Source organism: Pseudohongiella sp., assembly GCF_040877505.1.
Lineage (GTDB): Bacteria > Pseudomonadota > Gammaproteobacteria > Pseudomonadales > Pseudohongiellaceae > Pseudohongiella.
On sequence record NZ_JBBDNQ010000038.1, the window covers coordinates 57,672 to 115,342 of the forward strand.

Below are 57,671 nucleotides of genomic sequence, written 5' to 3' on the forward strand. Positions count from 1 at the left end.
CAGCTTGAACGATCCGGACGCCCTGAACCGGGTGGTGTCCAATCGCCAGGCTGCATCTGTCAATACCTACGCGTTCTACGTGCTCGATCGCAACGGACGCTCGCTGTCCACCTCCCGTACCACAGATCCTGAGCCCTTTGATTTGTCACGCTATCGTGAATTTACCGTGCATCAGGAAAACGCACATGACGGCATGTATATCGCGGTGCCGCGACTGGGTGTGGTCGGCCTGGCGGAAGGTCAATGGGTGATCAATGTCAGCCGCCGGATTCCTGCTGCCGATGGCAGCTTCGCCGGTGTTGCTGCCGCGTCAATGTCGATGGATTACCTGAGTGACTTTTATGATGCGTTGCGCGCTGGGGATCAAAGTGCATTGGGACTGCTGTCAGCTGAAGGCGCCGTCATCGCCCGCAGTCCGTTTGATCCGGCTCTGGTGGGCGTCGATTTTTCACAAACGTCCCTGTTTCGCCAGGTTCTCGGTTCCGGCACCGAAGGGCGCGTCACCGATATCGCGCTGCAGGGCGAGGTACCGAGGCTGTCGGCTTATCGTTATACCTGGGATAACCAGTTGATCGCCTATGCCAATATCACCGAAGCCGAAGTGCTTGCCGAATGGCGGGGCCGCTTGCTGTCGAAGATGAGTATCGGGCTGCTGATGATGCTGACATTTGCGGGCAGTTCGGTAGCGACCATTGTGCTGGCCCAGCGTCAGCAACAGTTTGCTGAACAGACTTTGCGGACGAAACAACAGGCACAGGCCGATGTCAACGCGGCAAAGGCCGAAATAGAAACCATCTTTAACGCTATTTCTGATGCCGTTTTTTCGCTGGACTCAGAGTGGCAATTCGATTTTCTGAACGCAGAAGCAGAACGCGTACTGGAGCGTCCCGCGGGTGAGCTACTGGGCAAGAGAATCTGGGAAGAGTTTCCCGAGTTGGAAGAAACCGGATTTGCCCGGCTCTACAAGGAGGCGAGGACGACAGGAGGTTCAGTTGCCATGGAGCAATATTACCGGCCTCTGAATAAATGGTTTGTCATAAAAGCGTACCCGCATGACAAGGGAATGACGGTATACCTGCAGGATTTCACCCGGCAAAAAGAGATGGAGGAGCGTCTGCGGCAGGCACAGAAAATGGATGCGCTGGGTCAGCTGACAGGTGGTATTGCCCATGATTTTAATAATCTGCTCACGGTCATTCTGGGTAATATCGACATGCTGGCGGAGCATCTGCAAAAGGCGCCTGAAGGTATTCGCGGGCAGGCTGATGTGATTCGGATCGCTGGCGAACGGGCGGCCGAACTGACCCACAGGCTGCTGGCGTTTGCCAGACGACAGCCACTGAATCCACAGCAGACCGATATCAACGCGCTGGTGCTGGAAGCCAAGCAACTATTGGAACGAACCGTGGGGGCGGATATCAACATAGAGCTGGTTTGTGGCCAGGATTTATGGCCTGCCATTGTCGACCCACATGAGTTGCAGAATGCCATTCTCAACCTGGCGCTCAATGCGCGTGATGCCATGCCATATGGTGGCAAACTGACCATTGAAACCGGCAATTCTTCAATTGCGCCCGAGTATGCTGATTTACACGGCATGAGCGCAGGTAATTTTGTCATGATTGCGGTATCAGACTCCGGTTGCGGTATGCCGCCTGATATCGTTGCTCAGGCGTTTGATCCGTTTTTTACCACCAAGGAGGAGGGTAAAGGTTCCGGTTTGGGACTGGCCATGGTGTACGGTTTCGCGCGTCAGTCTGGTGGGCAGGTCAAAATTTACAGCGAATCGGGACAAGGAACGACCGTCAGGTTATATCTGCCGCGGGTGTCCGGAAACGCTGAGCCGGAATATCGAGCAACTGCCAAAACGCCCGACATGACGGGTGGCGACGAACATATTCTGCTGGTTGAGGATGATGAACTGGTGCGGCGTTATGCGGTTACCAGTCTGCGCCAGCTGGGGTATCAGGTCAGCGACTTTGGTGATGGTGCGCAGGCGCTGGATGCGCTCCGTGAGGCAGCGAATACAGGTGCAGGATTTGCGCTGCTGCTGACAGATGTGGTGCTTGCGGGTGGCATATCGGGTAAGGAAGTGGCGACAGAAGCGGCCCGGATCGATCCGGGCATGAAAATACTCTACATGTCCGGTTATGCCGAGAATGCGATTGTTCATCACGGTCGACTGGATCCGGGCGTCAATCTGCTCAGCAAACCTTTCCGTACCTCCGATCTGGCGCGCAAAGTCCGCGAAATGCTGGATAGCTGAGCGACAAGCACATGGCGGCTGATTGCCCGATGGTGTCATAATGCTGCGCTATGACAGAGCATGAAACAGATCGCGCAAACAGTCTCTCAAACAGTCTCTCAAACAACAGGCGGCCCTGGCGTCGACGTTTGACCTGGGCGCTGGGACTGGGCCTTGTTATCGGATTTATCTGGCTGATCTGGATTGACTACCAGGTGCGCCGCGACTTTGAAGCATTGCAATGGGCACTGCCGGCGCGTATCTATGCCCGGCCTGCAGAGCTGTACACAGGTGCCCATCTCGATGCGGCCGGTCTGACAGACTATCTGCAGCGTCTTGGTTATCGCCAGGTAGAAACCGTCGCCGGACCCGGTGAATATCAGGTCCAGGATCGGCAGATGCGGTTGCAGACCCGGGGCTTTCAGTTTTGGGATGGCCGGGAGCCAGGTGTCCATGCCCAGGTAGAGTTTCGTGATTCCCGCATCGCTAGCGTCAATGCCGCGCCGGTTACTGATGCTGTGCCCGCAGCGGGTCGGGCATTTGAGGGTTCGCTGCCGTTGGTCCGCCTCGAACCTGTCGAGATTGCCCAGATCAATCCCGACACGGGCGAAGATCGACTGCCAGTATCGTTGGATCAAGTTCCGGAATCGCTGGTGCAGGCCATCATCGCGGTTGAGGATCAGCGCTTTTATCAGCACTGGGGCGTCGATCCGAAGGGTATTCTGAGGGCGTTGTGGGTCAATCTGCGTCGGGGTGAAGTGGCGCAGGGTGGCAGCACGCTAACCCAACAATTGGTTAAAAATCTGTACCTTACCCAGGATCGCACGCTGCGCCGCAAGATTGAAGAGGCTGTCATGGCGCTGGCGCTTGAGCTGCATTTCAGCAAGGACGCGATTCTGGCAGCCTACCTGAATGAAGTCTTCCTGGGGCAGGACGGCAATCGGGCTATTCACGGCTTTACCCTGGCCGCGCAGTATTACTTCGCCCGCCCGCTAGCAGAATTGTCATTGGCTGAGCTGGCCTTGCTGGCAGGATTACCGCGCGGCGCATCATTTTACAACCCCAGGCGCAATCCCGAGCGTGCGATCAATCGCCGCAATACCGTACTTTTGAGTATGCTGGATCAGGGCTATATCTCCGCGGATGAATACGATAGTGCCCGTCAGGCAGAATTGCTCACCAGCTCGCAGCCGGTGCGTCGCAACCGGGCGTATCCAGCGTTTATGGATCTGGTGCGCCTGGATCTGGCGCGAGACTATGATGCCGAGGCTTTGCGCTCAGAAGGGCTGCGCATTTTTACCACTCTGGATCTGCGCGTGCAGGGGGCTATGGATGCGGTGCTGGAGCAGGCCGTGTCAGCCGTTGAAGTGCCGTCGGACGATGGCGTCAGACTGCAGGCCGCGATGGTTATAACCGACAGTAATACCGGTGAAGTCCGGGCGCTGACCGGTTCCCGTCGCCCGGGTGCCGTCGGGTTTAACCGGGCTCTGGATGCGGTGCGTCCAATTGGATCTTTGGTGAAGCCAGCCGTCTATCTGGCGGCGCTGGAATCGGGCAGCTTCAGTCTGGCCTCGGTGTTGTCGGATCGTCCTGTTGACCTGATGACAGACAATGGGCAGCAATGGTCACCGCGAAATTATGATGATGAAATGTTTGGTGATGTGTATTTGCATGACGCCCTGGTGAGCTCACTGAATCTGGCGACGGTCGACCTGGGCGTAAAGATCGGTGTCGATTCTGTTGTGGAGATGCTGGAAAAAATGGGGCATTCGCGCCCGATACCCGAATACCTGTCTGTGCTACTTGGTGCAGTGGATATGGCGCCTCTGGAAGTGGCACGGTTTTATCAGACCCTGGCCAGCAATGGATTCTATTCACCGTTGCGTTCGGTAGAAGCGGTGACAACGGGACAGGGTGAGAGGTTGCAGCGTTATGGTTTCGAAACCGAGCAGGTGGCGGATGCCGCATCGATGTTTCTGCTTGAGCAGGCGTTGCAGGATGTGTTTGTAGATGGCACGGCACGATCTGCTGCTGAGTCTCTTGCGGACAATCTGCCGCTTGCCGGCAAGACCGGTACTACCAATGATTTTAGGGACAGCTGGTTTGCCGGCTACGGGGATGACCTGACTGGCGTTGTGTGGCTGGGTCATGACGATAATCGCAGTACTGGCCTGACCGGGGCGACAGGAGCCTTGCAGGTATGGACCGCAGTCATGAAACAATTGGACATACAGCCCAGACAGACACGGGCACCGGATGTTATCGTGTGGGAAGAAGTGCCGGAGCGGGCGGCTGTGAGGCCGACAACGGAAAGTTGTCGTGATACTCGATTATTGCCGTTTCGTGCAGAGCAGTTACCTGTGGCTGTGACCGCATGCCTGCCAGGGGAGTCAATGTTGGAGCGGGTGTTTGATCGAATACGGAATTTGAACCCATGATATCGCGCGTGTTGTTGGTAATGGTGACTGGCCTGGTATCGGCCTGCGCCAGCTATGGACCGGACAACGGTCAGCCGACACCGGTCGAGCGCAGTGAACCGGATGCCGTCGAGTCACCTGCGATCGTGGGGCCACCGATGCCACCTCCGGGCAGAGAGCCCTCAGCGTCTAGACAGCCCTCAGCCGGCGGAGAGCCCTCAGCGCCTGCCAACCCTCAAACCCCTGCGACAGCAGCCTCCACGCTGCTGGCCTCAGTCGACACGGCAATTGCGGCGGGGGATCTGGAGCGGGCCGCAGCTATCGGCGAGCGGGCATTGCGCATCAGCCCTCGCGACGCTACGGTCTGGTATCGGCTGGCCAGCATACGCTTCCGGCAGCAAAATTATGATGATGCCAGAGGGCTGGCGAGAAGAGCGCTCAGCTATGCCGGTTCTGATGCTTCGTTGCGTCTGCAAATCAACGATCTGTTGGATCGTTTAAACAGTCTGTGATGCAAAAAAGCGTCATGTATCCTGCTTGAGTTTTTACCCGGCTTTTCAGCTGGGCAACGGATCATCAAGTACAACGGAGTGTTTTATGAGCGACAGCAGTAGCCGCGACGGTGGTTGCGGCCAGGCTGGTGCGAAAGATAAGGAAACCACCAACCTTGGTGCCATGCTTGATGCCCTGTCTGATGCAACGTCGGGCGTTGACGATGTTTGCCTCGATGATGTTCTGCTGGAGATAGGCCGTCGCTCGTTCGGACCGGTATTGTTATTGGCCGGACTGGTGACGTTGGCACCCATTGTGGGTGATGTGCCGGGCGTGCCCACCATGATGGGTCTGATTGTGTTGTTGACTGTGGGCCAGTTGGCCCTGCAGGCTGAACACTTCTGGTTGCCGGACTGGTTGCTGCGTCGATCGGTATCGTCGGAAAACATGCGCAAGGCAGTAAAGGCGCTCAGGAAGCCGTCGCGTTTTATTGACCGGCTGCTAAAACCTAGATTGACCATATTGGTACGTGGTGCATCCAGGTACGCCGTGGCACTGGCCTGTGGGGTGACCGCACTTATGACCCCTGCGATGGAGTTTGTCCCGTTCAGTGCCAATGGCGCGGGCCTGATCTGGACCCTGTTCGGGCTGGCCCTGATCACGCGTGATGGTCTGCTGGCATTATTCGGCTTCTGTATGACCGCTGGCGTTATAGCGATCATCGTCGCGAACCTGGTTTGACATGGTGCCCGCGTCACGTTGATTATTTGCCTGTATTGACGACTTTCTTTAGTATGGTACGGGGTTTGAGAGATACACTGTTATACTCACCGCAACAGGAGATATGCAATGGCTACAGCTAAGAAACAGGGATCGGAATCAGAACTGGAGGCGAGCAAGCTGGCCGCCAGAGAAGCGCTGGACAAGTTGCTGGAAGCAAAGGAGCATTTCCGTCATGCGGCTGAAATAGCGGGCCTTGAAATGAAAGGAGATGCACTTGATCAACTGGTCAAGGGCAAGGACAAGGCTGACGATTTGACGCGCTCGGCTGTGGACTACGCAAAGACGAATCCCGTTCAGGCGTTGGCAATAGCGTTTGTCGGCGGGTATGTACTGTCGAAGTTGTTCTCCAGAAATTGAACCGGGTACGATGAGCGACGATCAACACGATCCGACGCAGCTACCGGACGATGATCGGGCCAGCAACAAGGCGCAGGATGACGCGGGTGCCTGGCTGGCCTGGTTGAGGCAGCTTACTGCGCTGGGTTCGGCGTTGTCGGTGCTGGCGACAGCTGAAATGAGGCTCGCTGGCGGCGACTTGCGTCGGCTGCTACTGCTTGGGTTATTCTTTTTCCCGGTTGTCATTTTCACCTGGCTGGGCCTGTCGCTTTTTGTCTCTTGGCTGAGCTACAGCCTGAGCGGTCTGCCCGGCGCCGGTTTCTTCACTTTCTTTGTGATACAGGTGATTGCTGCTTTGACGATGCGCCATCTGTTCAAAAAGTATCGACGTAGTCTGTCGATGCCAATGACTCGCAAATACCTGGCTGAAATCGTTGAGGATATCAAGCGTGGGCCGTAAAGACCTGGTTCTTGACATCGAAGCTGCGTCACTTGCTGTTGAGCTCGAACATGTGCGGACTCAGCGCCTGGGTATGCGGCCTTTGCTGACGCTGCGCCGCAATCGCGGCTGGCTTGTTCCCCTGACAGGATTTGTGGCTGGCTGTACCGCTGGTAGTGCATCTGGCCGGACAACGGTGTCAGCCTTGCTTTCGGCCGGGTTCGCCGCCATGCGCTTGCAGCCGCTAGTCGCCCGCTTTCTGAAAATGCTCTAGACGTCAGTGTACAGGCTGAAAAAATAATCGCACTATCTGAGTAACGCAGGGATGAGTAAAGAAATAACTGATCAAGAACACCATCGTGAAGACCTGCCTGTTAATTTGATAACACGCGTATTGCAAGGGTTGTTGGCGCTGGCCATGTTGTACACCCTGTATTTTGCCAAGACATTACTGGTGCCCATTGTGGTCGCCCTGCTGTTGACGCTGCTGTTGATTCCCGCTGTCAATTTTTTCCGCCGTTATCATGTGCCCAGGGCGCTTTCAGCCATTGTGTTGATGTGCACCATCGCCGTACCGTTTACCCTGTTAGGTATGGAACTGGCCGGGCCGGTGCAAAAGTGGGCACAGCGTTTGCCTGAACTGTCAGCAACCTTCACACAACAGATTGACACCATGACTTCGGCCTGGAGCGCATCACCAGAGGAAGATCAGGAGGATCCGTCGCGAGCATTTTTTTCCAGACTGTTTGGCGGCGAGGTCGAAGTAGAAGAAGAGCTGAGTGATGGCAGTAGTGCGGTAAGCGAGCGACTTACCCAGGGCGGCGTGGAGCTCATGGTCTATATGCTGGCGGCGACGCCGATATTCCTGGCACAGCTGGTGACCTGTTTGACGCTGACGATTTTTTTGCTGGTGTTTGGGGCCCGCCTGTTTGAGTCGGCGATCCGGTATCTGCCTGCAGTGAAGGACAAAGATGCAGCGCATGGGCTTATTGATAATATTGAAATCGAGCTGTCGCGCTACATCCTGACGGTCAGTATCATCAACTCATTGCTCGGCCTGACAACGGCTGGCGTATTGTGGTTGATTGGTGTCGAGGATGCCCTGTTGTGGGGGGTTCTGGTGGGTCTGCTTAACTTTGCACCCTATGTTGGCATGTTCATTGGTTTGAGCCTGCTGGTGCTGGCAGGTCTGGCGCAGTATGGGTTTGTCGCGTTTGCGCTGGTGCCGGCACTGGTTTATTTTGTCATCAATGGTATTGAAGCACAGTTTGTGACGCCGACTGTGCTGGGCAAGCACATGCGCCTGAATCCGCTGGTGCTGATGATCTGGCTGATCATCTGGGCCTGGTTGTGGGGGGTTGTTGGCGTTCTGCTGGCGGTGCCGCTCCTGGTCTGCATCAAATTGGCCGCCAGCCAGCTTAATGTTCCGGGTCATTGGATCCAGATAATCGAAACCCGCGCATGATATGTCCGTAAAACCAGATAGCAGACAATGCCTTTTCTGTGGCCTGGTGAACAGGCAGCCGCCTGGTGAAATCACGGATCGTCATCTGGAACCCCTGTGTGTCAAGTGTGATAACCCGTTGTGGAGTCAGGGTGATGATTCCACATTGACAGCTGACATCGCACATCAGCGTGAAACTGTGCAAGAAGCGTTGATGAAATTTGAGGTTGCGCTGAACCGTTGCTGGCAACAAAGTTATGCGTCGCAACTACGGTTGATCGTAGGTGGCGGACTGATCAGAGATGCGGTTTTGGGCGAGCTGTTTTTTCTGCGCAGCAAAGGCACAGTTCTGGACTTCAGTGAGGAAAATCGGGGTTCGATCCTGATTCAGGTACGTGAGCCGCGCATGCGTCGGTAGACGAAGTTTATGCCGCTCCCGATACCCTGTACCACAGCTTTTGCTGCGACCCAAAAGGACAGGCGGGCGCGCTGGCCCCATGACAGACCCTTGCTGGCGCGCCAGGACTGCAGATGTCTGCGGAACCAGGGTTGATTGTGTGCGTAAGTCGATGCCCGGCGCGACACTCGAGTCAGCAACAACGCCGCCAGGAACAGAAACAGAACGCCGGGAATGATTGGGAGTACCAAGCCAATTATGCCGATCAGGACAAAACCGGCAATCAACAGCAATGCGATGATTTTGGCGTACAGTGGCAATGGACGAAAATGTGGTGAAGGTAAGTGCACAAACACGCTCCCGGAGTTTCTGGTCTGATCATTAGACCGTCGAAATGACGATCTCAGTGCAGTTTACCTAGCAGTGATTGTGCCAGTTTTTAAGCTTTTGATTATTAAGCTTTATATTCTTGCTTAATGTGAGTCGGTTAGCGTCAGAAACCAATAAGTGGCCAGTTTCACCTGTAAGCATAAAAGGGGACGGAGGTTTTTAGCGAAGCCAGATTCCTCCGTCCCTTTTATGCCCCCGTCATGCCTTCCCTTATCGTGCAAGGTATGCGCGGGCCCTTTGCAGTGCCGGGCGATCAGAATCGGCGGTTTCAGCGACCCTCAACAGATCCTGATAATAGCCGTGTGCTGCTTCGGTGTCACCCGCATCGTGCGCAGCTTGCGCTGCGCCTTTCAGCGCCAGAAAGCGGTTGGGTTCTTTCTGCATGGTTGCCTTGAACTCAGTCAGCGCAAGCTCGGGATGCCCGGCTGCCAGCAGCATCATGCCAAGAAGCTCGCGCGCGGGCGCCAGGGGGCCCGGAGACACCGCCGATTTGTCAGTGCCGTCCTCAATTTCCGCTGCCTCCCGTAACTGAGCAAGGCCCTGATCATGGTCGCCCTGTGCAAAGGTCACCCAGGCTTTTGCAACCTGCAGTTGAATGTCGATCTGCTCAGTCCAGTAGGCATCGCGATTGTCTTCTGCGCGTTGCTTCAGGGCGGCCAGCATTTCAATGTCTGCCGCGGCTGCATCCGGATGTGCGCTGCGAGCGGCGCCCACCGCGCGGGCGAAATGTGTCATTGCCTGTGTGTGTGGTGTGTCAGCCGGGTTGACAGCAAGATTTGCCGCTGCGTTGAAATCTTCCCGCTCCAGCGCGTAACGGGCCGGGATGGCCGCAATTGCAAACGCCCCGGCCTGGGTTGCGCCGACGGCTGTGATATTGACCTGCTCGGTCAGAGACAGTGCCCGTTCGACCACACCTGCTGTGGCACGGTCCTGTCCCATCTGCAAATAGGCGTAGGTCAGGTAGTCCAGCGCATGCAGTTCCGAGCCGACATCATTGTCGTTGCGTGCCGCCTGCGCCGCACGTAGGTTGGTCCCGACGGATTCCTGCCACATGCCCACACGGGTGAAGGTGTGCGATGGCATATGCAGGGCATGCGGTGCATCCGGTGCCAGCGAGGCATATACCTGTGCCGCATTCAATGCCCGTTCGGCCAGCGGCGGGTGGTCAAAGGCATGGATAATATAATGTGCCAGTCCGGGGTGGTCCGGGTGTTGTTCGAACAGGGGCTCCAGGATCGCAGCGGCTTTCAATTGATTTGCATAGGTTTTGTCACTGGCCTGAGCATTCTGGTTAATGGCCAGTGCGTAGAAAATTTTGCCTTCCATGTCTTCGGGATAGTTGTCAGTCAGATCACGCATGGCATTTTCGTAGGCCAGAGTCCGTTGCGACTGGTTTGCCGGCTGATTGTCCGCAAAAAGCTCCGCAACGGCGCCGATATAGGCAGTTTCCCTCGGTGTTGGCGAACCGGTACCCTGAGCCAGAGTCACGGCCGCCTGACCGCGTTCGAGTTGCCGGGCGTTGCGCTGGCCGGCGAACGGATTACCCCAGTGGCTCAATGCAATGCCCCAATGAGCGATGGCGCAGTTCTCGTCCACGGCCAACACCCCGTTAAACACGTCGATGGCCTCCGCGAACCAGAACGAATGCATCAGGGCGACAGCCCGGTTGAAGTCGTCCGAAGTGGCCGCTGTGCAGGAAGTCCGGAAATCCACATTGGCGCTGCCCACCTGACTGGCGTCCTGTGTGCTCTGGTTATGGTCCTGCGCAGTCGCATGATGACCCAGTGTAAGCGCAATCAGTAGTGTGAGGGCCTGAAGTCGACGTACCATGATTGATCTCCTGTTCGATTGAATATCTACTGTAACAAATTTGCGCAGGGCACGGAGGGATTATTCTCTGATTCCTGCGGCCCTTTCAGTCACCTTTTGGAGTTCTTGGCGGAAGGAAATATTTATTAATAAAATCATGTTGGTGCTGGACAAATCAAATAATTAACGTGAGAATGCGGTTGCGGCAAAACAACAATGACGACAACCAGTGGGGCAGACGGTATGCGGAACCTGACACCAGCACTTGTAGCACTACTCATGTTATACGTGGCAGATCCAGCGCAGGCCCAGACCATGCGCGGGTCGCGGGCATCCATGGAACAGCAGAACCAGCATGCGGTGATGCACGGTTACACCTTCGTCCAGACCTCAAGCCAGGTGGCCGAACTGGTGGATAATGGTGAACTGATGCGTGTCAGCGCAAGTCGCACCATGGCTCTGCACAATGTGTCGTATCCCTACGCGCGTCCGGCGGTCAAAACCCTGATTGAGCGGTTGAGCAACCAGTATTTTAATGCCTGCGGTGAAAAACTCACGGTTACCAGCCTGACCCGGCCCATCGCCCGGCAGCCGGCCAATGCATCAGACGATTCAGTTCACCCTACCGGCATGGCGGTAGATCTGCGTATTCCATCCAACGGCCGCTGTCGCGCGTGGCTGGAAGGAACACTGTTGTCGCTGGAAAGTAGCCAAGTGCTTGATGTTACCCGCGAGCGTCGACCGCCGCACTACCACGTCGCCATATTCCCGGAACCGTATACCAATTATTTAGCCACCATCACAGGGCAGACTCGTGAGTACACCGTGCTGCGCGGTGATACATTGACTGCCGTGGCTGCTCGTATGGGTACCACCGTCGCGCAACTGCGTGTTGCCAATGGTCTGCGTAGCGATTTGATCCACATAGGGCAGAAACTGACCGTTCCCGGTGATACCGGCGGTTCGTCGACCACTTCGGTCGCCAGCGCTGCATCGGCGCCCATGGTTCGTGAAGTCACTCACGAAGTGCAACGCGGAGAAACGTTGTGGCGCATCGCCAGCCGATACGAAACCAGTGTCGACGTACTGCGCCGCCAGAATGACCTTGCCGGTGATCTGCTCAGAATCGGCCAGACTCTGCGTGTGGTACTGGACGGTTCCTAGTTCTCTATCGTCCGGGCCAGCTAGCGGGTACAACAAAAAAGCGCTCCGTTTCCCGCCAGGCAGCCGTTTTACTGTCATAAGTCAGTGAGGCAAACAGTCGTGGTGTGTCGCTTTCTTCGATTTCCGCAAACGCCCTGTGCACCGCTTCCTGATCAGGCGCAACAGACTGTAGCCAGGGCCCCAGCCAGTGCGGTTTGCGCAATATTACACACTCATCCAGGTTTCCCAGTTTTCGCGCCTGCTGAAGATAAAGCCAGCGGCCGCGTAAATGACCGGCATCCGCTGTGGCTGGCGACGGCAACTCGTTGTCAAACGGATAAAACAGATAACCCGGCATGAATATTCTGTTTATTGACGGAATCGAAATGCCGGCGGCGGACAATGCCGTGTGAGTTTCCGGCAACTGGCAGCGCTGGCTTTGCATCCGCAGCATGCGCTCGGATTTTAAATCCAGTCGATCACGCGCATTCGGGCCATACCAGCGTATGTCAGTGCTATCACGCGCCATGTATCCCAAATAAAATTTAACGGCAACTTCATGGTGCTCATTGTGGCCGCTGTGCGGATTGTGTACAACAAAATCCAATTCCCCCAGCGTAATGCCGTTTGCCCTGATCGGTAGATTTCTGGCCACCACTGTCCACGCCAGAATATCAGTCATCAGACATTCATAAAGCTGCTCGAAGTACAGACCAAGGCGATAATGGGGAGTCTCGGTCAACACAGCGGGCCCCCGCTCGGGATATCTGTCCCATTGTGCGAGAGTGCTCATCAGATCTGATGGCAGTAAGTCGGTCGGTCTGAAGTTTAACGCGCTATTGATGAGTTGAGGGCTGTGGCACAACCAGGCCAGATGCCTGACTGCCGGGGTCTGGAATGTTGCGATTCGGACGGGTGGCGCCAGGGTCAAACGGTTACGTCCAGCAACGATCCGATCATGGCGTCAGAGGTGCTGAGGACTTTGGCTGACGCATCAAAGAGATTCTGATTCATACGCAGCGCGACCAGCGGTTCCGTGACGCCGGACAATTCAGCATTGATGTTTGCACCGGCATCATTATTCCGGGTGTTCAAGCGGGCAATGTCAGCGGCAGACTGGGTCATGCCCTGGTAGGCGGTCTGCATGCCGTGAAGACCGCTTTGCATGGTTGAGTTGATCATCGCTGTTTTGATCCTCGTTATGCACTACAGCATTCGGGCCAGAATCTGGACCAGGATGTGCGGACCTGCACTGACTTCTCAGACTACTGTTAGTCGGCAAACGGGTCAAGCCCGGCGCGCAGACAGCCTCAAAGAAGGTTGACGCGACGCGAGCATGTAGCGGAATGTTGGTTGCTGCTACTGTGATAGCGCGGTATGCTTGCCGCGATCCTTGGCTACAGGCAGCCTTGCTGCGAGACATTTTCCATGCATTTGTGGGCAATTCCTTCCTTCCTGGGCGCCTGCGTTACTCTGTATATGTCAGTGTACGCATTCAGGCGTATCCAGCGGCCGACCGGTGCTTACGTAGCGGCTCTGGGCGCCGCCATGGCTTGGTGGTGTGCCATGCAGTGGGGGAGCCTGCTTTGGCACAACCTGGATTACCGCTACCTGATCTCCCAACTGCAATATGTTGGTATCGCCTCCGTGCCTGTGCTCTGGTTGTCGGTTGCACTGTCCTACTGCGGGTATCATGCCTTTCTGTCACGCTGGTATCCTGTTCTGTGGATCATGCCGGTACTCACGGTGGGGATGGCCATCAGCAATGAATTTCATGGCCTGCTGTGGCAGCATTTTGCGCTAATTCCGGGTGAGCCTGGCCTTTCGATTGACTACGGCCCCTGGTTTCGTGCCAACGTTGCGTTTTCATACATGAGTGTGCTGGCTGGCACGGTGCTCATCTGTATTCATATTGGTTTGTCACCGTTATACAGGCTGCAGTTATTAGCAACGATGCTGGCACCTGTAGTGGTGCTGGGTGTAAATCTGCCATTCGTCATGGGTGGCAGGTATCTGCCAATTGACCCCACGCCAATCGGTTTTGTGATCGCCGGCGTTTTGATGCTACTTGTCACCCGGAGGCGTTTCTTTTCAGCGCTGCCCGTGGCGCGTCGTCTCACTATGGATAATATGAGTGATGGTCTTTTAGTCGTTGATAATGCCGGTATCATCGTGGACTCCAATCCAGTCGCGCGTAAGATGCTCGGTGCCGAGCTTACCAGTGTAGGCAGCCCCCTGCCCGATGTTGTCGCCGAAGAGCTGAACCTGCACGAAGACGAGCAATCGGATGTCACCCTCGCAGATGGTCGCTGCCTGAACATCAGAATATCTGACGTGACCACGCGACGCCATGTCAGAACCGGACAGGTAATTTTGTTTCGGGATGTCACACAGGAGCGCGATGCGCAAAAAAAACTGATGGCAGCCGAGGAAGAGTTGCGAACGCTGAATGAACAATTGCGTGCAATTGCCAATACAGATGACCTGACTCAATTGGCTAATCGGCGCCGATTGTATGAAGTATTAACCAATGAGTGGTCGCGTGCAGAGCGCCATCGCACGCCATTATCGATTATTATGTTTGACTTTGATCACTTCAAACACGTCAATGACACATACGGTCATCAGATTGGCGACAAGGTACTGCAACTTGCGTCGCAGAAACTGACAGAGGTTACCCGCCCTGAAGACCTGCCTGCCCGTCACGGTGGAGAGGAGTTTGCCTTATTGCTGCCGGAAACGTCCCTGGAACAGGCAGTCAATGTGGCCAAAAAAGTGCATAAAACGCTGGCTGGTGTGGTCTATTCCGATGGCAAGGGGACTGATTTTTCAGTAACTGTCAGTCTTGGCGTCGCCAGCAAAGAGTCAGGTGACACCAGCCATGACAGCATGGTAGCCCGGGCTGACAGGGCGATGTACCGGAGCAAGAATACGGGTCGCAACGGCGTCAGTGTGGCGCGCGGCGAAGCCCTGGACCGGCTTGAGGGTTGATGGCGTCTGCGGGCAGAACCGGGTTAGCACGAAGCTGCCCGGTTCTGCCCGAAGGCTGTAGAGAAAGAACCTGTCAGGTCACGAAAGAGGCGTTTTCAACTGCCGGTAGAAGCTGTCGCATTTCTCGCCCTGATTCTCCGGCGACTGCGTCAACAGTGACACCACCGGAATAACCACCAGCGGCACCAGTGTTGTGAAATAGGCCGCGACATCGTTCTCCAGATGCAGGAAGAATGTATTCACCGCCCAGGCCAGCAGGCCCAGGCCATAGCCCGAGGCGATACCCCAGAACACACCCTGTTCCGTTGTTTTGCGCCAGTAGAATATGAAGCCGATAGCCAGCGCCGGTGGCACCACCATGGCAAAGCCGAGCAGCAGCAGTTCAAGCACAGAGGTAATAGGCAGCAGACAGGCGAGTACGCCGGCAAACAGGCCATAAAGTACGCTGGTAACCCGATAGGTTTTAAGCTTCTTTTTGGGTTCGAATTCGGCTGAACCGGGTATCCAGTCATTAACAAACAGGGTGGCGCTGGACAGCAGGATAGGCCCGCCAGAAGAAATCAGGGCTGCCAGCACCGCAGCAATGGCAATGCCACCAATGATAGGTCCGGTGTCGGTGGCGATCTGGGTGATGGTGGCATAACTGCTGATGCCACTTTCGGTGCCGTATCGCGCCACGGCCTCGATACCAATGATCGAGGCCAGAATGGGCATGATAGCAGCCAGTACACCCGCGATCAGAAACGCCGGGATCAACAGATTCTCGGTGCGGGCCGAGCTGGAGTAATTGACATAGACCGATGCTGCCGGCGTGTGAATGACGGCCGAGAAGAACATGGCAATGATCGGGAACCAGCCCAGGCCAACAAAACTCCACCAGCTTGTGGGTTCAATGTCAGAGCTCAGCAGCGCCACATCGACTTTTTCCTTGATGCCACTGATGCCGCCAAGCTCATTGCCGGCGATAATCGCTACCGCGCCCAGGCCGAACATGACAACAATCACGTGAATCACGTTGGTGGCTGATGCGCCGCGCAGTCCTGAGAATGTGGTCGACATGATGATGATCACGGCGCCCAGCATAATCGCCACTTCGCGGTTGATGCCAAACACAGCGCTGATGATGATACCGACCAGCAGCGGCTCCAATATATTGATGATCAGGTATTCGGTCTGCACACACAGACTGGTCAGCCAGCCGTTGCGCGAACTGTTGTGACGTTTGACAAACAACTCGCTGATCGTGGTCAGGCGCAGGCGACGATAGGGCACGGCAAACAGCAGGCCTACCAGTGCCAGGGCAAGGAAAGAGTTGACGCCATACCACATGTTCCAGACACCGGTGTTCATGGTGTCACCGGCCACGCCGTATGTACCGGCACCGCCTATACGGGTGCCGGCGATGCCGGCAGCAATCAGCCACAAACCCATACCACCGCCGCCAATGGCCCAGTCAGCAGAATTTTTATTGCGTTTGGTCAGGTAAACACTTACCAGAGCGATAAGTGCCAGATAGACGATAATCGTCACGCCAGCCAGGTTCATTGGAATCCCCCCGGAATTTCCTTGTACTAATGGTTTCTTGTATGAATGTGCTTGTCTGGTGCTGTGGCATTGAGATCAGGACCGACCGAAAGTGACGCAGCGCCGAGCCTTGAGCAGACATTGCGGGCCGATTGTATAGCGCTGCCGAGCGGTTGTTAACCATTATTTTGTGGCAAGCTGCAACTCAGGGGCTTTCTGAGCCGCGAGCTGCAACGTCGCGGATAAGATCGGGGTTCTGCAAAAAGGCCATGCTTTCCGCTGGCGTCAGGAAAGCTTCAAGATCATTGATTGACGTTGACTGCTTTGCCTTTGCGGACGCCAACACCATAGCAGGATTAAAGCCGGTTTTATCCGGGTTTACAGGTATCAATTGCGCACAGTGCCAGGCACAAAACGCCGGGTCAGTGGTTAGTTTCACGAAAGCTGAGATCTGTTCCGCCGCCGGCCCCGCTTTTTTGCCAGCCAGGCGCTGAGTAACGCAGCTCAGTATCGGCCCGGGACGTTTCTCTTCCGGCGTGCGTAAGATACCGATTCGTTTTAACACCTGACCGGGGCCCCGTTTTCCGCTGGCCCAGGACAAGAAGGCAGAAGACATCAGGCCAGCCGTTACCGGTAAGGTCCACAAAAACAGGTCATGGTGTAGATAATATGTCAGGCCTGATATCGCGACGCCAACTGCCATGTGCCACTTGTGCCGACGTAGCGCGTCTGTGATTGAAATTGAACCATCATCCCTGCGTTGGGGTTTCCAGCCGCTGTCACCGCCGGTGAATATTTCCCAGACCATACGGCTTTGCGCCAACATCATGATGGGGGCAACCAGCGCCGATAAAACAACTTCAGCAAGAACGCTGAGCGTGAGCAGGATGGGACCACCATACCGGAAACATCGGCGAAGATTAATGATGGCGCTGCACCAGCCGAGGAACTTTGGCAGTAATACAATGCTCATCGAGACAATAAACAGATTGATGGCACGTTCTGAGTCAAATACTGGCCAGGTTGGAAACAAAGATGGCTGGGTGAAGTACTCCGGGCGGGTGAATTCGGCCTGCACGGCAAGCAGCAGACCGGTAGCCACCAGCAATAGCCAGAACACCGCGCTCATGTAGGCCATAATGCCTGACAGTATGTGCAGGCGATTGGTCATTGCCAGACCTTTGGCAAACAAAAAGCGCGAGTGTTGCAGATTGCCCTGACACCAGCGTCGATCGCGCACCATGACATCGGTAATTGAGGGTGGTGGTTCTTCATAACTTTCGTGCAGGTCGGTTGCCAACTTCACGCCCCAGCCGTTACGCCGCAGCAAGGCCGCCTCGATGAAATCGTGGCTGATCACATGGCCGCCAAAGGGCGGTTTGCCCCGGAGTATGGGCAAGTGTGCCGACGACGCAAACGCGGCAGTGCGGATAATCGCGTTGTGGCCCCAGAAGTTGCTGCCCTCGCCATGCCAGATGGACAGTCCGTTACTGAAAATCGGCCCGTATAGACGGTTGGCGAACTGTTGCAGGCGCGCATACAGAGTATTGCCCCAGACAATGGAAGGAACTGTCTGCAGCAATCCCAATCCGGGTTCTGCCTCCAGGCGCCGGGCCATTTCTATCATGGTCGCCGGGCCCATGATGCTGTCTGCATCAAGGACCAGCATGGCCTCGTAGCCACCACCCCAGCGCATGACCCAGTCGGAAATGTTGCCCGCTTTACGCTCGCTGTTGTCACGACGATGACGATAGTGAATGGGGCAATGCTCGCCGCTGGCAGCAATGAGCTCACGAAAAGTGAACTCTTCGTTGATCCAGGCCGATGCCTGATTGGAGTCACTGAGAATGAAAAAAGAGAATAGCCCTGGCGCCTCTTTGGACAGACCGTCTGCCATTGCTTCAATGGCAGACGCAACCCGCACCGGGTCTTCATTGTACACAGGCACCAGAACAGCAGTCCTGATACCGGGTGGCCGGTCATGAACATGATGACGGCCCAGCAGATCCCGTGCCATGAGCAGCAAAAAACCAAACAACGCCTGCACACCGGCAAAACTGATCCAGGCGAAATTGACAGAAAACAAAACCAGAAATATCCACTGCACAGCGGTAATGCTGCGGTTCATGACGGCGTACATTTCATGCACACCATAACTGGTCAGTGCCAAGGTAGTGACGGTCAGAGTTAAACGCATGAACCAGGTCCATGCCCGGAACATGGACCAGCCGCTGCGCAACGACAGGCCAGCGGCATGCTGTCCCTGACGCGGCATGTTGAGTGGACTTTCCGGAGGAAGCGCCAGTCGGGCCTGATTGGCCCCGGGGTTATCCGCCGGTCCAGCGGTAGAACCAGGTTTCTCCAATTGCCTCTCCTTGGTAAGCGGGTCTGACCCGGATTTCACTCAAATCGGCCCCTTGCGGGTCAAAGGTAACAATAACCCGAGCGCCGTTCAGGTGGTTGGGTTGCACAATGGTTTCCAGCACCGTGCCAGCCGTCACAGTGGCATCGAAAGTAACGTCATTCAAGGCAATATCCGCTGGCAGATCGCTGTAATCAATCACCATCTGCGGAAAGGGCTGGGCCAGCTTGAGACCATATGCACTGCGAACTACCCGGCCGAAGTTTTCAGGTAAAGGCCGGTCGTCAGGCCAGCTCATGTGATATGCAAAACGGAATGGTTCGCCTGGTGTCAGCGGTGTTGCCGGACGCCAGTAGGCGACTATATTGTCATTGAATTCAGAAGGGGTAGGAATCTCCGCCAGCACGACATGACCTTCACCCCAATTGCCGACCGGACGGACCCAGGCTGATGGGCGCCGATGATAGTTTGCCTCGAGATCCTGGTATTCCTCGAGTGTGCGGTGGCGTTGCATCAGTCCAAAGCCCTGCGGGTTGTAATCCATGAAGGCGCTGATCTGCAACCCGCGTGGATTGTTGAGAGGCCGCCAGATGTGTTCGCCCTGACCATTGATCATGGCCAGACCGTTGGAATCATGCACGGCACTGCGATAGTCGGGTATGTCAGACGCATCCATGCTGCCAAAGGTATACATGGATGTCAGCGTGCCTATGCCGATGTGACGAAGCTCGCTGCGGGCAAATAAGGTGGCTTCCACATCCATGCGCGTCGGGGCGCCAGGGTAGATGCCAAAGCGGTAGGCGCCGGTCACACGCGGGCTGTCCAGCAGGGCGTGGACCACAATACTGTCTGCCCGCGAAGACGGACGTTCAATCCAGAATTCGCGGAATACAGGAAACTCTTCACCCGATGGTTCCGCAACATCAATGGCCAGGCCACGTGCCGACAGGCCGTAGGATTGCCCTTGTGACACTGCGCGGAAGTAGCTGGCGCCCTGGAACACGACAAACTCATCCTGATATTCTTCATTGAATGAGTAATGCAGGCGGAAGCCAGCAACTTTGGCGATTGACTGCAAGAGTTGGGCGACCTCGTCGGACACCCCCTCAAAGGCGTCATCAGTTAGTGGAATGGGCATGGCGACAGCGTTTTCCACGATGGAGATATCAACACCGGTATCGTAAAGACTGCCGGGCGCGAAAAACTCTATGGAAAACCGGGTCGGCGTTCCGCCCCAGATGGCAGCACCTTTGCGATAACGGATACTGCGGTACTGATCGTAGTCCAGGGACAACAATTCATCGGGTACCGGCTCCAGTGGCACAAATGGCGTTTCCGCCAGAGATTGTGCGGCATCAATGACCACGCTTCGTGAAAAACGTTCGCTCTGAGCAGATGCCCAGGCGGGCAACAGCAGCAGGATCAGGGAGGCCAGTACGGCCGGGGTACGTTTGACTAACATCATTTCAGGGATGGAGGCGTGAAGCCTTGACTGCATGATTCACTCCGTTTGAACCTTGTGTCCGCATTTAGCCTCGCTAAAGTAGCAGAGATTTTTCATTTGACTAGATATTTCGCAAAACTATTTTCAGGCAACAAACCAACTTATGTCTGAAGACCGCACAAAGAATTAAAATCATTCAATACAGGGTCAGGGTTCACGGCACGGCCCGGATGACTCTGTATATGACCTTTGTTATATTCTTCATACGCTTAGGTAGCCAAGACAGATGTATTCTGCCCTGAACAGCGATGACAATCTGCAGCCGGCTGATAGACAGATGCAGCGTGGCGCCGACGTTGTGACGGCACTTTCATCAGAGGCATTGTCAATGAGATTGAAGATTCCTGCAGTAGCCGTTTCCGTCGTCTGACGCTGCGCGTGCAGACAACGTTCTGAGGACGCAAAATCCGGCCCGGGAATACAGACTTTTACTCAGCGTACGGAATGGGAGCGGCGGCTTTACAGCTCGCCTGCCGCCTCTGCTTCGGCACGTCTTGCGCCCGCCAGGATGCCGGGCATGGCATAGTTGCCTTCATGACACGCGTATTCGTACATCGGGCCCTCGGTGGCGTGGTAGCTCAACTCGGCGGTCCAGGGCTGGCTGTACAGATTGTCATCGTCGACTGTGAATTGATAGACAATTTCTGTATCCGAGTAACGCATGAAACGTTCGGTAATGACGCCATCTGCCGTGATCGGCACAGAACTTTCGGCAATTTGCTGAGGATTAATATTAATGGTTTCCACCACCAGCCAGCCGTCCTCATACCAGCCCCTGGAGTCACCAAACCACTGGTTCAGTTCTGCCGGCCGGGTATTGGCACGAGCTTCTTCAGCGCTGTCATACAAGGGTATGATGCGGGCATCGTGGTTCATTTCCACCAGAATGGTGAAGTAATCTTCAGTTTGCACAAACTGATAGGTGCTGTTGTAAAGGGTACCCATCATGCCCGGACCGGCCGTGTTGCCAAATCCGATAAAACAACGCTCGGAAAGCGGCAGGGCTTCCGGACCATCGGCATTGCCCTGGCCGGTGACATAACGTGCGCCGAAGCTGCGGGCAACTTCCACTCTGGGTGTTTCCAGACGCGGCACGCGGCCATTTTCCGGGTCAATCACATAGGAGGTGCGGAATTCGCCCTTGACCAGGGCCAGGTTGGAGCCCGGATCAATCCAGAAATCATTGTAGCCGCGCAGGCCAAAGTCAAAACTGCCTGCGGGTGGCGCTTCACCGGTACTGGCGTCGGGCGCGTCGACTTCGGCGAGCGGCAGGCCCGCAACCGAGGTATTGGCCACGATCATCTGAGCTTCTTCCGGGGTCACCACCAGCGAGTCGACATCCTGAGGGCGGTTGAGGCTGGTCAGTGAAGCATTGGTCCACAGGCCGCCCAAATCCGGGCGTTCGGCGTCCTGGGCGCTACCGAGCGAAGATGCGATCGCCAGTGACAGCCCAAGAAGGGTGGATTTCGCGACGTGCTGACCTGCCTTTTTCATGTCCGGGCTCCTGATTTTGTTCTTGTGTGAACGCATTAATTCTGTCGCTAACGGTATCCCTGTCTGCGTTGCTTGTAAAGTGCGTTTCGGTCAGTTGTGGCGAAAAACTGAGCAAATTCAGAAACCGTCGCGATCGCGAAACCCCAGCAGGTAGAGGATGCCATCCAGGCCCAGTGTCGAGATGGCCTGTTTGGCGGATTTTTTGACCAGCGGCTTGGCGCGGAAGGCCACGCCCAGCCCCGCAATTGAGAGCATGGGCAGGTCATTGGCACCATCACCAACGGCAATGGTCTGCTCCAGGCTGATGCCTTCACGCTGCGCCAGCTCACGCAGCAGGTCGGCTTTGCGTTGGCCGTCAACAATCGGTTCCTGCACTTCCCCGGTGACCAGGCCGTCTTTGATGGGCAGGGCGTTGGCGTAAACATAATCGATGCCCAGCTTTTTCTGCAGGCGCTCGGCAAAGTACATGAAACCGCCCGACAGGATTGCGGTTTTATATCCCAGGCGCCGCAGCTGGCTGATCAGGGTTTCGGCGCCCTCGGTCAGGCGCAGCCGGGAGGCAATATCTTCCAGCGTGGTCTCCGGCAGGCCCTTGAGCAGAGCCATGCGCTCCCGGAAGCTGGCCTGAAAGTCAAGTTCACCGCGCATGGCGCGCTCGGTGATCCCGGCTACCTGATCACCCACCCCGGCCGCTTTGGCCAGCTCATCAATGACTTCGGCGTCAATCAGCGTGGAGTCCATATCAAAGACCACCAGACGGCGATTGCGGCGGAAGATGTTGTCCTGTTGAAAGGCGATGTCGACATTAAGCTCCTGGGCAATGGTCAGAAACTCTGCGCGCAAGGCATCAGGATCTTCCGCCTCGCCGCGCACGGAGAATTCAATACAGCCTTTGCCCTGATCACCTGCCAGCCCCAGCGCCATGCGTCCCGACAGGCGGTCGATATGGTCAATGTTGAGGCCGTGTTGCGCGGTGATGGAGCTCACGCGCGCGATATGGTCGGCAGTGACGCGGCGCGCCAGCAAGGTCACGATATGGCGGGGCTTACCCTGACCGGTGACCCACTGTTCGTAGTCCTCGGCGCTGACCGTGGTGAAACGAACCTGCTGGTCCAGCTGGGAGGCGCGCATGCGCACATCGTCCAGTACGGGAGATTGTTCGTGTTGAGAGTCAATGCCTACCAGTATGCCGAAAGACAGCGTGTCATGAATGACGGCCTGGCCAATATCCAGAATGCTGACATCAGATCTTGCCAGGATCCCGGTGATGGCAGCGGTCAGTCCGGGACGATCCGGGCCGGTAATATTGATCAGGACAATCTGTTTCAAGGTCAAACGCTCCGGAGTCTGCGGCCTGCCGCTATCATAAGCCGCGTATTGTACCTGTAAAAGCTGATCCCATACAGGCACTGGGGCAGTGCTCAGTCTTGCAGCCTTTGCCAGGGCAGGTATACTCCGGTGCGATCCAATCAATCGGAATTCCCGCAATGAACAAGTTAATCCCTCTTACCCTCGCTGCCAGTCTGCTGGCAGCGGCCTGCAGTGACCCGTCATCATCCACGTCCCCGGTCGCAGCAAACAATGATGTGAGTTGTGATGCCGCAGATATGGTTTTGCATAACACAACTGTGTACACCGCCAATGATGCGCAGTGGACCGCAGAAGCGGTTGCCAGTAAAGCGGGCCGGATTGTGTTTGTTGGCAGCAATGCCGATGCTCAACGTTACATGTGTGGCTCGGCTAACGTTCTGGACATGGCTGGCAATACGGTTTATGCCGGTTTCACCGACAGCCATCAACACCTGGAAGGCGTTGGTCGGCGCACCAAGACCCTGAGCCTGTTCGGCATTACCACTTTGCAGGAAACCGTGCAGACCATTGAAGCATGGGCGGCGACGATACCGGAGGGTGACTGGGTTCTGGGCCGTGGCTGGATCGAGCGCGAGTGGACAGACGAGCAGCGCTTTCTTAACAAATCAGATATTGATGCATTCACTGCCAACAAACCCTTGTACATGCCACGCGCCGATGGTGTGTCGGCATTGGTCAATTCCAGGGCGCTGGAACTGGCGGGCGTGACGCGTGACACACCAGATCCGGAAGGTGGTCGATTTGAACGTGATCTGGATGGCAACCCCACCGGCTATGTGCTGGCAAATGCCATGAACGTGTTTCGCGACATTTTGCCGCCGGAGACGGACGATTACCTGAAGGACAATCTGCTTCGTGGTCTGCGGGCTAACGCGGCCATGGGCTGGACTCAGACCCAGGATGCCGGCATGTCCTATCGACTGGTGGATTTAATGCAGCAGATTCACGCGGACGGCGATATGACGCATCGGGTTTATGCCGCCATTCCTATCGCCGAAGCCAGCCAGATGCTGGCGCGGGGTCGCGAGACAACGTCTGATGACATGCTGGATGTGCGTGGTATCAAGGTCTTCATTGACGGCACCCTGGGTTCTCGCGGCGCCGCATTGATCGAGAATTATTCGGATGCGGATCACAACGGTTTCATGAATCGCACCACCCGGGAAGAGCTTGTGCCGGTGCTGCATGCCGCTCTGCGCCAGGGCATACAGATCGAAACCCATGTGATCGGTGATCGCGCCGTGCGGACGCTGCTGGACTGGTACGAAGAGGCGTATGCGGCGGTCCCGCGCAGCGAATGGGCCAGTGACGATCTGCGCTGGCGCATGGAACATGCCCAGATTATCCCGCCAAGTGATCAGCAGCGCTTCGTTGATCTGGGGGTATTGCCCTCCATGCAACCCAGCCATGGTATTGGTGATCTGAATTTTGCCCCCGCCCGGCTGGGGGCTGACAGGCTGGGCTATGCCTATCCCTGGCAACAACTTGTTGATCAGGGCCTGATGATACTGGGTGGCTCAGATGCGCCTGTGGAGGCTGGCGATCCGCGCATTGAATTTTATGCCGCCATCACCCGCAAACGCCTTGATGGTACCGATGGTGCTGGTTGGCATCCGGAGTTGGCGGTATCTCGCGAAACGGCTTTGAGAATGTTTACCATCTGGCCGGCGCATGGGGCGTTTCAGGAAAATGTCCGTGGTTCAATTGAGGTAGGAAAATACGCTGATTTCACCGTCTTCGATCGTGATTTCATGACGGTAGAGCCCCAGGATATTCTGGACGCGCAAACAGTGATGACCATCGTCGGTGGCAAGATCACTTATCAGAACTGATCACGGATGCCGGAGAAAGCAGCAACTTCCTGTCGTTCGCTGCGAGCTCCGGCGGTGGTTTGACTGGCGTTTATTGCGGGCGATGAAAGCGCCCCATGTAGACGGACTTGCCCAGCACATGTCCTTCCATCGCAGCCATAACCGCATCACGGGTTTCCAGCGGGTCGTCGGTTGCGCCGACATTAAGTTCGGTGTCCAGTGCGTAGACCTCAAACAGATAATGATGCCGGGGGCGTGTAGCAGGTGCGCCGGGTCCACGATAAACACGGCCAGTGGCGCTGATTTGTGATGCCCCATTGGGTAACTGATTTCCGCTGGGCTGATCCTCTGCCAGTCCGTCTGCATTGCCGGGGATGTTCCACACCACCCAGTGGACCTGGGTCCGGGTGCCCTTGTTGGGCGCAAAATCCAGATCTGTCATGTTGACCACAAAGCTGCGAGTGCCCTCCGGCGCGTTTACCCAGCTGATTTCAGGGGACGTGCCGCCGCCGGGCTGAGCATCCTCTGCTGCCTGCGAGAAGCGCACCGGGATATCACCGCCGTCCTCGAAACCCTCTACGGTGAGAACAAAATTACCTTGCGCATGCACGGCTGAGCTGAAAGCGAACAGTATAGAGAGTATGGCGAGCATGTTATAAGCGGATTTGCGTGCGATGCCCATGAGTCTTCTCCTGACAGTTTTTTCTGGCCGTTTTTTCCTGGCCGATTTTCCTGGCCGATTTTCCCGACATTGTATTAACCCCGTGCCAGGCTGTTCACTGACAGTATCGAAACCGTTATACAAAGGCAATGTTTGCCCTCGTCAATCGTCTTCCGAGCGAGCCTCAATATGCTGCAGCTCACCGCCTTCAGCGTACACGGTGATGATTATTGGGCGGCAGCATACGCCGCAGTCCTCGGTGTATTCCTGGTCTGCAACAGAGCAGTCGACAATCAGTTCGATCATCTCCCAGCAGTAAGGGCATTGTATTCTGGCTACTTCAGTCAGCATGGATGCGTACCTCCGTAAGGTTGAACCTGCTTTCCTGTTTCCATTCAGCTTATTGGCTTGCCTGCTGACAAGGTGCGATAATCCGGGTGAAGAGACCAAGATACCAGAATACCCGAGAGTCAGAATCGCGTGAAACGTCCAGCTTTCAGACCGATCATTGATGTTGTTTTCCTGATGCTGTTTCTGAGCATATGCTCCCATGGCCGGGCGCAGACCGACAACATTTTTTTTGAGCACCTGACTGTTACCGATGGCCTGTCGCAGAACTCGGTTCACGCCATTGTGCAGGATCATCAGGGCTATCTGTGGCTGGCCACCCAGGACGGGCTGAATCGTTATGACGGTTACGACTTTGTTGTGTATCGGCATCAGTCCGATGCGGGCAGCGACGATGAAGCGCGAGTAAAATTGTCCAACAGCACAGTCTGGTCTTTGTATGAAGACAGCAAGGGAACACTGTGGGCGGGCACAGCAAACGGCCTGAATCGCTATCAGCGCGCAACGGATTCCTTTGTTCAGTATAACCACGATGCCAATGCTGCTGGTGCTTTGAGCCATCCTGTTGTGCTGGCGCTGCTGGACGACAGCGCCGGCAATTTCTGGGTGGGAACCTCGCGCGGGGGGCTTAATCTGCTGGATCGCGATACCGGGCGCTTTACGCATTATCGACATGATCCGGGCGATGTGACAAGCCTGAGCAGTGACCGGATCAATACCCTGGTCGAGGGCAAAAATGGTGTGTTGTGGATAGGCACCGAAGATGCAGGTCTGAACCGATTTGATGTCAGCACGGGCCAGGTCACGCGTTACCGCCATCAGCCAGATGTTGCCAACAGTCTGTCCAGCGACGATGTCACGACCTTGATGATGGATAGCGAAGGCACCTTATGGATTGGTACCAATACCGGTGGTCTGAACTCACTGGATCCTGACACCGGCAGAATCACACGTTACTTACATGATGCGACCGTGCCCGGAAGCATCAGTTCAAACTCTTTGCGCTCGCTGTATGAAGACAGCCAGGGACGGATGTGGGTGGGACACTACCTGGGCGGTGGCCTGGATCTGTTTGATCGTGACACAGGTGTGTTCAGCCCGTTGAACTACCAGCCGGGCGTGGCCAATTCCCTCAGTGATGACCATGTGCTGGCGGTGCTGGAAGACAGCAGCGGTATCCTCTGGTTCGGCACTCACGTCGGGGGCCTGAACAAGTATGATGCAAAACAGGCGCGCTTCCGCCATTACCAGCATCAATGGTGGCACGACAACAGTCTCAGCCAGAATACGGTGCGCGCGTTCTACCGGGATGATCGCACGCTGTATATCGGGACCGAAGGCGGGCTCAATGCATTGGATCTCGATACCGGTGATTTTACGCACTACGTTCACGACCCGGCTGATCCACAGGGGATTCCGCATAATATTGTCCGCGCCCTGGACATGGACGCGCAGGGGCAATTGTGGCTGGCTACCCATGGTGGCCTGTCGCGCTTCGATCCCGCCACGGAAACGTTCACTAACTATCACCCCCTCGACCACAACAGTCCCGACAATTCCGCCAGTCTCAGTAACGATGTGGTCTGGCGTGTGCTGGTCGACAGCCGGGGACAGGTGTGGGCCGGCGCGCGCGATGCGCTGAATGTCCTTGATCCCCTGACCGGCCGCTTTACCCGCTACGAGCATGACCCTGATGATCCGGGCTCCATACCCGGTGATCGAATTTCGGCACTCTACGAAGATCGGGCCGGGCATATCTGGTTCAGCACCGTGACCACAGGTGTCAGCCGCCTGAACGTTGATACTGGTGAGCTGATCAATTTTACCCATGAGCCAGGCAATAACAACTCACTAAGCAACGCTTCGGTTTTTTCCATCATTGAGGACAACGATGGCATTGTGTGGTTCGGTTCACGTGGCGGGCTCAACCGGTTTGACCCGGACACTGAAACATTCACGGTCTACTCGGTGGCTGACGGACTGCCCAATGAGGTCATCTACGGCATTCTTATTGATGACAACGGCCTGCTCTGGATGAGCACCAACAAAGGTATCTCGCGCTTTGATGCAGCCTCTGAAACCTTCACCAACTTCGGCCTGAATGACGGCCTGCAGGCTGAAGAGTTTAACAACGGGGCGTATTTTAAGGCTGAAACCGGGGAGATGTATTTTGGTGGCATAAATGGATTTAATGTATTCAACAGCAGTGACATCGTGGAAAGTACCTACAGTCCGCCAGTTGTGGTGACCCGGTTTACCGTACTCAATGAGGACCGCTCAATTGATGCAGGAGCACCGGTTGTTGAATTGAGCCACGAAGAAAATTATCTGTCATTCGAATTTGCAGCGCTGGATTTTTCTGCCCCGGCGCGCAACCAGTATATGTATCGATTGACCGGCGTAGACGAGGACTGGATACCGTCTGAGGGGCGTCGCTACGCCAGTTATACCAACCTGCAGCCCGGTCGTTATGTCTTCGAGGTCAGGGGCAGCAACAGTGACGGGCTGTGGAGCAGTGACGTGGCAGCCGTGCCGATATATATCGCGCCTGCCCTCTGGCAAACCGTCTGGTTCCAGGTAGCACTGAGTATCTCTTTGGCACTTCTGCTGCTCTCCCTGTATCGCTACAAGACCATCAGTGTCAGCCGTCGCAATCAGGAGCTGGAACTGGTGGTCGGGGACCGCACCCGGGAACTGATGCGCGCCAATGAAAGTCTGCAGCAAGAGGTCACGCGGCGTCAGCAGGCAGAAGAGGAAATTCGCAAGATTGCATACTACGACTACCTGACCGGCCTGCCCAATCGCCGTTTGTTCATGTCTCTGGGGGATCAGGCATTGATCACGGCCGCGCGCGAACACACAAAAGCGGCGATTCTGTTCGTTGACATTGATCTGTTCAAGGAAATCAATGATAAATGGGGACATGATGTTGGCGACAGCGTCCTTGTCGTGCTGGCTGAACGGATTCGCTCGGTATTGCGTGCCAGCGATATTGTCTGCCGCATGGGGGGGGACGAGTTTGTGCTGCTCCTGACCGATATCAAAGATCACCAGTTCGCTGCCAGAGTGGCAGATAAACTCAAACAGGCCATTACCGCACCCGTCGATATCCTTGAATCGGTGTCGCGGGAGTCGCATCAGGTCAGCGTCGGCGTCAGTATTGGCATCAGTCTTTATCCCGAAGATGACAATGATCTGGAAAGGCTGTTGGTTGCCGCAGATCAGGCCATGTATACCGCAAAAAAGGACGCACAGGCTGTTTTTCGTTTTCATTCCGATGGTGCTACTGTTGCAGGTCGATAAAACTACCCCGAGAAATTCCGAGCCAGAGGCACTGACATTATGGATTCGATTTCCCGCGCGATAGGCCGTCGCCTCGCGGTCTATCTGAGCAAACCACGCCCGGGATATGAGCGTTTGAGTCGTCTGCCGTTGCAGGAGGTCATCGACACGCTGCAGCCTGCTGACATCATTCTGGTAGACGGCAACAGTCGTATCAGTACCGCAATCAAATACCTGACTCAATCCACCTGGTCGCATGCCTGCCTGTATGTGGGCGCGGAGCGCGCAGACCCGGATCTGCCGAGTTTGATAGAAGCCGATCTGAACAACGGGGTAACGCAGGTCCCGTTGCGTAAATACGAACAACACAATATTCGTATCTGTCGCCCGGTCGGGCTCAGTGACGCAGACAAGGCCTCGGTCATCGATTTTGCCCAGGCCAGGCTGGGTTATGTTTATGACCTGAAGAATATTTTCGACCTGGCCCGTTATCTGATACAAAGCCCTGCCGTGCCGGTAAAGTACCGCCGCGATATGATCACTTTTGGCAGTGGTGAGCCGACACAGGCCATTTGTTCAACCCTGATTGCCGAAGCCTATCAAGAAATCGGTTATCCCATTCTGCCGGAGTTGATCAGGGTTGAAGACAAAACAGGCGAATCGGTGTCCATGGCGCGCCACTTTACGCATTACGTCCCCGGTGATTTTGATCTGTCCCCGTATTTCAGCATCGTCAAGCCGACCATTGAGCATGGTTTTCGTCAGGTGCTCGAATAGTCGTAACTGTCGTACCTGGCGCCGGCAATCTGACCGCCACTCACCATCTGGCATTGGCAAGTTTGTCCGGATCGATGGCGGCCTTGACCCAGAAATCAAAGGCGGCGAACACCGATTGTTCACGCGTCATGCCTACTTTCTCGAAAGTCCTGCGCCGGGCAGCATCAGTCATCAAGGTGAAATAGCAGGACCAGGCAAACTCCGGATCCAGGTCGTCCCGCAGATAGGGACCAAGCCGTTCGCGCATGGCGCGCATGCTTTCGTGCAGGGAATCGATGTAGACCTTGTAGAGTGTCGGATATCCCGTTTTCAGATCCAGCCAGAAGGCCGTTGAATACTGCGCGTCGTTTTCTACCCAGACCTTGATGCGATAGCGCAGGATCTCCATCAGGTCATTGGTGGCGTAGGCGGTGATCGGTTTGTGTACCCGCGCTTCCCAGCGCACAATCAATTCGTGTACCAATTCTTCTTTGTTGTCGAAATACCTGTACAGTGTCTTGGTGCTCATGCGCAGGCCGCGGGCCAGGTCACTCATTGATATCGACCGGATACCGAGCACCCTGGCCTTGCGCGCAAAGGCGTCTATGATCTGGTTGGCCACCCTGGCGCTGGTGTCGTCCTGGATGCGGCTGGTGAGCTTGTGGGCGAGCGCTGAATTGTTGGTCATGGCTGCGATTGTCATGGCTAAGATTATAGTACAACCGCCCCCTGCTAACGAGGGGGCAGTATGACGGCGTCCGGACCGGCCTGCTGCTCTGCGTTCGGATCAATGACGATGCCACCGACAATACGTGAGCGCCCGATGCTTGGTCCGTTGCTTTCCGGAAGGGGAGGAGCCTGATCCTTGTAGGACACGATTCGTGTAGCGATTTCACTGGCATCGGGCGTGACCACAAACGCGGGCAGGGCGTCTACGCGCAGGGCAAACGAAATGTGTGTGTTTTGCCCCTGACCGCCGTCAGGATGATAGTCCGCGCTGCGCTTCAGCGCGTAGTAGACCGCTGGCAGTTCAACCCAGGTCAGTGATTCTATCACCGGGCCGCGCGCATTGACCCAGCCGTCATAAACGGCGCGCCAGGGGCGATAGCCGCCGACATAACCGCGCAGGCTGCCATCTTCCTTCATTTTCAGCTTGATCTGGGCCTCCAGCAACTCAAGATCGCGCGTGTAGCCGGGGTCGCGCAGCATAGCGGTGACCGGTTCGCGGGACTCGATCACGCCATCAAGCGTGCGCGCCGGGAAAAGCCCCTCGTATTTGGCATGTGGTTCAATACGGTAGGTGTAGTCAGGAGAAATACTGCCATCGCCGCCTTTGACCATATTGTCCTGGCTCATGTAGAAACCGACCATGACATTGTCATCGTTGTGCGGGTCATCGCCTTCACCGGAGACGACGATAACCATGGTCCAGGAGCCATTGCGCATGCCATCGTTAAACTGCATGGCGCCGCTGGAAAGGCGCTCGGGGCCACGGTAGGTCTTCCAGCAACCAAGCGTCTGGTAAAAGGTATTATCAATACCGGCTTCGCCGGTGGGGCTGACAAAACCGGTGTCGCTATTGCCATCCAGATTCAGGCCTTCAGCGATAGATCCGGTCATGGGATGCAGACCGGGGTCGGGATAGGATTCGGGGTTGGTATAAATATTGGTGCGGTCCTTGCCGCGGAAGGCCATCTGGTTCTGCCCGTGTACCGGGCTGCGCGTGGGGTTGGCCGGATTTCGCAGCCATTCTGCCTCTTCACGCGTGTAACCCGCCTTGACCAGTACTTCCACCCAATCCAGCTCCGGGTTCACACCCTGCGGGCAGTCGCTGCCAGGGCCTTCAATGCCGCTGTCGCCGCCAAAATACATGGCTGGCTCGTTCCATTCGATCACATAAGAGCGCTGCCAGTCGGCCTGCGCTGCGGCGGGAAATCCGGCCAGTGTGGCGGCCAGCGCTGCCGTCAGGGCCAGACTGCGAGCGCTACCTGATGGTTTGCCTGAAAACGATTTTTCCATGGTACGTGCCCTCCTCAAGCGATCACATCGGTGACAGGTCTGGCCGTGCGCATGGAGCCGCTGCCAAACTCGCCCACCGGTGCGCCGGCCAGTTGCATGGCGGTCAGGGAAACACGTGTCACTGATTCGCCTGGCGCGTGGATATGCTGACCTGTCTTGTGGCGACCACTGGCGCCACCGGCGAGCATCATGGGGATGTTCTCCAGCGAGTGAATCTTGGCATAACCGGTATCGCTGAGGGCAAATACCAGGCAATTATCCAGCAAGGTGCCATCTGCCTCTTTTATCGCGTCCATTTCTTCCAGGAATGCACCAAAACCTTCCATGACCAGTCCGGCCAGCTTGCTGGTTTCCGGCTGATAGCCCAGCTGTGCGTCCGTGGGTTCATCATGTGTGATCTGGTGGTAGATCTTGCTCTGGCCTGGCACGTAGGTTTCCGAGGTGCCGCCGGTATGCACAAAATTGAACACCCGCGACTGATCACAGGCCAGGCCCATGGCCAGCAGACGTGCCATCACGCGGGTATTGTTGTTGACCACATCCACTGATCCTGCGCGCGCCAGCTCCTCGGGCGACTGCGGTAGTACACAGGCATCTCTGGGTTCCGGGCGCTGCAACTGCACCGCCAGCTGGTTCTCCATTTCTCGCAGAGACGTGAAGTACTGCTCCAGCTTGATCTGGTCCTCGTGGCCCACGCTGCGCATCAGGGCCTGACGCTGATCGGTGACCGCTGAAAGTACACTCTGGCGCAACATGATGGTCGGATCAGGCGCCCAGTTGTCGCTGTTCGGATCCTGAAAACCGTCGCCAAACAGGCGCTGGTACAATGCCAGTGGTGATTGATCCGGTGACGCGAAGGTAGTTCCGGTTCGGGTGGAATAACTGATCGGGCGGCGGGAGATGGATGCATCAATATCCAGCACCTTGTAGCGTGTCGTACCGCCAATAGCATCGGCGACACGGGTGTCCAGGGTCGGCGCCTCAAAGCGCCCGCTGCTGCCCGGTGCCACGCCAGAAAGGATTGAGGCATGACCGCTCCAGTGCACCAGGTTCGGACTGGTGTCCGGAATGGCGCGGAAGCCGGAAAAAACCGAGACCTTGTTTTTAAACGCAGCGATGGCCTGCAGCTCTGGCGTGATGTCGTAATCAAAACCGGTCTTTCCCGGTACCCAGCGTGTGCCGCCTGCCGGAGTGTCGGTCAATCCCAGTCCCCAGAAATAGGTGCCAAAGCGGGTAGGGATGCTGGCGCCATTGGCGTAAGCATTGCCGTTTTCGTTGAGAAACAGATTCAGCAGGGGCAGGCCCATGCTGACCGTGGCGCCACCGATCATGCCTCTCAACAGCGAGCGACGATTTATTGTTTTAGTCATGTCTGTGTCTCCCTGTGCTCCATGCAGAGCGGATTAATGGATGAGCGGATTATTGAGCCGTCACGGATTCGGCCAGTTGATTTGCATCCTGCTGCGTCCCTTCGGGCAGCACGACATGGAAAAACTCCGGCGACGATGCGATCTGTCGGAACAGCGTCGGCAGGCGATGGCCATTTTCCGTGAACTGCGCTATCTGCTCGTTAATATAGGCGCGCTGTGAACCTGCGGGCATCTGTGCCGTGCCATAGGTATAGACATTTCTGACCAGGCAGGATGATGCCCGCGGATCGTGGTAGAGAAACCTGCCCAGGCCCTGGGCACCAACAAACTGATTGCCGAACAGGTCTGCGCTGACGTCGATCAACTGACCGTTTTCATATTTGCGCATCTGTCCCAGGCCGTCAAAATGTTCCAGCGCCAGACCGGGAGGGTCGCTGCGTTGATGGCAGACGATGCAGCCCGGGTTGCTCATGTGGTCCAGCAGGCGTTCGCGCGAGGTGGCCGCATCGCTGTCTCTCACCGCCGAGAAGTCCACATCGGCAGGTGGCTCCGGCGTGTGCTCGCACAGGAAAATCTCGTGTAATTTGATGCCGCGCAGGGTGGGTGATGAAGTGCCCGGATGGGCATACTGCGACAGGAAACCGACCTGCGAGAAAATACCAGAGCGTTCGGCTGAATCCGGGAAGGTATACGGCGCCCATTCCTCCGTGGAGGTGTACGGTACCTGATACACCGCAGCCAGTGGTCGGTTCAGGAAGGTGTCATTGGAGGTGAAAATCTCGCGGTAGTCACGTTCCCTGACCACCAGCAGGTCCACCAGGGTTTTCACCATCTGCTGCCGCGCACTGTCAGCCACCAGTTGATTGAATTTGGGATAGATGGACGCGTCCTTGATCATGCTGTCAAAACCGTCAATCTGCATCATGTCGAGCAGAAATGCAGTGATGCCATCCTCAACACGTGGCGATGTACTCAGGCGTTGCACCTGGGTCTGCAGGCCCTGTTCGGTGAACAGCTCGCCGTTGCGTGCTGCCGCCAGCAGGGCGGCATCCGGAGCCGAGTTCCAGAACAGGAAGGACAGGCGCGACGCCCGTGTATGGGCGTCCAGACGCCACTGGCCGACATGCTCTGGATCAGGTTCCGCGCGCTCCATCCGGAACAGGAACTCCGGTGCCGTCAGCAGACTGGCCAGCGCCAGTTGCAGCCCGGTGTGGAAATCACCGCTCTGCTCAGTGCCCGTGGCTGCCGTTGCCAGCCGTGCGCCCAGTTCAGCCTGCGTCAGGGGGCGGCGGAACAGCAGTTCACCGTACTGACTGATAAAGCGTGTGGCGCAGGTGGCATCAAAGCTGCTGTTGGCTGCAGGGACACAGGGCATGATGGCATCGCGTCGCTCCGCATCCAGTGCCTGTGCGGAGATGTCCTGAGACAGATTAAAGAACTGTTCAAAACCCGCCGCGGTCAGCGACAGCGTGGCATTTCCCAGAGCCAGCAGGCCGCGCTCGCGGCGCTCCGGTTCAAAGCGGGCATTGATCAGGATATCGTCACCAAAGATGTCGGCAATGCTCTGGCGGTACTGGGCTTCGTTCAGGCGCCGGGTAGCGACTACCAGTGTATTGTTGGACTGTTCTGCGGCGGTGTTGTTTGCGTCTGCTGCCAGTGAGGGTGCTGAAAATGGGGTGGAAGCCAGCAGGCAAAAGGCCAGGGGAGCAGCAAGCCCTGATATGGATGCAATTTTCATAGTGAACCGACCTTTTTTACATTGTTATGATTTATTTCGGTCTGCCGATATCAAATGGAAAATATAATGGTGACTATATTTTCCCAATGTTTGTCAGTCTAACGGCTGACAGGGGGATGTCAATATGTCTTGCGACAGAATGAGGGAGTTTTGGGGAATCGGGAGTTTGTACTGCAACCTGCTATGACTGTGTCGCTGGCTTCCGAGACAATGTCCCGGATTGCTTTGAATGAGCTAAATGTAGTGGTCCTGGCCAGGGACAGAATTAACGTGGTATGGAAGACTAGGACAGCGCCATTGAAGCGTTCGGTCAAGCGTTTTGGCCTAGTCCGCCAAATTCTTTCACTGAGGATTAGAAGTTGTAACCGATACCTACAGTGTAGGCCCAGGCGCCCTGATCAAAACTGTTGTTGATATCACTGCCACGATCAAAGAACCATTGATACTCAGCGCGAGCCAACAGGAAGGTTTTGCTAAGCACATAGTATTTTGCACCCAACTCCAGTCCGGCAAATGCCGAACTGTTTACGCCGTCACCGTATATGCCACCGATGCTTCCGCCAATAAACGGTCGCAGGGCAGTAGTGCCGAAGTGATAGTTGCCATACAGGCGAGTAGATCCATTCCAGAAATCATTTGTGATACTCGCATTTTCAATGCTGGCGTAGTTGACGCTTTGACGAAGTCCGACTGATGTCCGCGGTCCGGTGTACCAGCCGTAGTCACCGCTGACACCAAAACTGGCAGAGTCAAAGTTTCGATCACCACTGCCGGTGCCCGACAATGAAAATTCTTTGTCACCTTGTGCCGGGCCCAGATTGGTGGTCGATCCGGGTTGTGCATGAGCGGCACCTGAAAGCATAAATATGCTGATGCAGGCCAGTGTTTTTTTGTTCATGAAAAATTCCTTACAGTGGGTTTGAACAACCGTGCTAATACGCTTCCGTTCGGGTGGACCGGAAGCGAATGACTGTAAGTTTTTCAGATTGTTGGGTCTGTACCGTGGCACACAGAGTGGCGAGTCGTTACATGAGTCAGGGCTGTGTCCGGCCTGTATGACAACCTGGCGGTTTTAACCCACCACCCCATGGACCAGAAACAGTTTCCGCAAACTCGCCACCGTCAACACAAACGGGTAGCTGTCCGGCTGGCCCATGCTGCGTGCCAGTACATTAAGCACACTGCTCAGACGCACCCAGTCGTTGACCATCTGCAGAAAGGTTTCGGCATAGGTTTTGTCGTCAGCGTTGCCCCTGACGAAAGAACAGTCGGCAATTTGATCCAGTGTGAACGCATCGGTCTGTATGGTGATGGTGTCGGCATTGATGCCGAACTGGGCGGCGGCGTTCAGGGTGTCAGTCATGTGCAGGTAGTGCGCCCAGGTCTCCGCCCAGTCTTCCCAGGGATGGGAGGCGGCGTAGCTGCTGATGTAGTTGATCTGCCAGTTGGCGGGTGGACCGTTCTGGTAATGTTGCTGCAGCGCGAAGCTGTAATCCAGGCGCTCGTCGCCGAAAAATTCACGGTAGGCGCTGAGCCATGGGGTGTCCTGAACCAGCAGGTCCCAGTAATAGTGACCGGATTCGTGGCGGAAGTGACCGAGCAGTGTGCGGTAAGGTTCGTGCATTTGTTGGCGCAATTGTTCCCGGTGTGCGGGATCAGCCTCCATGATGTCCAGCGTGATAACGCCGTCTTCGTGGCCGGTCATTACCGGGGGTTCGCCTTGCTGCCAGCGCAGCAGTTCAAAACCGAGGCCGCGATAGGGATCAATGGTCCGGTTGTTCACTGGCAGGCCAAGCATGATGAGTTGAGCAATGAGCTGACGCTTGGCGCCTTCGCAGGCCTGCCAGTAGTCAGCGTTGTCGGCCTGGCTCAGGTCCGGAATGGTGATGTTGAGTGCGCAGGCCGTGCACAGGTTGCCGGTACGTACATCGGTGATCAGCCAGTTGCATTGTGCCGGGGAGTGCAGATTGGCGCAGCGCGCGTAGCTGCGCCTGGTGTTTTTGTCTTCGCCCTGGATGTACCATTGTTCGTCCCCGGTGTTCTGGCCATCAGCCAGTTCCAGGCTTTTTACCTGACCCAGATTGGGTTGGTAGGCCACGGCCGCGCCGCAGCGTAAACACACTGAATTATCAAAGAACAGCAATTGGCCGCACTGGCATTGGTGCACGTGCCCATAGGACTTGCCGGTGGTTTTCATGACTTACTGGCTCTGCTGCTGAGTGAGCTCGGTGGGGCCGTCAAAATAGGTTTTTCTGATGGCCTCATGCAGGTCGGTAAAATCGATCTGGATTTCGTCAACAAAAGCATGCAGACGGTCGGGCACGGCGGCCAGCACTGAAATTTCAGCCTCTGCCAGGTGTGTGCGACAGGTCTCCACTTCGTTGAGTGCGGTCTCGTTGCGCGGCAGCGTCATCAATGCATTGGCAAGGCGCTCCAGACTGCAGGCGACCGAGCGCGGAAAGTTGCGATTCTGCAGCAGGAAACTGAGTACGTCCGGCCCGCGAATACGCAAACGCACATGCTGGCGATACATCTGATATCCCGTCAGGGATTTGAGCACACTCATCCACTGCAGGTTTTCGAATGGGGTCAGTTCTCCCGGACTGCGCGGCAACAGATTGGCCGAACGCACATCAATAATCCGGGTGGTCATGTCGGCGCGTTCAAGCTGGCGCCCGAGCATCAGGAAGGTGCGCACCTGGGTGTAACTGAGCGAGCCTTCGATGAGACCGTTGACAGTCTGGCAGCTACGAATAACGCGGCGCAGGAAGGCGTCACGCTTTCGGGGAGTAACGCCGGAGTCAACCATTTCGCGCACGCCCAGGTAGAGCTGGTTGATCTCTTCCCATATCTCGCGCGGGATCACATCACGAGTGGTGCGCAGATTTTCGCGCGCAGCAGACAGGGAGCTGATGATGGAGCCAGAGTAGCGCCGATCGCTGCAGATAAAGGACAGCACACTGGCTTCGTCACGGCTGGCGTACAGTTCGTCGAACAATTCGCCGTGACCGGTAATGGCGATGATTTCTGCCCAGCCCAATTGCGTGGTCCGGGGCAGGTCGAGCATCAGGTTGCTGTTGACGCTCAGCAGGCGCGCGGTGTCTTCGGCGCGCTCAATATAACGCGCGAGCCAGTAAATATTCTCTGCAACACGTGAAAGCATTCTAGTTACCTCCCGCGTCAACAATCCAGGTGTCTTTGCTGCCGCCGCCCTGGGAAGAGTTTACCACCAGAGAGCCCTTGGTCAGCGCCACGCGGGTTAGCCCGCCGGTGGTAACAAAGGTTGATTCGCCGGACAGGATAAAGGGGCGCAAATCAACGTGACGTGACTCCATGCCGTGATCAATCAGCGTGGGTGAGGTGGACAATGCCAGAGTCGGTTGTGCCATGTAGTTCCGCGGGTCGGCCTTGATCAGTTCAGCGAATTTCTTGCGCTCCTTTTTGGTCACATGTGGCCCGATCATCATGCCATAACCGCCAGATTCGTTGGCCGGTTTCACCACCAGTTTGTCCAGGTTGTCGAGCACGTACTTGCGGTCGTCTTCAAACATGCACAGGTAACTGGGCACATTGGGCAGCAACGCTTCCTGGTCCAGATAGTATTTAATGATTTTAGGCACAAAGGCGTACACAACCTTGTCGTCAGCGACACCCGCACCGGGCGCATTGGCCAGCGCCACATTGCCCTTGCGCCAGGCGCGCATCAATCCTGAGCAACCCAGGGCCGAGTCCGCGTTGAAAACTTCGGGGTCCAGGAACATGTCGTCAACCCGGCGATATATCACATCCACGCGTGACAGGCCGTCAACCATACGCATGTAGACACAGTCGTCGTCGCCAACCACCAGGTCGGAGCCTTCCACCAGTTGTACACCCATTTGCTGCGCCAGATAGGCATGTTCGTAGTAGGCAGAGTTGTAGATGCCAGGTGTCAGGATGACGATGGACGGATCATCGCCGGGACGCGGCGACATTGATGCAAGCATGTCGTATAACTGTGACGTGTAGTCATCCACGGGCTGAATCTGCCCCGAGGCAAATAACTCGGGCATCACGCGTTTGGTGACATTACGGTTTTCCAGCATGTAAGACACGCCGGAAGGCACTCTCAAATTATCTTCCAGTACATAGAGGGTGCCGTCGTGATCGCGCACCAGGTCGGAGCCGCAAATATGCGCCCAGACATTGTGTGGGGTTTTGATGCCGACACATTGGGGGCGGAAGTTGACCGAGTGCTCAAGCAGTTCTTTGGGAAAAATGCCGTCCTTGATGATTTTCTGATCATGGTAAAGGTCGTTGATAAACATGTTCAGCGCCTGTACGCGCTGCTTCAGGCCGGCTTCGGTTTTTTGCCATTCCCGCAAGGGTATGATGCGTGGCACAATATCAAAAGGCCAGGCCCGATCAATCATGGCGCCTTCCGTATACACGGTAAAGGTGATGCCCATCAGCTGGATGGCGACCTCGGCGGCGGTTTTGTGTTCCTGAAGCTCGCGGGCATCAAGGTTGGCGAGATACCGGCACAGGCTTTCAGCTTCCGGGCGAGGTTTGCCATTTGCCGCAATCAGTTCGTCGTAGAATCCGGTGGCTTTGTATTCTTCCCAATTGATGTTGCTCATTCACCCTCGTTATTGCTCTGTGCTTTGGTCAGTCGATCAGTCTGCCATGTTCGATGAAGCAATCCGTGTACCAGCTTTACATGAAGCCGCAGTGTAGAGTCGATCCTGACATCTATCTTTTCATGGCTTGCGTGGGCTGACAACTGTTTGCTAAAAAAATTATGATACCTTGCTTTTAGTGCAGGCGTTGCTATCCTCTTTACATACTCTCCGGAAACTGAGCCCCATGACCATCCGCGTAGCTTTGAAACATTCCACCCGGTACGACTTTGACCGACCTATTGAAGTTGGTCCACATCAGGTGCGCCTGAAACCCGCGCCACACTGCCGCACGCCTATTGATGCCTACAGCCTCAAGATCACTGGCGGCGAGTATTTCATTAACTGGCAGCAGGATCCGTTTGGCAACCATATTGCCCGGCTCGTTTTCCCGGAAAAGATCTCGCGCCTGCACATTGAGGTTGAACTGATCGCTCCCATGACGGTGGTGAATCCCTTTGATTTCTTTGTCGAGGAGTATGCCGAACACTTCCCTTTTGACTATCCCCCCGATCTGCGCAAGGAGCTGGCACCGTACCTGGAAAGCGGCCAGGAATGGCCCTTGCTGGACCAATGGCTGAGCAGCGTCAAGCGGGAAAAAACCGACATTACCGGGTTTCTGGTGGGGCTGAATCAGCGCCTGTCGCAGGATATCGAATACCTCATCCGCATGGAGCCCGGCGTGCAGTCGCCGCAGGAAACACTGGAACTGGCACGCGGATCATGCCGCGATTCGACCTGGCTGTTGGTGCATATTCTGCGCCGCCTGGGGCTGGCCGCGCGATTTGTGTCCGGGTATCTGGTACAACTGACAGCTGACGTCAAAGCACTGGATGGCCCCTCAGGGACTGACAAGGATTTCACCGATCTGCATGCCTGGTGTGAAGTATTTATTCCCGGTGCTGGCTGGATTGGTCTGGATCCCACCTCGGGCCTGTTTGCCGGTGAAGGACACCTGCCGCTTGCCGCCACGCCCGATCCTGCGGGCGCCGCACCCATTACCGGTGCCACGGAACCGACAGAGGTAGAGTTTGGTTTTGAGATGAGTGTGACCCGTGTGCATGAAGACCCGCGTGTCACCAAACCCTATACGGACACCCAATGGTCCGCCATAGAGGCCCTCGGCGACGAGGTGGATAAACAACTGGATGCGCTCGATGTGCGTCTGACTATGGGCGGAGAGCCCACGTTTGTGTCAGTTGACGACATGGATGCACCAGAATGGACCATAGCCGCGCAGGGACCGACCAAACGTAAATTGTCGGAAAAGCTGATGCAACGCCTGCGTCCGCACTACGCACCGAACTCCTTATTGCAGTATCAACAGGGTAAATGGTATCCCGGAGAGGTGTTGCCCCGCTGGGCGCTGGCCTGCTACTGGCGCCGGGACGGAAAACCGATGTGGCGCGATGATCAATGGCTGGCTGACATCGACAAGGACTATGGGTTCGGCGAGAAAGAAGCGAAAGGCTTTGCCAATGCGCTGGTGACCTCGCTGAAGGTGCCCAGTCGTTTTCTGATTCCCTGTTATGAAGATGCCTATTACTACCTGTGGCTGGAGCAGCAGCAGCCGGCCGACCTGGATCTGCACGCTGAAGACCTGAGCGACGACATCAATCGGGCACGGTTGGCAAGGGTGCTTGAACGCGGGCTGGATAAACCGGTGGGGCTGACGTTGCCCCTGACGCGCGAAAAAGACCGCTGGATGACCGGGCACTGGCCGCTGAAACGTGATCACCTTTTTCTGATTCCGGGTGATTCCCCCATGGGGCTGCGTCTGCCACTTTCTTCGTTACCGATCAGGAAGCGCGAAGAAATTCAGCCGCGCTCACCATTTGCCGAACTGCCCGATCTGGACGATCTGCATGCACAGGCCGGCGAAGTGGCGCGCATGTATAACCATGTACCACCGGAAGTGCCGGGCACACCCGGGCATCATCATCAAAGCGTGGGTCAGAACTGGCAAGAGCAGTTGGTTGATATCGCCGATGAAGGTGTCATCGGTACCGCATTGTGTATTGAGGCGCGGGAAGGCAAGTTGTTTGTGTTCCTGCCGCCGTTGCCATTGCTGGAAGACTACCTCACGCTGCTGGCGGTAGTTGAGCATACGGCGGCAGCCCTGAGACTGCCTGTCTGTATTGAGGGATATCCGCCACCTTCAGATCCGCGGCTGGATAAATTCATGATCACGCCTGATCCGGGTGTTATTGAAGTCAACGTGATGCCGGCCTCTTCGTGGCCCGATCTGGTGGCCAATACCCGCATTCTTTATGAAGAAGCACGACTGACCCGTCTGGGCACGGAAAAGTTCATGCTCGACGGTCGTCATACCGGTACCGGCGGCGGTAACCATGTCACGCTCGGCGGGCGTACGCCGGAGGAATCCCCCTTCCTGCGACGCCCCGATCTGCTGGGCAGCATGCTCACCTTCTGGCAACATCATCCCAGTCTGTCATATCTGTTTTCCGGCATGTTTATTGGACCGACCAGTCAGGCACCGCGTGTTGATGAGGCACGCCACGAAGCCTTGTATGAGCTGGAAATAGCCTTGTCGCAAATGCCGGAAGGCGACGTCAAAGAGCCCTGGCTGGTGGATCGTCTGGTGCGCAACCTGCTCACCGATATTACCGGTAACACCCACCGTGCCGAGTTTTGTGTAGATAAAATGTATTCGCCGGATTCTGCAACCGGCCGTCTGGGTCTTTTGGAGCTGCGCGGTTTTGAAATGCCGCCGCACGCGGAAATGAGCCTGATGCAGCAGTTGTTGATCCGGGCTCTGGTTGCGCGTTTTTACCAGGAGCCTTACCGCAAACCGCTGGTGCGCTGGGGCACCGCTTTGCACGATAAATGGATGATGCCGCATTTCATCTGGCAGGATCTGGCTGATGTATTGTTCGACCTGCGAGAGCATGGTTTTGATTTTGACCTGGCCTGGTTTGCACCGTTTCTGGAGTTCCGCTTTCCGATGATTGGCGAGGTGCGTTATGAAGGCACCCATCTCAGCCTGCGCCAGGCCATTGAACCCTGGCATGTGCTGGGCGAAGAGGTCAGTGGTGGGGCGACCGCGCGTTACGTCGATTCGTCGGTCGAGCGGCTGGAAGTGAAACTTGTGGATTTTAATCCCTCGCGTCACGTACTGACCTGCAACGGCTACAAAGTGCCTCTGCAGTCCACCGGTGTGCCGGGGGAAGCGGTTGCTGCCGTGCGTTATCGGGCCTGGCAGCCGCCCTCGGCGTTGCATCCACGCATCAAAGTGCATGCTCCGTTGGTCTTTGATTTGATTGACACCTGGCATCAGCGCTCCATGGGTGGCTGTACCTACCATGTGGTGCATCCGGCAGGGCGCAATTACGAAACCTTCCCGGTCAATGCCAATGAAGCCGAGGCGCGGCGAATGGCCCGGTTCTGGGCGCACGGTCACAGCCACGGCCGGATTGACCATATTCCGCAGGCGCCGGGACAGGATTATCCGCACACGTTGGATCTAAGACGTGCCGGTGTTCCCGCCACTGGTTTATAATCCACTCAATCCAATCCAGGATAAAACCACACCGCGGTACACGATATGCAGCCTTCGGGCACCAATGATCCTGCTTTGAACGACCTGCTTGGTGACTACCCGGGTCACTGTGGTCACGATGAATTACTCAGCCCGGACCGGCAGCCACGTGCTCACTGGCAGGCCCTGGTGGCTGAATTTGTTGCCATGGGTGCTGATACGCTGGTGGCGCGCAGCGAAGAGGCACAAAGCCTGCTGCATGAGAACGGGGTCACCTTTAACCCGTATGAGGATGACCCAGGGCAACTGCGTTCCTGGCGCCTGGATTGCCTGCCCTGTGTGATCAGTACTGATGACTGGTTGTACCTGGAGGCCGGGCTGCGTCAGCGCAGTCGGCTGCTGGCGCTGTTACTGGATGACCTTTATGGTGAGCGCAATGTGATCAACGAGGGTTTGTTGCCGCCGGAACTGGTTTATACCCACCCAGGATTCCTGTTTTCTGCCGCTGATTCTCCATCGCAAATGCACCGGCCTCTATTGATCTTTCATGGCACTGATGTGATCCGTGACAGTCAGGGTCAGTGGCAGGTACTGGCCGACTGGACCCAGTCGCCTGCCGGCGTGGGCTATGCACTGGAAAACCGCATTACCCTGTCGCGTGCCTTGCCTGGTGTGTACCGCGATGCGCCGATCAAACGGTTGGCCAGTTTTCTGCAGGCGCAGCATCGTTGCCTGGCCAGCCTGGCCGGCAATCAGCGCCAGGAACCCAATATCGTTTTGTGGACGCCGGGGCCGGGCAGTCCCGGCTATTTCGAGCACGCCTGGCTGGCCAACTACATGAACTTTCAGCTGGTGGAAGGTGACGATTTGGTGGTGCGAGACGGGCAGGTGGCGGTCCGCACTCTCGGTGGTCTGCATCAGGTCGACGTGATCATGCGACAGATCAATGATCCTTGGTGTGATCCCCTGGAATTGCGACCCGATTCCCTGTTGGGTGTGCCGGGCCTGATGCAGGCTGCGCGCAGCGGGCATGTACACATTGTTAACGCGCTGGGGGCTGGTGTCCTGGAACATCCGGCACTGGCGGCGTTTTTGCCCAATCTGTGTCAGCGTCTGCTGGGGGAAACCCTGATGCTGCGCGGTCGTGATGCCTTGTGGTGCGGTGACCCGAAGGCGCTGGATCAGGTCAGGGAATCCATGGATGAGTGGGTGTTGCGAGATATTACGCGACCCGGAAAAGCGTTCCGCGTTGATCAGATGAGCCTGGATGCGGTGCAGACTCTGCGACTGGATCTGCAGACCCGGCCGCATCTGTTTACCGCCCAAAAACCGTTACAGGCGGCGGTCACGCCGGGGTTCAATCCCTCAAGCAAAACCTTTGAGCGACAGAGTACAACGCTGAGGCTGTTCTCGTTAATCGAAGCAGACGATATCAGTAAACCGGTCAGTGATCATGTTTTTCGCATTATGCCAGGTGGTCTGGCCTGGGTAGGTGAACCGGGTGCAGCGTTGATGAAAAGCCGGGTGGTAAAAGACATCTGGGTGCTGGCAGATGCTCCCCAGCCGCATGTGAGCATGTTGCGGCAGGCGCTGGGCCCGATTCTGGTTACGCGGGATGGCAAGGATCTGCCGTGCCGGGTTGCGGAAAGCCTGTTCTGGATGGGTCGTTATGGCGAACGCCTGGATATCCGCGCTCGCCTGCTGCGCGAAGCCCTGGGTCGATTGCTGCAGGAGAGCCCGCAAGAGGCGGTGGTGACCCTGTTGCCAGATCTGTTGACCGCCCTTGGTGTTGCACCTGATGAGGAGGAACTGGCGGAGGAGCTGGCGGCCATTGGTGAACATCCACGTTTCTCGGCCGAGTACTTGCTGGCACGCGATCGTCTGTTGCATTTGTTGTCTGATCGGGCGCCAAACGGGCTGCCAATGACGTTCAGTCATTTTGTACGCAACAGCCGTGCTGTCCGTGACCATCTGGGAGATGATGCCTGGCGTTCGGTCGGCAGCATCCGCCAGCGCTGCAACAATATCGCACGTACCAAGGGCGTGGTGGCCGGACAGCGGCTGCTGGAGGCGATCGTAATAGACCTTGCCGCATTTTTTGGTCTGTGTAATGAAACCATGCCACACCACTATGGCTGGCGCTTCCTGGATATTGGTCGTTTCATCGAGCGTGTGCTGGGGACTTTGCAGTTGCTCAAGCTCGCGCTGTTGACCGCGAATCAACCGGGCATCCCCTTGTGGGAGGTGGTGTTGGCGACCACTGACAACTTTACCGTCTATCGCCGGCGTTATCGTTCACAACTGCATCCATCTGCCATTCTTGATCTTTTGTTGTTTGATGAAACCAATCCGCGCTCCGTCGGTTATATGCTCAAACGACTCGGGCGCCAGGTTGCCCGGTTACCGTCTACGGCAGAGAACACCTCCTATCGCAATCTGGAGAACCGGCTGATCATTCAGGCCACCAGCACCTTGCACCTGGTTGATATTGACAGTCTTGTCGATCTGGAACACTCGGAAGAGGCACGTGACACATTAATGGCCTTGCTGGATGATCTGATCGAACCCATGGCGGAGCTGTCCAATGCTGTGTCACACAGTCATTTCAGCCATGTAGAGGCCCCGCGTCAGCTGGTCAATATGGAGGTGGGCCCCTGATGAGATATACGTTACGACATTTGACCCGTTACGAATACAGCGGTCCGGCGACGCTCAGTCACAATGAGGCACGCATTCTGCCTCGCCAGCTACCCTGGCAACTTTGCAGTGATACACAGTTGATTATCAATCCGGGCCCCATTGGGTTGTCCGAACGGCGGGATTTCTTTGGCAATCGGGTGACCTATTTTGCCGTTGAGGCGGTGCACAACAGCCTGGAGGTTGTGGTTACCAGTTCCGTTGAAACCTGGCCGCGGCCGGCGCAGGATTTTTTCTCTGGTACCGGGTGGGAAGAGGCGGCGGCCGAGATGTCATGCGCTGTCCGAACTGGCAACCGGGATAGTATTGAAGCGCGATTGTTTGTGCTGGATTCTCCGTTTATCATGCGCCAGCCGGCATTGAAAGAGTATGCGCAGACCAACTTTACGCCAGGTGTCTATCTGCACGATGCAGTTCTGGCGTTGAATAAACGCATATTCGATGAATTTACCTATGATGAGGATTCAACCACGCTGGCGACACCGCTGCGCGAAGTGCTGGAGACCAGGCGCGGTGTGTGTCAGGATTTTGCGCATTTACTGATCGGTTGTTTGCGTTCGATGGGGCTGGCTGCACGTTATATCAGTGGTTACATGGAAACGTCACCACCGCCAGGGCAGCACAAACTGTTGGGCGCTGATGCCACGCATGCCTGGGTGGCGGTGTTTATTCCAGGCTGGGGTTGGCAGGAAGTGGATCCAACCAATGGTTGTGTTCCTGATGAGCGTTACATTGTGCTGGGCTGGGGAAGGGACTTTGCCGATGTCACACCCTTGAAAGGCGTGATGACCGGTGGCGGCGACCATAAACTCACCGTGGCAGTCGACGTTATCCCGGCACCGGATCTCCCGGATGAGCGACAGTTGTTCTGATGCAGGGCGGGCCGTGATTATTGCTCAACGGTGTAAGTCAAATCTATACTCTGGCTCTGTCCGGATGTTGCCTGCAGTTTAACCCGATCATTGACCGTATAGTCAATTTCCAGGCTGTTCTCGGTTTCGAACAGGCCGACCGCGTAACGGATGAAAATACGCGGCGTAATGTACTTGCCCAGCATAAGACTGCTGTCATTGACGTCGCCTCGGCTGTTGATGGCAAAAGTGTCCAACCCCAACTGATTCTGTATTTGATCGGTAAGCCCCTGACCCTGATTGATGCCCAGCGACGTGATGGCGCCGACCAGTGCGTTACCATCCTGTTCGGTGCCGATTTCCGCTATGGGGCGGCCGGTGATCATGACTGCCAGAATATCGCCGTCGGGCAGCGTCGGGGTTGAAAACAGGCTGCTGCGTATATTACGAATGGTACCGTTCATTTGCACACCGACGCGCATGTTCTCGACTTCGCGCACGGCACGGATGTCGATGGCCGGATTGTCATAGGTGCCCATGAACAACAGTTTGCCCTGCTCAATAGTGAGGGTACGGCCGTAGATTTCAAAACTGCCGTCCGCCACTTCAAGTTCACCGTAGGTCAGGGGTGACGCATTGGGCCGCTGATCGATGTCGAGTTGCCCGGTCAAGCGGGCATTTAACCCGAAACCTGCGATATTGACGTCGTCGCCCAGAATAAGCTGGATGTTGCCGGACAGCGGAACGCCCGCCAGTATGCCGCGATTGGTCTGCGCAGCATTGCGGATGTCACTGGCCACATCGTCCGCCACTATAATGGTGTCGCTGGAGACATCAACGGCGCTTTCCGGCAACGTGGTGATGCGTGCATCCACGCGCGGGATCAGTAATTGCCCATTGACTTCGATGCCGTCCTGACTGGCCGTGGCCCGCAATTCCGGACTGATAGCCACTGACAGGTCAGGCAGGTCAGCGACTACAAAATCGCTGCCAGCAATTTGCAGCGTCATGCTGCGGTTATCGTTTAAAGGCTGAAGAATTTCACTGTTGAACTCCATGGAGCCGGTGCCCGATTCTGCGTAGCCGCTGAGTACGAACTGCTCGGAGTTGTCACTGCTCAGGGTGATTTCGATGGCTTGCATGTTCAGCCCGAGCGCTGGTAATTCAAAACCTGCTTCACTTAGCATGATGTCGCTGCCGATGACCGGTTGATCCAGTTGCCCGGCAATATTCAGTCGCCCTTGCAGTTCACCGGTGACGTTGGCTAACTGTGGTGCCAGCGCTTCTACCCAACCCAGATCATCAAAGTCGAGGCGAATATTTCCGTCCAGTTCGCGTGCTTCGGTCATGCGAATATTGGCATCGACAGCCCCTTGCATGGCGGCGGCTGTGCTATCTGGATCGTTCTGTACAAAACGCAGTTGGCTGAGCACCTGCCATTCCCGATTCAGCTGGCTCGCGTCAAACGATATATCGGACCAGACGAATTCCGTGATGAGCGGCTCGGGCATCACGCCTTCGACAATTTCGTCCGCCGAGGGTTCTGACTGTAGATAGAAGTTGCCTTCCTCGCTGTAAGTGCGGGCATCAATAGCCAGTGCGTTAATGTCGGAGATGTTGCCGGTGACTGTCGCCTCCAGTGAGACAGAGCCCTGCAATGCCATGTCGGCAGGCAGGGTAAAGGGCAGCCGGACATCTGCACTGGCGCTATTACCAGCGTGAAAATCCATGCCCATGATCCGGGCAATGTTCTGCTCCGATGGTGGATGATTGAGGGCAGTCAGTGGGTAGTTTTGCAGGTTGAGGCGGGCATCGATCTGTTCATTGTCCACCAGCCCGGCGTTGATGCAAAGGTTGGTATCAACCATGTCCCAGCACAAGGGACTCAGGGTAATCTGACCGGCAGCCGCCGACAGATCTGCTGCCTGCGTTTGCTGCCAGCGCCCGTAGTCCGAATCGATTTCGCTGCTCAATAAACGGCCCTGCCAGCCACCGTTGGCAATACTGCCGTCAGCATTCAGGCGCAGATTGACCAGCGAACTATCCATCCGCAGCAGGAGGTTGTGGGCATCGGGCTGGCCACGCAAACGCAGCAGAACGTCGCTGATGGTTTCAACATTCTCACCTACTGGAATGCGGATATTATTCGTCGTCAGTTCAATTTCGTTCATGCCACCGCGATTTTGGCCGGTGATAAAAAGCTCGGGAATGTTGAGGGCGCCCAGTACAACATTGCTGGCATTCAGGTCCAGGTCGATCACCGGGTCTGTCAGCGTGCCGGTGACGGTGGCGTCGGCATGCAGGCGACCTTCGAGTTCCGGATACAGAACGCTCAGGGTCGGTGCATCAATACTGGCGTTGGCAATTATACGATTACCTTCATCCAGTGAAGCGGTCAGTGACAGCTGGTTTTCGCCGGTCTGCAGAGCAAAGGATTCCAGCGTCCAGGTGTCACCGTCAAAATCAAAGCGTCCATTGCCGGTAAGCGGATAATCATTGACGGTTGCCTGCAGATTGTCGCTGTTGAACGCTAGCGCCATTTGTCCGGCCTCGCCTGATGCGTCGGCGGCTGCCTGAGTGAAGGATACCTGGCCACTGGAACGGAGGTTCTCAATGACCATGCTTTCCGGCAGGCCGGGAATGTAGTCGCCGGGTGTCGGCTCATTCAATTCATAATCCAGGTCAATCGAGATACCGTCGGCCCAGTCTACGTTACCTGCAACAGCCAGCAGGCCACTGCTGGTGCGCAGCGCCAGTTCATCTATACGCAGCTGGCTGCCACGCAATGCGGCACGCAGGTTGAGATCAGTTTCCAGTACCAGATCTTCCGCCAGATCAACGTCCAGTCGCGCTGCAGCAAACAACGCCAGGTCTTCGGGTGCGCCCTGGGTGCGCAAGGTCAGTGCCTGCACCGTGAAGATGTCCATGCCAGGGCCCGGCAAGGTCTGAGTACCAAGTGTATGTTGCAGATCAATGCGCAAATCCAGGGCTTCGCTTTGGGCATTAAGCAGACGGGCAAGCCCCAGCTGGACTTCGCCGCTGGATTCTACGTCAGTCAGGCCCGATAGCTCATGCTCTATTTGCATCCGGTCGAGATCGCCGCTCAGAGACAGGCTTCCGCTCGGCGCATCGGTGCCTTCCAGCAGGCTGTCATCCAGTTGCCAGTCCACCACGCCGCTTATGGGGTAGGGTGATTGCAGCTCAAGCGTGAATCCGGTGGTTAATACAACCGGTTCAGCGTCGAAAGAGAGTTGCTGAATATCCAGGGTACGACCCTGCAGCGAGGCATTCAGCCCCAGGGAGCTGACGGTATAGCTGATGTCATCATAATTGATGGTAGCGCCATCCAGGCGTGCATTGGACAGGCGCACCCCAATTGGCAATGGCAGAATGGATTCAAGTACATCGTCCAGCACCATGGGTGGGGTGGCAGGCGCGTCAGGATCACTGTGCCAGTCCACCTGAACGCCGGCGATACGCAAGGATTGCAGATGAAACTCACCTTCCAGCAATGTCATCGGATTCCAGCGGCTGTGCAGCTGTTCAATTCTGACCAGGTTGTCCCCGCTGCCATAACTCACGCCATACAGATCAATGCCACGCAGGAATGTACCTTCGGCATTTTCGTAACGGAAGACAACGGTGTCGGAATTAAGCAGTTCGGTGGCCTGTGCCAGCAACCATTGGCTGCCACGGTGTGTTCCAAGTGCGGCGCTGATTGCGCTGAGCGAGATCAGTACCAGCAGGAAAGCAGCTGCCAGCCCGCGCAGCAGCCAGCGCAGCGCGCGTCGGGGCTGGTGCTCTGGTGTCGGTTTGCTTGAGTCTGCAGTGGAGGTCACAGGTCCGGTCCCATGGTGATGTGCAGCCGGAAACCGCCATCATCCAGGCCCCGGGCTACATCGAGTCGTATCGGGCCAATGGGTGATCGCCACTGTACGCCAACACCTACACTATCTTTGAGTTCTATGTCATCAAAGCTGGCAAACGAATTGCCGGTATCGTAAAACACGGCAGCATGCCAGCCGCCAACCACCGGAATGTCGTATTCCACACTGCCGACCAGCAGGTGCTTGCCGCCAACCACATCGCCGTCACTGTTGGTTGCCCCCAGTTCACCAAACTGATAACCCCGCACGCTCTGGTCACCACCAGTGAAAAATCGAACAGATAACGGCAGCTCAAGCACCTCGTCGGCGATGGTCGTTGCTGCTTCGGCGCGCAGCAGTACGCGGCCGGGACCAATGCTGTGAATCAATTTGGCGCTGCCATAAAGCTGGGCAAACGTTATGTCCGACAACAGATTTTCCTCGGCCCCACTGACCTGTCCGAACAAACGCCAGCCCCGGCTCGGATAGATCGGGTCATCGGCACGGGTGCGCGTCCAGTTGATACCGGTGATGGTCGAATTGACCTGTTCTTCGGTGCGATCCGCGGCAGCAATATCGGTCAGCTCCGAGCGTTCCGACTGATAGTTTACAAAGATATTCTGCACCCAGTTGTCCCACACCACTGAGCGCCAGGTCACTCCGCCCCGGTAGGTGTTGGTGATGTAGGTGTCGGTCTCCAGGCGCTGAAAGCCACCCGAGATTCGCAGGCTGTCGTTCACCGGGTCGCGCAGCGGTATTACGTAGCTGATACTTGGATCCTGCTGCTGGGTTGAAATGCCCAGGTCCGCGTTCAGCCGGTGGCCGCGTCTGTTGATGAAGCGATCCTCGTAGGCCAGCCGCAACCGGGGCCCGATGTCGGTGCTCACGCCCACCCCTGCAGAATAGGACCGGCGGGCCCGGGTGGCCAGTTCAATATTCACCGGCACCTCATTGTCAACGGCCTGCGAGAGCTGCGGTGTGACCGCAATCTGACTGAAATACTGACTGTCATTCAGGTTTTCGCGCAACTTGATCAGCGCGTCAGTGGAGTAATCACTGCCTTCTTCAAACGTCAGAAAGCGTGATACAAAGGTATCGGACAAACCTTCCAGCGGACTGATGCGAATGCGGCCGAACCGGAAGCGTTCGCCGGGCGTGAACTCAAGGTGGATGTCTGCCCGGTTGCGGGACAGGTCTATCGCCAGTTCCGAGCGGGTAAAACGGGCTGAGAAAAAACCATTGTCGACAGCCTGGGCGCTGAGCCGTGATTTCAACTGTTCATAGTCACTGTGCACAAGTCTGTCGCCGCTCTGCAGGCCAATCTCTTGCTCTACCTCGGCAAACAAGTCGGCATAACGCTGGTCGCTGAGCGAGACGTTGATCTCGCCAATCAGCACCGGTTCGCCGGGCGTGACGTTGATTGCCAGAGTCCAGCATCCGCCAGCCTCTGGCTGCGCGGCATCCGGGCTTGCCGCTGGCGTGATGCTGATATCGTGGGTGGCACGGTAATAGCCCAGAGCCTGTGCGGCGCGTTCGACATCTCGGCGGATAGCAGGCAGCAGCCGGTTGAGCCGTCGCTGACCGCTGTCGCAGCGAGCCTCCGGGGTGCCGACGTGCACCCGAATATTGTTGGTCAGCACCTCGCCGGCACCGGCCACATCCACCCGGGGCGTCGTGGATTGCGCATGAGCCATATTCGCAATGATGGCGGCGTAGCACAGAGCGATTTTCGCGGATTGGGTTACTACGTTCTTCAAAACCTTTCTCGAAGCACTCTAGCTGTGTGTTTTTAAATCACAGGGCAGCGGATTTCTGCTGGTGGAGAAGACAAAATCATTGTCTGTGATGACAGTTATAGCTTACCGTGAATTGGCTGTACAAACCAGCGAGCACTGGTTCGCCTGATCTCGGCGGGTGGGGTATACTGCCTCTAATCCCTTTGTTCGTGATACGTATGACGAACTGCTTCGGATTCAATGGAGGTAGGCGCATGACCGCAGATCAATCAATGACTGATACCCGCAGAGAGCTTGTTATAGGCGACAAGAGCTTTGAATATTTCAGCCTGCCGGCTTTGACGGAAGCCGGTTATGGCAGCGTAGAACAATTGCCGGTCACGCTGAAGATACTGCTGGAGAACCTGTTGCGTCATGTAGATCAGGGGTTTGCCTCTGAAAAAGACGTAAAAACCCTGCTCGCCTGGCCTCAGACGCGCTCATCCGACCACGAAGTCGCGTTCATGCCGGCCCGCGTGCTGATGCAGGATTTCACCGGGGTGCCGGCTGTGGTGGACCTTGCCGCCATGCGCGATGCGGTGGCGAGTAAAGGTGGCGACCCGGATCGCGTGAATCCGGTCAATCCGGTGGACCTGGTCATAGATCACTCGGTGATGGTTGATAAATTTGCCAGCGACAGTGCCTACGCAGATAACGTTCGCATTGAGATGGAACGCAACCGGGAGCGCTACGAATTCCTGCGCTGGGGGCAAAAGGCCTTTGATAATTTTCGCGTCGTCCCGCCCGGCACAGGGATCTGCCATCAGGTCAATCTGGAATTTCTGTCGCGCTGCGTGTGGTCGAGTGAACGCGACGGCAAGTGGCGAGCCTATCCGGATACGCTGGTGGGCACCGACAGTCACACCACCATGGTGAACGGTCTGGCGGTGTTGGGCTGGGGCGTAGGCGGTATTGAAGCCGAGGCTGCCATGCTTGGGCAGCCGTTGACCATGCGCATTCCGGAGGTGGTCGGTGTTCGACTGGATGGTCACCTGAAAGAAGGTGTTACCGCGACAGATCTGGTGTTAACGGTGGCTGAAATGCTGCGCAAGCACGGTGTTGTCGGTAAGTTTGTCGAATTTTACGGCGCCGGACTTGATGACCTGACCCTGGCCGACAGGGCGACAATTGCCAATATGTCACCTGAGTATGGCGCGACTGCTACCTTTTTCGCAGTCGATGATGAAACTCTGCGTTACCTGAAGCTGACCGGCCGTGACGAGGAAACCATCGCCCTGACCGAGCAGTACAGCAAGCTGCAGGGACTTTGGCGTAGCAACGAGCCCACGGCGGTTTATACCAGTGAAGTCGTACTGGACCTGGCGACGGTAGAACCCTGTCTGGCGGGTCCGCATCGTCCGCAGGACCGTGTGCCCCTGCCTGAACTAGGAGAGGCTACGCGTGCCGGGTTTCCGGAGGGCAAGAAAAAAGTGGTGGCGGTGAGCGGTGAAGACTGGTCGCTGAGCGACGGCGATGTGGTAATCGCCGCGATTACCTCTTGCACCAACACGTCCAATCCGGCGGTGATGATGGCGGCGGGCCTGCTGGCTGAAAAAGCGCTGGCGCTGGGGCTGAAAGTGAAACCGTGGGTCAAAACTTCGCTGGCCCCCGGGTCCAAAGTGGTCACCCATTATCTGGAAAAAGCCGGGTTGCAGGATGCCCTGGATGATCTGGGATTCAACCTGGTCGGTTATGGTTGCACCACTTGCATCGGCAACTCAGGCCCTTTGCCGCCGGCGATTGAGGAAGCTGTTGAGAAGGGCAGGCTGACTGTGTCGTCGGTATTGTCCGGCAATCGTAATTTCGAAGGTCGCATACATCCGCGCGTGCGGGCCAACTGGCTGGCGTCGCCGCCTCTGGTGGTTGCCTATGCGCTGGCGGGCACGACAGATATCGATCTGAGCACTCAGCCACTGGGGACCAGCAAGGATGGCAGGGACATTTATCTGCGTGACATCTGGCCCGATACTCAAACCATCGCCAAAGCGGTAGCAACAGTCAGTCGCGATATGTTTGCCAAAGATTATGCCGATGTGTTCAGCGGCAATGAAGAGTGGAACGCGATGCCTACCGCCGAGGGGGCAACTTACCAGTGGAATGACGAGTCGACCTATATTCAGAACCCGCCATTTTTCTCGCCCGATCTGCTTCCCGAACCTGGTGATATAAAAGGCGCCCGCATATTGGCGCTGTTGGGCGATTCGGTGACCACAGACCACATATCACCGGCCGGCGCGATCGGCCGCAACACGCCTGCGGGCAAGTATCTGATTGAAAAAGGCATACAGCAGGAAGACTTCAACTCTTACGGCTCGCGTCGGGGTAACCATGAGGTGATGATGCGCGGTACTTTTGCCAACGTCCGCATTCGCAACGAGATGCTGGACGGGGTGGAAGGCGGTGTAACCCGCCTGATGCCCGATGGTGAACAGATGAGTATTTATGATGCGGCAATGGCCTATCAGCAGCGCAAGACGCCTCTGGTAGTGATTGCCGGTAAAGAATACGGCACTGGCTCCAGCCGTGACTGGGCCGCCAAGGGTACCCGACTGTTGGGGGTACGCGCAGCGGTGGCGGAGAGTTTTGAGCGCATTCACCGCTCCAACCTGGCCGGCATGGGGGTATTGCCATTACAGTTTCCGGACGGCGTCAGCCGCCAGAGCCTGAACATCGATGGCAGTGAAACCATCGCCCTGGAAGGGCTTGAAACCATATCAACAGGCATGACCGTCACCATGGTGGTGACCCGCACAGACGGTTCGGAGCAGCGCGTCGATCTGCTGTGTCGCCTTGATACAGCTGAAGAAGTTCATTACTACAACAGTGGCGGCATCATGCCCTTTGTTGCCGGAAAACTGATGGGCTGAATCGGCATTAAGCCGGGGGCGATATGAGAACCGAACATGACAGCCTGGGCGCGGTTGAGCTGGCCGATGATGTGCTGTGGGGCGCGCAGACGCAACGTTCCCTGCACAATTTCAGGATTGGCCGGGAGCGCTTTTCCACCGACTTTATCCGTGCCTTTGCCCTGGTGAAAAAAGCAGCGGCACAGGCCAATCAGGCGTTGGGGAAACTGCCTGCCAAACAGGCTGGGCTGATTGCTGCGGTCTGTGACGAAATTGCCCAGGGGCGCCATGACGATCAGTTTCCGCTATCGGTCTGGCAGACCGGCAGTGGTACTCAAACCAATATGAACCTCAATGAAGTCATTGCCAATCGCGGTAATGAGCTTGCAGGACATGTACGTGGCGCCTACCAGCCGCTGCACCCCAATGATCACGTCAATATGTCGCAGTCGTCCAATGATGTGTTTCCTACTACCATGCATGTAGTTACTGCGCAGGCGATGCGGGATTTGCTGGACGTGCTGGAAATACTGATCGCAGGCGTCGATGACAAAGTACGAGCCTTTGACGATATTCTGAAAAGTGGCCGCACCCACCTGATGGACGCAACACCGATGACACTGGGGCAGGAATTCTCCGCTTTCAGTGCGCAGCTGGTGTTTGCCCGCGATCAACTGCTGGCTGCTCTACCGTCGGTGCAGCAACTGGCGCTGGGCGGCAGCGCGGTCGGCACCGGGCTGAACACGCATCCGGCCTGGTCAAAGACAGTCGTCGAACGCATCAGTGAGCTGAGCGGTATTGCGTTTATACCAGCGGAAAACAAGTTCATGGCTCTGGCCGGGCATGATGCGCTGGTGGATTTACATGGCCGGCTCAACACGCTGGCCACGGCGCTGTTCAAAATGGCCAGTGATATTCGCCTGATGAACAGCGGCCCCCGTTGTGGTCTGGCAGAACTGCGCGTGCCGGCCAACGAACCGGGAAGCTCGATCATGCCTGGCAAGGTCAACCCGACGCAGGCTGAGGCGTTGACCATGGTGTGTGTGCGTGTGATGGGCAATCAGACAACGGTTGGTGTCGCAGGCAGCCAGGGGCATTTTCAATTGAACGTTTTCAAACCGGTCATTATTCACACAGTGCTGGAATCGATTGGTCTGTTGAAAGATGCCATGTTAAGTTTCGAGCAACACTGCCTGCGCGGACTCGAAGCCAATCGTGAGCAACTGCAGGCGAATGTGTCGCGCTCATTGATGCTGGTGACCGCGTTGAGTCCGGCGATAGGTTATGAAAAAGCCGCCAAGGCTGCACGTTACGCGGATGAAAATCAGCTCAGTCTGCGCGAGGCGGTGCTGGCCTTGTCGTTTATGGACGGCGACGCGTTCGACAGGCAGGTTGATCCCCGTGACATGCTGGCCCCGCACGACTGATATGTTTGCTATTGCCAACATTCGTTGAGCAGGTGGTTTTCGTGAGACAAACTGGATATGAGGTAAAGGTGAGCAAGAAAGTGAGCGAGATAAACAGTACTAATCCGTATACCGGCCAAAACCTGGCTACTTACGATGTATTTGACCTGACCCGTCTTGATTCGGTACTGGACAGCATTGAACAGGCGCAGCAACAATGGCAGCAAACCAGTTTGCAGGCGAGGGCGCAAGCCCTGAGTGATCTGGCGGTGCAGTTGCGCAAACAGCAGGGCAGACTGGCGAGACTGGCCTCTGAGGAGATGGGCAAGACGCTGGCCAGCGCCGAATCGGAAGTCGAGAAGTGTGCCTGGGTATGTGACTATTATGCAGAACAGGGGCCTGCAATGCTGGTGGATGAGCACCTGCCAACGCAAGACGATGACGGTGTGCAACGGTTTGTGTCATACCAACCGTTAGGTGTGGTGCTGGCCATCATGCCGTGGAATTTCCCGTACTGGCAGGTGTTCCGCTTCCTGGCACCGGCATTGATGGCGGGCAATGCTGTATTGCTTAAACATGCGTCCAATGTGCCCGGTTGTGCGCTGGCCATCGAACAACTGCTGCTTGACGCCGGGCTGTCAGAAAATCTGCTGCGCACCGTGCTGGTGCCTGGCGCCAAAGCGGCTGCCTTGATTGAACACCCGGTCGTGAAAGCGGTGACCTTTACTGGCAGCACCGAGGCCGGGCGCAAGATCGCCGCCACCGCAGGCAGGGTACTAAAAAAAACCGTACTGGAGCTGGGTGGCAGCGATGCCTATATCATCCTTGAAGACGCCGACGTCGACCTGGCAGTGGAGAAGTGTGTGACCAGCCGTTTGCTGAACAACGGTCAGAGTTGTATCGCGGCCAAACGTTTTATCGTGCACACCAAACGTTATGGCGAGTTC

At 56.4% G+C, this 57,671-nt stretch carries 41 protein-coding genes (2 of these 41 cut by a window edge); 20 read left to right on the forward strand and 21 right to left on the reverse strand.

Annotated features, from left to right (window positions below):
* The 9 genes from WD071_RS13755 to WD071_RS13795 all read left to right on the forward strand — a co-directional run.
* On the forward strand, positions 1 to 2,266 hold the 3' portion of the coding sequence (locus WD071_RS13755) for an ATP-binding protein (protein ID WP_368048962.1). It extends 209 nt beyond the left edge of the window; the window shows 2,266 of its 2,475 coding nt (coding positions 210-2,475); its start codon lies beyond the left edge, outside the window; its stop codon occupies positions 2,264 to 2,266.
* Positions 2,267 to 2,394: 128 nt separating this feature from the next.
* The gene (gene mrcB / locus WD071_RS13760) at positions 2,395 to 4,683 is read left to right on the forward strand and encodes a penicillin-binding protein 1B (protein ID WP_368048963.1); all 2,289 of its coding nucleotides are present in this window, start codon (positions 2,395 to 2,397) and stop codon (positions 4,681 to 4,683) included.
* On the forward strand, positions 4,680 to 5,174 hold the full coding sequence (locus WD071_RS13765; RefSeq protein WP_368048964.1) for a tetratricopeptide repeat protein: 495 nt from the start codon (positions 4,680 to 4,682) through the stop codon (positions 5,172 to 5,174). Before mrcB ends, WD071_RS13765 begins: the two co-directional genes overlap by 4 nt.
* Before the next feature lie 85 nt (positions 5,175 to 5,259).
* Complete coding sequence (locus tag WD071_RS13770) at positions 5,260 to 5,895, forward strand: exopolysaccharide biosynthesis protein (RefSeq protein ID WP_368048965.1); 636 nt, start codon at positions 5,260 to 5,262, stop codon at positions 5,893 to 5,895.
* A 108-nt stretch (positions 5,896 to 6,003) separates the two neighbouring features.
* A complete protein-coding gene (locus WD071_RS13775) occupies positions 6,004 to 6,294 on the forward strand; it encodes a hypothetical protein (protein ID WP_368048966.1) in 291 nt (96 codons plus the stop codon).
* 10 nt (positions 6,295 to 6,304) lie between these two features.
* Entirely contained in the window at positions 6,305 to 6,733 is a 429-nt protein-coding gene (locus tag WD071_RS13780) for a hypothetical protein (RefSeq protein WP_368048967.1), read from the forward strand.
* Positions 6,723 to 6,986, forward strand: coding sequence for a hypothetical protein (locus tag WD071_RS13785; protein ID WP_368048968.1), 264 nt, complete (start codon positions 6,723 to 6,725; stop codon positions 6,984 to 6,986). The genes WD071_RS13780 and WD071_RS13785 overlap by 11 nt, the downstream gene beginning before the upstream one ends.
* A 51-nt stretch (positions 6,987 to 7,037) precedes the next feature.
* A complete protein-coding gene (locus tag WD071_RS13790; RefSeq protein ID WP_368048969.1) occupies positions 7,038 to 8,177 on the forward strand; it encodes an AI-2E family transporter in 1,140 nt (379 codons plus the stop codon).
* Between the two features lie 46 nt (positions 8,178 to 8,223).
* Complete coding sequence (locus WD071_RS13795; protein WP_368048970.1) at positions 8,224 to 8,574, forward strand: hypothetical protein; 351 nt, start codon at positions 8,224 to 8,226, stop codon at positions 8,572 to 8,574.
* Here the strand turns inward: WD071_RS13795 and WD071_RS13800 are convergent.
* Together WD071_RS13800 and WD071_RS13805 are read right to left on the reverse strand one after the other, a co-directional pair.
* Positions 8,544 to 8,903, reverse strand: a complete 360-nt coding sequence (locus WD071_RS13800) for a DUF454 family protein (protein WP_368048971.1) — start codon at positions 8,901 to 8,903, stop codon at positions 8,544 to 8,546. The genes WD071_RS13795 and WD071_RS13800 overlap by 31 nt on opposite strands.
* 250 nt (positions 8,904 to 9,153) lie before the next feature.
* A complete protein-coding gene (locus WD071_RS13805; RefSeq protein WP_368048972.1) occupies positions 9,154 to 10,773 on the reverse strand; it encodes a tetratricopeptide repeat protein in 1,620 nt (539 codons plus the stop codon).
* 195 nt (positions 10,774 to 10,968) lie between these two features.
* Between WD071_RS13805 and WD071_RS13810 the strand changes: the two genes are divergently transcribed.
* Positions 10,969 to 11,916, forward strand: a complete 948-nt coding sequence (locus tag WD071_RS13810; RefSeq protein ID WP_368048973.1) for a DUF5715 family protein — start codon at positions 10,969 to 10,971, stop codon at positions 11,914 to 11,916.
* 4 nt (positions 11,917 to 11,920) lie between these two features.
* On the opposite strand, the gene WD071_RS13815 is transcribed toward WD071_RS13810, so the two are convergent.
* Positions 11,921 to 12,826, reverse strand: coding sequence for a DUF1853 family protein (locus WD071_RS13815; protein WP_368048974.1), 906 nt, complete (start codon positions 12,824 to 12,826; stop codon positions 11,921 to 11,923).
* Positions 12,823 to 13,077, reverse strand: coding sequence for a hypothetical protein (locus WD071_RS13820; RefSeq protein WP_368048975.1), 255 nt, complete (start codon positions 13,075 to 13,077; stop codon positions 12,823 to 12,825). The genes WD071_RS13815 and WD071_RS13820 overlap by 4 nt, the downstream gene beginning before the upstream one ends.
* Positions 13,078 to 13,323: 246 nt before the next feature.
* Here WD071_RS13820 and WD071_RS13825 point away from each other — a divergent pair, with 246 nt between their 5' ends.
* Positions 13,324 to 14,886 carry a diguanylate cyclase gene (locus WD071_RS13825; RefSeq protein ID WP_368048976.1) on the forward strand — a complete coding sequence of 521 codons (1,563 nt, stop codon included), beginning with the start codon at positions 13,324 to 13,326 and terminating at the stop codon, positions 14,884 to 14,886.
* A gap of 78 nt (positions 14,887 to 14,964) precedes the next feature.
* Here WD071_RS13825 and WD071_RS13830 read toward each other — a convergent pair whose 3' ends face one another.
* The 5 genes from WD071_RS13830 to serB form a co-directional block, all read right to left on the reverse strand.
* Complete coding sequence (locus WD071_RS13830) at positions 14,965 to 16,431, reverse strand: sodium:solute symporter (protein ID WP_368048977.1); 1,467 nt, start codon at positions 16,429 to 16,431, stop codon at positions 14,965 to 14,967.
* 184 nt (positions 16,432 to 16,615) lie between these two features.
* A complete protein-coding gene (gene mdoH, locus WD071_RS13835) occupies positions 16,616 to 18,775 on the reverse strand; it encodes a glucans biosynthesis glucosyltransferase MdoH (RefSeq protein WP_368048978.1) in 2,160 nt (719 codons plus the stop codon).
* Positions 18,738 to 20,270, reverse strand: coding sequence for a glucan biosynthesis protein G (locus tag WD071_RS13840; RefSeq protein ID WP_368048979.1), 1,533 nt, complete (start codon positions 20,268 to 20,270; stop codon positions 18,738 to 18,740). Before WD071_RS13840 ends, mdoH begins: the two co-directional genes overlap by 38 nt.
* A 465-nt stretch (positions 20,271 to 20,735) precedes the next feature.
* On the reverse strand, positions 20,736 to 21,770 hold the full coding sequence (locus WD071_RS13845) for a hypothetical protein (RefSeq protein ID WP_368048980.1): 1,035 nt from the start codon (positions 21,768 to 21,770) through the stop codon (positions 20,736 to 20,738).
* A gap of 117 nt (positions 21,771 to 21,887) precedes the next feature.
* Positions 21,888 to 23,099 carry a phosphoserine phosphatase SerB gene (serB, locus tag WD071_RS13850; protein ID WP_368048981.1) on the reverse strand — a complete coding sequence of 404 codons (1,212 nt, stop codon included), beginning with the start codon at positions 23,097 to 23,099 and terminating at the stop codon, positions 21,888 to 21,890.
* Positions 23,100 to 23,257: 158 nt separating this feature from the next.
* Here serB and WD071_RS13855 point away from each other — a divergent pair, with 158 nt between their 5' ends.
* Positions 23,258 to 24,973 carry an amidohydrolase gene (locus tag WD071_RS13855; protein WP_368048982.1) on the forward strand — a complete coding sequence of 572 codons (1,716 nt, stop codon included), beginning with the start codon at positions 23,258 to 23,260 and terminating at the stop codon, positions 24,971 to 24,973.
* A gap of 70 nt (positions 24,974 to 25,043) precedes the next feature.
* On the opposite strand, the gene WD071_RS13860 is transcribed toward WD071_RS13855, so the two are convergent.
* Both WD071_RS13860 and WD071_RS13865 read right to left on the reverse strand, forming a co-directional pair.
* The gene (locus WD071_RS13860; protein WP_368048983.1) at positions 25,044 to 25,634 is read right to left on the reverse strand and encodes a YbhB/YbcL family Raf kinase inhibitor-like protein; all 591 of its coding nucleotides are present in this window, start codon (positions 25,632 to 25,634) and stop codon (positions 25,044 to 25,046) included.
* Between the two features lie 141 nt (positions 25,635 to 25,775).
* A complete protein-coding gene (locus WD071_RS13865; protein WP_368048984.1) occupies positions 25,776 to 25,964 on the reverse strand; it encodes a CPXCG motif-containing cysteine-rich protein in 189 nt (62 codons plus the stop codon).
* A 129-nt stretch (positions 25,965 to 26,093) separates the two neighbouring features.
* Here WD071_RS13865 and WD071_RS13870 point away from each other — a divergent pair, with 129 nt between their 5' ends.
* Both WD071_RS13870 and WD071_RS13875 read left to right on the forward strand, forming a co-directional pair.
* The gene (locus WD071_RS13870; protein ID WP_368048985.1) at positions 26,094 to 29,264 is read left to right on the forward strand and encodes a two-component regulator propeller domain-containing protein; all 3,171 of its coding nucleotides are present in this window, start codon (positions 26,094 to 26,096) and stop codon (positions 29,262 to 29,264) included.
* 39 nt (positions 29,265 to 29,303) lie between these two features.
* Positions 29,304 to 30,020, forward strand: coding sequence for a YiiX/YebB-like N1pC/P60 family cysteine hydrolase (locus tag WD071_RS13875; RefSeq protein WP_368048986.1), 717 nt, complete (start codon positions 29,304 to 29,306; stop codon positions 30,018 to 30,020).
* Between the two features lie 40 nt (positions 30,021 to 30,060).
* On the opposite strand, the gene WD071_RS13880 is transcribed toward WD071_RS13875, so the two are convergent.
* From WD071_RS13880 to WD071_RS13915, 8 genes are all read right to left on the reverse strand, one after another.
* Complete coding sequence (locus tag WD071_RS13880) at positions 30,061 to 30,687, reverse strand: TetR/AcrR family transcriptional regulator (protein ID WP_368048987.1); 627 nt, start codon at positions 30,685 to 30,687, stop codon at positions 30,061 to 30,063.
* A gap of 44 nt (positions 30,688 to 30,731) precedes the next feature.
* The gene (locus WD071_RS13885; protein WP_368048988.1) at positions 30,732 to 32,018 is read right to left on the reverse strand and encodes a hypothetical protein; all 1,287 of its coding nucleotides are present in this window, start codon (positions 32,016 to 32,018) and stop codon (positions 30,732 to 30,734) included.
* A gap of 14 nt (positions 32,019 to 32,032) precedes the next feature.
* Positions 32,033 to 33,388 (reverse strand): DUF1552 domain-containing protein, encoded by a 1,356-nt coding sequence (locus tag WD071_RS13890; protein ID WP_368048989.1) that lies wholly within the window; start codon positions 33,386 to 33,388, stop codon positions 32,033 to 32,035.
* Between the two features lie 49 nt (positions 33,389 to 33,437).
* The gene (locus tag WD071_RS13895; RefSeq protein WP_368048990.1) at positions 33,438 to 35,126 is read right to left on the reverse strand and encodes a DUF1592 domain-containing protein; all 1,689 of its coding nucleotides are present in this window, start codon (positions 35,124 to 35,126) and stop codon (positions 33,438 to 33,440) included.
* 352 nt (positions 35,127 to 35,478) lie between these two features.
* On the reverse strand, positions 35,479 to 36,024 hold the full coding sequence (locus WD071_RS13900) for a hypothetical protein (protein ID WP_368048991.1): 546 nt from the start codon (positions 36,022 to 36,024) through the stop codon (positions 35,479 to 35,481).
* 174 nt (positions 36,025 to 36,198) lie between these two features.
* Positions 36,199 to 37,323 (reverse strand): putative zinc-binding metallopeptidase, encoded by a 1,125-nt coding sequence (locus tag WD071_RS13905; protein ID WP_368048992.1) that lies wholly within the window; start codon positions 37,321 to 37,323, stop codon positions 36,199 to 36,201.
* A gap of 3 nt (positions 37,324 to 37,326) precedes the next feature.
* Positions 37,327 to 38,289, reverse strand: coding sequence for an alpha-E domain-containing protein (locus WD071_RS13910; protein WP_368048993.1), 963 nt, complete (start codon positions 38,287 to 38,289; stop codon positions 37,327 to 37,329).
* Position 38,290: 1 nt separating this feature from the next.
* The gene (locus WD071_RS13915) at positions 38,291 to 39,745 is read right to left on the reverse strand and encodes a circularly permuted type 2 ATP-grasp protein (RefSeq protein ID WP_368048994.1); all 1,455 of its coding nucleotides are present in this window, start codon (positions 39,743 to 39,745) and stop codon (positions 38,291 to 38,293) included.
* A 226-nt stretch (positions 39,746 to 39,971) separates the two neighbouring features.
* Here WD071_RS13915 and WD071_RS13920 point away from each other — a divergent pair, with 226 nt between their 5' ends.
* From WD071_RS13920 to WD071_RS13930, 3 genes are read left to right on the forward strand one after another with little or no spacing between them, the layout of a single operon-like run.
* Entirely contained in the window at positions 39,972 to 43,304 is a 3,333-nt protein-coding gene (locus WD071_RS13920) for a DUF2126 domain-containing protein (RefSeq protein WP_368048995.1), read from the forward strand.
* Between the two features lie 45 nt (positions 43,305 to 43,349).
* Positions 43,350 to 45,941, forward strand: a complete 2,592-nt coding sequence (locus tag WD071_RS13925) for a circularly permuted type 2 ATP-grasp protein (protein ID WP_368048996.1) — start codon at positions 43,350 to 43,352, stop codon at positions 45,939 to 45,941.
* Entirely contained in the window at positions 45,941 to 46,852 is a 912-nt protein-coding gene (locus tag WD071_RS13930; RefSeq protein WP_368048997.1) for a transglutaminase N-terminal domain-containing protein, read from the forward strand. Before WD071_RS13925 ends, WD071_RS13930 begins: the two co-directional genes overlap by 1 nt.
* A gap of 17 nt (positions 46,853 to 46,869) precedes the next feature.
* Here WD071_RS13930 and WD071_RS13935 read toward each other — a convergent pair whose 3' ends face one another.
* Positions 46,870 to 50,670 (reverse strand): translocation/assembly module TamB domain-containing protein, encoded by a 3,801-nt coding sequence (locus tag WD071_RS13935; RefSeq protein WP_368048998.1) that lies wholly within the window; start codon positions 50,668 to 50,670, stop codon positions 46,870 to 46,872.
* Positions 50,667 to 52,454: an autotransporter assembly complex family protein gene (locus tag WD071_RS13940; RefSeq protein WP_368048999.1), complete on the reverse strand. Its 1,788-nt coding sequence runs from the start codon at positions 52,452 to 52,454 to the stop codon at positions 50,667 to 50,669. Before WD071_RS13940 ends, WD071_RS13935 begins: the two co-directional genes overlap by 4 nt.
* A 233-nt stretch (positions 52,455 to 52,687) precedes the next feature.
* On the opposite strand from WD071_RS13940, the gene acnA reads away from it, so the two are divergent.
* The 3 genes from acnA to WD071_RS13955 form a co-directional block, all read left to right on the forward strand.
* On the forward strand, positions 52,688 to 55,339 hold the full coding sequence (acnA, locus tag WD071_RS13945) for an aconitate hydratase AcnA (RefSeq protein ID WP_368049000.1): 2,652 nt from the start codon (positions 52,688 to 52,690) through the stop codon (positions 55,337 to 55,339).
* A gap of 23 nt (positions 55,340 to 55,362) precedes the next feature.
* Positions 55,363 to 56,745 carry a class II fumarate hydratase gene (gene fumC, locus WD071_RS13950; protein ID WP_368049001.1) on the forward strand — a complete coding sequence of 461 codons (1,383 nt, stop codon included), beginning with the start codon at positions 55,363 to 55,365 and terminating at the stop codon, positions 56,743 to 56,745.
* A gap of 80 nt (positions 56,746 to 56,825) precedes the next feature.
* Positions 56,826 to 57,671, forward strand: the 5' portion of a protein-coding gene (locus WD071_RS13955; protein ID WP_368049002.1) for an NAD-dependent succinate-semialdehyde dehydrogenase. Its footprint extends 546 nt past the window's final position; only the first 846 of its 1,392 coding nucleotides appear in the window; its start codon is at positions 56,826 to 56,828; its stop codon lies off the right edge, out of view.

Bases quoted from the DNA above. Each gene is read 5' to 3' on its own strand.
- WD071_RS13915 (WP_368048994.1), bottom strand. From the start codon at position 39,745: ATGAGCAACATCAATTGGGAAGAATACAAAGCCACCGGATTCTACGAC.
- WD071_RS13880 (WP_368048987.1), bottom strand. From the start codon at position 30,687: ATGACCAACAATTCAGCGCTCGCCCACAAGCTCACCAGCCGCATCCAG.
- WD071_RS13810 (WP_368048973.1), top strand. From the start codon at position 10,969: ATGACGACAACCAGTGGGGCAGACGGTATGCGGAACCTGACACCAGCA.
- WD071_RS13855 (WP_368048982.1), top strand. From the start codon at position 23,258: ATGAACAAGTTAATCCCTCTTACCCTCGCTGCCAGTCTGCTGGCAGCG.
- WD071_RS13830 (WP_368048977.1), bottom strand. From the start codon at position 16,431: ATGAACCTGGCTGGCGTGACGATTATCGTCTATCTGGCACTTATCGCT.
- WD071_RS13770 (WP_368048965.1), top strand. From the start codon at position 5,260: ATGAGCGACAGCAGTAGCCGCGACGGTGGTTGCGGCCAGGCTGGTGCG.
- WD071_RS13840 (WP_368048979.1), bottom strand. From the start codon at position 20,270: ATGCAGTCAAGGCTTCACGCCTCCATCCCTGAAATGATGTTAGTCAAA.
- WD071_RS13775 (WP_368048966.1), top strand. From the start codon at position 6,004: ATGGCTACAGCTAAGAAACAGGGATCGGAATCAGAACTGGAGGCGAGC.
- WD071_RS13865 (WP_368048984.1), bottom strand. From the start codon at position 25,964: ATGCTGACTGAAGTAGCCAGAATACAATGCCCTTACTGCTGGGAGATG.
- WD071_RS13875 (WP_368048986.1), top strand. From the start codon at position 29,304: ATGGATTCGATTTCCCGCGCGATAGGCCGTCGCCTCGCGGTCTATCTG.
- WD071_RS13900 (WP_368048991.1), bottom strand. From the start codon at position 36,024: ATGAACAAAAAAACACTGGCCTGCATCAGCATATTTATGCTTTCAGGT.
- WD071_RS13820 (WP_368048975.1), bottom strand. From the start codon at position 13,077: ATGATCAACTCAACCATGCAAAGCGGTCTTCACGGCATGCAGACCGCC.
- WD071_RS13895 (WP_368048990.1), bottom strand. From the start codon at position 35,126: ATGAAAATTGCATCCATATCAGGGCTTGCTGCTCCCCTGGCCTTTTGC.
- acnA (WP_368049000.1), top strand. From the start codon at position 52,688: ATGACCGCAGATCAATCAATGACTGATACCCGCAGAGAGCTTGTTATA.
- WD071_RS13885 (WP_368048988.1), bottom strand. From the start codon at position 32,018: ATGGAAAAATCGTTTTCAGGCAAACCATCAGGTAGCGCTCGCAGTCTG.
- WD071_RS13765 (WP_368048964.1), top strand. From the start codon at position 4,680: ATGATATCGCGCGTGTTGTTGGTAATGGTGACTGGCCTGGTATCGGCC.
- WD071_RS13920 (WP_368048995.1), top strand. From the start codon at position 39,972: ATGACCATCCGCGTAGCTTTGAAACATTCCACCCGGTACGACTTTGAC.
- WD071_RS13930 (WP_368048997.1), top strand. From the start codon at position 45,941: ATGAGATATACGTTACGACATTTGACCCGTTACGAATACAGCGGTCCG.
- WD071_RS13860 (WP_368048983.1), bottom strand. From the start codon at position 25,634: ATGGGCATCGCACGCAAATCCGCTTATAACATGCTCGCCATACTCTCT.
- WD071_RS13890 (WP_368048989.1), bottom strand. From the start codon at position 33,388: ATGACTAAAACAATAAATCGTCGCTCGCTGTTGAGAGGCATGATCGGT.
- WD071_RS13910 (WP_368048993.1), bottom strand. From the start codon at position 38,289: ATGCTTTCACGTGTTGCAGAGAATATTTACTGGCTCGCGCGTTATATT.
- WD071_RS13905 (WP_368048992.1), bottom strand. From the start codon at position 37,323: ATGAAAACCACCGGCAAGTCCTATGGGCACGTGCACCAATGCCAGTGC.
- WD071_RS13845 (WP_368048980.1), bottom strand. From the start codon at position 21,770: ATGAAAAAGGCAGGTCAGCACGTCGCGAAATCCACCCTTCTTGGGCTG.
- fumC (WP_368049001.1), top strand. From the start codon at position 55,363: ATGAGAACCGAACATGACAGCCTGGGCGCGGTTGAGCTGGCCGATGAT.
- WD071_RS13825 (WP_368048976.1), top strand. From the start codon at position 13,324: ATGCATTTGTGGGCAATTCCTTCCTTCCTGGGCGCCTGCGTTACTCTG.
- WD071_RS13780 (WP_368048967.1), top strand. From the start codon at position 6,305: ATGAGCGACGATCAACACGATCCGACGCAGCTACCGGACGATGATCGG.
- WD071_RS13790 (WP_368048969.1), top strand. From the start codon at position 7,038: ATGAGTAAAGAAATAACTGATCAAGAACACCATCGTGAAGACCTGCCT.
- WD071_RS13805 (WP_368048972.1), bottom strand. From the start codon at position 10,773: ATGGTACGTCGACTTCAGGCCCTCACACTACTGATTGCGCTTACACTG.
- WD071_RS13925 (WP_368048996.1), top strand. From the start codon at position 43,350: ATGCAGCCTTCGGGCACCAATGATCCTGCTTTGAACGACCTGCTTGGT.